The sequence below is a fragment of the Aquabacterium sp. genome (genome assembly GCF_050725395.1).
GTDB lineage: Bacteria > Pseudomonadota > Gammaproteobacteria > Burkholderiales > Burkholderiaceae_C > Aquabacterium.
The window spans coordinates 1-52,124 of sequence record NZ_JBOHHL010000034.1 but is presented as its reverse complement, the minus strand read 5'-3'; the positions used below and the strand labels follow the sequence as shown (position 1 = coordinate 52,124).

General features: G+C 65.0%; 47 protein-coding genes. 25 read left to right on the top strand and 22 right to left on the bottom strand.

From position 1 onward, the window contains the following. From ACREB4_RS17500 to ACREB4_RS17480, 5 genes are all read right to left on the bottom strand, one after another. Positions 1–282: FlhC family transcriptional regulator (locus tag ACREB4_RS17500; protein WP_431589523.1), on the bottom strand; the 282-nt coding region annotated here is incomplete at its 3' end. A 58-nt stretch (positions 283–340) separates the two neighbouring features. After that, complete coding sequence (gene flhD, locus ACREB4_RS17495; RefSeq protein WP_431589522.1) at positions 341–661, bottom strand: flagellar transcriptional regulator FlhD; 321 nt, start codon at positions 659–661, stop codon at positions 341–343. Positions 662–928: 267 nt separating this feature from the next. Next, the gene (locus ACREB4_RS17490; protein ID WP_431589521.1) at positions 929–2,134 is read right to left on the bottom strand and encodes a fatty acid desaturase family protein; all 1,206 of its coding nucleotides are present in this window, start codon (positions 2,132–2,134) and stop codon (positions 929–931) included. A 1-nt stretch (position 2,135) separates the two neighbouring features. Continuing rightward, complete coding sequence (locus ACREB4_RS17485; RefSeq protein ID WP_431589520.1) at positions 2,136–3,287, bottom strand: fatty acid desaturase family protein; 1,152 nt, start codon at positions 3,285–3,287, stop codon at positions 2,136–2,138. 24 nt (positions 3,288–3,311) lie between these two features. Then, a complete protein-coding gene (locus ACREB4_RS17480; protein WP_431589519.1) occupies positions 3,312–4,451 on the bottom strand; it encodes a ferredoxin reductase in 1,140 nt (379 codons plus the stop codon). Positions 4,452–4,711: 260 nt separating this feature from the next. Between ACREB4_RS17480 and ACREB4_RS17475 the strand changes: the two genes are divergently transcribed. The 3 genes from ACREB4_RS17475 (at position 4,712) to ACREB4_RS17465 (ending at position 11,864) form a co-directional block, all read left to right on the top strand. After that, a complete protein-coding gene (locus ACREB4_RS17475; protein ID WP_431589518.1) occupies positions 4,712–5,449 on the top strand; it encodes a transposase in 738 nt (245 codons plus the stop codon). 198 nt (positions 5,450–5,647) lie between these two features. After that, entirely contained in the window at positions 5,648–10,369 is a 4,722-nt protein-coding gene (locus tag ACREB4_RS17470; protein WP_431589517.1) for a glutamate synthase-related protein, read from the top strand. 28 nt (positions 10,370–10,397) lie between these two features. Then, on the top strand, positions 10,398–11,864 hold the full coding sequence (locus ACREB4_RS17465) for a glutamate synthase subunit beta (RefSeq protein ID WP_431589516.1): 1,467 nt from the start codon (positions 10,398–10,400) through the stop codon (positions 11,862–11,864). 97 nt (positions 11,865–11,961) lie between these two features. On the opposite strand, the gene ACREB4_RS17460 is transcribed toward ACREB4_RS17465, so the two are convergent. Both ACREB4_RS17460 and ACREB4_RS17455 read right to left on the bottom strand, forming a co-directional pair. After that, complete coding sequence (locus ACREB4_RS17460) at positions 11,962–12,768, bottom strand: hypothetical protein (protein ID WP_431589515.1); 807 nt, start codon at positions 12,766–12,768, stop codon at positions 11,962–11,964. Beyond that, positions 12,765–13,604, bottom strand: a complete 840-nt coding sequence (locus tag ACREB4_RS17455; RefSeq protein ID WP_431589514.1) for a citryl-CoA lyase — start codon at positions 13,602–13,604, stop codon at positions 12,765–12,767. The genes ACREB4_RS17460 and ACREB4_RS17455 overlap by 4 nt, the downstream gene beginning before the upstream one ends. 303 nt (positions 13,605–13,907) lie before the next feature. Between ACREB4_RS17455 and ACREB4_RS17450 the strand changes: the two genes are divergently transcribed. After that, positions 13,908–15,980, top strand: coding sequence for a TonB-dependent receptor plug domain-containing protein (locus ACREB4_RS17450; RefSeq protein WP_431589513.1), 2,073 nt, complete (start codon positions 13,908–13,910; stop codon positions 15,978–15,980). A gap of 17 nt (positions 15,981–15,997) precedes the next feature. Here ACREB4_RS17450 and ACREB4_RS17445 read toward each other — a convergent pair whose 3' ends face one another. Beyond that, on the bottom strand, positions 15,998–16,867 hold the full coding sequence (locus ACREB4_RS17445; protein ID WP_431589512.1) for an SDR family oxidoreductase: 870 nt from the start codon (positions 16,865–16,867) through the stop codon (positions 15,998–16,000). A gap of 166 nt (positions 16,868–17,033) precedes the next feature. Here ACREB4_RS17445 and ACREB4_RS17440 point away from each other — a divergent pair, with 166 nt between their 5' ends. The 6 genes from ACREB4_RS17440 to ACREB4_RS17415 are packed head-to-tail and all read left to right on the top strand — an operon-like array spanning position 17,034 to position 21,052. Continuing rightward, positions 17,034–17,885 (top strand): ABC transporter ATP-binding protein, encoded by an 852-nt coding sequence (locus tag ACREB4_RS17440; protein ID WP_431589511.1) that lies wholly within the window; start codon positions 17,034–17,036, stop codon positions 17,883–17,885. Then, a complete protein-coding gene (gene mlaE / locus ACREB4_RS17435) occupies positions 17,882–18,667 on the top strand; it encodes a lipid asymmetry maintenance ABC transporter permease subunit MlaE (RefSeq protein WP_431589510.1) in 786 nt (261 codons plus the stop codon). Before ACREB4_RS17440 ends, mlaE begins: the two co-directional genes overlap by 4 nt. 30 nt (positions 18,668–18,697) lie before the next feature. Further along, positions 18,698–19,180, top strand: coding sequence for an outer membrane lipid asymmetry maintenance protein MlaD (gene mlaD / locus ACREB4_RS17430; RefSeq protein ID WP_431589509.1), 483 nt, complete (start codon positions 18,698–18,700; stop codon positions 19,178–19,180). Next, positions 19,177–20,046: an MlaA family lipoprotein gene (locus tag ACREB4_RS17425; RefSeq protein ID WP_431589508.1), complete on the top strand. Its 870-nt coding sequence runs from the start codon at positions 19,177–19,179 to the stop codon at positions 20,044–20,046. Before mlaD ends, ACREB4_RS17425 begins: the two co-directional genes overlap by 4 nt. A gap of 33 nt (positions 20,047–20,079) precedes the next feature. Further along, the gene (locus ACREB4_RS17420) at positions 20,080–20,760 is read left to right on the top strand and encodes an MlaC/ttg2D family ABC transporter substrate-binding protein (RefSeq protein ID WP_431589507.1); all 681 of its coding nucleotides are present in this window, start codon (positions 20,080–20,082) and stop codon (positions 20,758–20,760) included. A 4-nt stretch (positions 20,761–20,764) separates the two neighbouring features. Then, on the top strand, positions 20,765–21,052 hold the full coding sequence (locus ACREB4_RS17415) for an STAS domain-containing protein (RefSeq protein ID WP_230178972.1): 288 nt from the start codon (positions 20,765–20,767) through the stop codon (positions 21,050–21,052). 4 nt (positions 21,053–21,056) lie between these two features. Here the strand turns inward: ACREB4_RS17415 and zwf are convergent, their stop codons facing one another. Beyond that, entirely contained in the window at positions 21,057–22,517 is a 1,461-nt protein-coding gene (gene zwf / locus ACREB4_RS17410) for a glucose-6-phosphate dehydrogenase (protein ID WP_431589506.1), read from the bottom strand. A gap of 100 nt (positions 22,518–22,617) precedes the next feature. Between zwf and tal the strand changes: the two genes are divergently transcribed. Next, positions 22,618–23,577: a transaldolase gene (gene tal / locus ACREB4_RS17405; RefSeq protein ID WP_431589505.1), complete on the top strand. Its 960-nt coding sequence runs from the start codon at positions 22,618–22,620 to the stop codon at positions 23,575–23,577. A 21-nt stretch (positions 23,578–23,598) separates the two neighbouring features. After that, the gene (gene pgi, locus ACREB4_RS17400; RefSeq protein ID WP_431589504.1) at positions 23,599–25,239 is read left to right on the top strand and encodes a glucose-6-phosphate isomerase; all 1,641 of its coding nucleotides are present in this window, start codon (positions 23,599–23,601) and stop codon (positions 25,237–25,239) included. Positions 25,240–25,281: 42 nt separating this feature from the next. On the opposite strand, the gene rpoH is transcribed toward pgi, so the two are convergent. Continuing rightward, entirely contained in the window at positions 25,282–26,211 is a 930-nt protein-coding gene (gene rpoH, locus ACREB4_RS17395; protein WP_431589503.1) for an RNA polymerase sigma factor RpoH, read from the bottom strand. Between the two features lie 215 nt (positions 26,212–26,426). On the opposite strand from rpoH, the gene ACREB4_RS17390 reads away from it, so the two are divergent. The 3 genes from ACREB4_RS17390 to ppk2 all read left to right on the top strand — a co-directional run bounded on the left by ACREB4_RS17390 (position 26,427) and on the right by ppk2 (position 29,181). Beyond that, positions 26,427–27,113, top strand: coding sequence for a YkgJ family cysteine cluster protein (locus tag ACREB4_RS17390; RefSeq protein WP_431589502.1), 687 nt, complete (start codon positions 26,427–26,429; stop codon positions 27,111–27,113). Between the two features lie 90 nt (positions 27,114–27,203). Continuing rightward, the gene (locus ACREB4_RS17385; RefSeq protein WP_431589501.1) at positions 27,204–28,310 is read left to right on the top strand and encodes a PA0069 family radical SAM protein; all 1,107 of its coding nucleotides are present in this window, start codon (positions 27,204–27,206) and stop codon (positions 28,308–28,310) included. A 55-nt stretch (positions 28,311–28,365) separates the two neighbouring features. Beyond that, complete coding sequence (gene ppk2 / locus ACREB4_RS17380; RefSeq protein ID WP_431589500.1) at positions 28,366–29,181, top strand: polyphosphate kinase 2; 816 nt, start codon at positions 28,366–28,368, stop codon at positions 29,179–29,181. On the opposite strand, the gene ACREB4_RS17375 is transcribed toward ppk2, so the two are convergent. Continuing rightward, the gene (locus ACREB4_RS17375; RefSeq protein ID WP_431589499.1) at positions 29,178–30,116 is read right to left on the bottom strand and encodes a tRNA dihydrouridine synthase; all 939 of its coding nucleotides are present in this window, start codon (positions 30,114–30,116) and stop codon (positions 29,178–29,180) included. The genes ppk2 and ACREB4_RS17375 overlap by 4 nt on opposite strands. Positions 30,117–30,147: 31 nt before the next feature. Next, positions 30,148–30,741 carry a chalcone isomerase family protein gene (locus ACREB4_RS17370; protein WP_431589498.1) on the bottom strand — a complete coding sequence of 198 codons (594 nt, stop codon included), beginning with the start codon at positions 30,739–30,741 and terminating at the stop codon, positions 30,148–30,150. A gap of 110 nt (positions 30,742–30,851) precedes the next feature. Between ACREB4_RS17370 and ACREB4_RS17365 the strand changes: the two genes are divergently transcribed. Then, positions 30,852–31,736, top strand: coding sequence for an HDOD domain-containing protein (locus ACREB4_RS17365; protein ID WP_431589497.1), 885 nt, complete (start codon positions 30,852–30,854; stop codon positions 31,734–31,736). A gap of 6 nt (positions 31,737–31,742) precedes the next feature. Here ACREB4_RS17365 and ACREB4_RS17360 read toward each other — a convergent pair whose 3' ends face one another. Beyond that, complete coding sequence (locus tag ACREB4_RS17360; RefSeq protein ID WP_431589496.1) at positions 31,743–32,261, bottom strand: N-acetyltransferase family protein; 519 nt, start codon at positions 32,259–32,261, stop codon at positions 31,743–31,745. A 77-nt stretch (positions 32,262–32,338) separates the two neighbouring features. Here ACREB4_RS17360 and ACREB4_RS17355 point away from each other — a divergent pair, with 77 nt between their 5' ends. Beyond that, on the top strand, positions 32,339–33,190 hold the full coding sequence (locus ACREB4_RS17355; protein WP_431589495.1) for a PA4780 family RIO1-like protein kinase: 852 nt from the start codon (positions 32,339–32,341) through the stop codon (positions 33,188–33,190). Between the two features lie 124 nt (positions 33,191–33,314). On the opposite strand, the gene ACREB4_RS17350 is transcribed toward ACREB4_RS17355, so the two are convergent. Next, a complete protein-coding gene (locus ACREB4_RS17350) occupies positions 33,315–34,082 on the bottom strand; it encodes a ParA family protein (protein WP_431589494.1) in 768 nt (255 codons plus the stop codon). 152 nt (positions 34,083–34,234) lie between these two features. Here ACREB4_RS17350 and ACREB4_RS17345 point away from each other — a divergent pair, with 152 nt between their 5' ends. Beyond that, positions 34,235–34,456, top strand: coding sequence for a 2TM domain-containing protein (locus tag ACREB4_RS17345; RefSeq protein ID WP_431589493.1), 222 nt, complete (start codon positions 34,235–34,237; stop codon positions 34,454–34,456). 44 nt (positions 34,457–34,500) lie between these two features. On the opposite strand, the gene ACREB4_RS17340 is transcribed toward ACREB4_RS17345, so the two are convergent. From ACREB4_RS17340 to ACREB4_RS17325, 4 genes are all read right to left on the bottom strand, one after another. Continuing rightward, positions 34,501–36,900: a YgiQ family radical SAM protein gene (locus ACREB4_RS17340; RefSeq protein ID WP_431589492.1), complete on the bottom strand. Its 2,400-nt coding sequence runs from the start codon at positions 36,898–36,900 to the stop codon at positions 34,501–34,503. A gap of 97 nt (positions 36,901–36,997) precedes the next feature. After that, positions 36,998–38,416: an ATP-dependent RNA helicase DbpA gene (dbpA, locus tag ACREB4_RS17335; RefSeq protein ID WP_431589491.1), complete on the bottom strand. Its 1,419-nt coding sequence runs from the start codon at positions 38,414–38,416 to the stop codon at positions 36,998–37,000. 33 nt (positions 38,417–38,449) lie between these two features. After that, on the bottom strand, positions 38,450–39,310 hold the full coding sequence (fghA, locus tag ACREB4_RS17330; RefSeq protein WP_431589490.1) for an S-formylglutathione hydrolase: 861 nt from the start codon (positions 39,308–39,310) through the stop codon (positions 38,450–38,452). A 1-nt stretch (position 39,311) separates the two neighbouring features. Then, entirely contained in the window at positions 39,312–40,418 is a 1,107-nt protein-coding gene (locus ACREB4_RS17325; RefSeq protein WP_431589489.1) for an S-(hydroxymethyl)glutathione dehydrogenase/class III alcohol dehydrogenase, read from the bottom strand. A gap of 51 nt (positions 40,419–40,469) precedes the next feature. On the opposite strand from ACREB4_RS17325, the gene ACREB4_RS17320 reads away from it, so the two are divergent. From ACREB4_RS17320 to ACREB4_RS17295, 6 genes are all read left to right on the top strand, one after another. Then, entirely contained in the window at positions 40,470–40,718 is a 249-nt protein-coding gene (locus ACREB4_RS17320) for a VF530 family DNA-binding protein (RefSeq protein WP_431589488.1), read from the top strand. Positions 40,719–40,899: 181 nt separating this feature from the next. Beyond that, positions 40,900–41,397 (top strand): hypothetical protein, encoded by a 498-nt coding sequence (locus tag ACREB4_RS17315; RefSeq protein WP_431589487.1) that lies wholly within the window; start codon positions 40,900–40,902, stop codon positions 41,395–41,397. 13 nt (positions 41,398–41,410) lie between these two features. After that, on the top strand, positions 41,411–42,013 hold the full coding sequence (locus tag ACREB4_RS17310) for a hypothetical protein (protein WP_431589486.1): 603 nt from the start codon (positions 41,411–41,413) through the stop codon (positions 42,011–42,013). A gap of 58 nt (positions 42,014–42,071) precedes the next feature. Beyond that, the gene (locus ACREB4_RS17305; protein WP_431589485.1) at positions 42,072–43,835 is read left to right on the top strand and encodes an ABC transporter ATP-binding protein; all 1,764 of its coding nucleotides are present in this window, start codon (positions 42,072–42,074) and stop codon (positions 43,833–43,835) included. Beyond that, complete coding sequence (locus ACREB4_RS17300) at positions 43,822–45,588, top strand: ABC transporter ATP-binding protein (protein WP_431589484.1); 1,767 nt, start codon at positions 43,822–43,824, stop codon at positions 45,586–45,588. Before ACREB4_RS17305 ends, ACREB4_RS17300 begins: the two co-directional genes overlap by 14 nt. Before the next feature lie 70 nt (positions 45,589–45,658). Beyond that, complete coding sequence (locus ACREB4_RS17295; protein ID WP_431589483.1) at positions 45,659–46,543, top strand: acyltransferase; 885 nt, start codon at positions 45,659–45,661, stop codon at positions 46,541–46,543. A gap of 18 nt (positions 46,544–46,561) precedes the next feature. Here ACREB4_RS17295 and ACREB4_RS17290 read toward each other — a convergent pair whose 3' ends face one another. After that, complete coding sequence (locus ACREB4_RS17290; RefSeq protein ID WP_431589482.1) at positions 46,562–47,326, bottom strand: class II aldolase/adducin family protein; 765 nt, start codon at positions 47,324–47,326, stop codon at positions 46,562–46,564. Next, complete coding sequence (locus ACREB4_RS17285; protein WP_431589481.1) at positions 47,323–48,867, bottom strand: AMP-binding protein; 1,545 nt, start codon at positions 48,865–48,867, stop codon at positions 47,323–47,325. The genes ACREB4_RS17290 and ACREB4_RS17285 overlap by 4 nt, the downstream gene beginning before the upstream one ends. Positions 48,868–48,978: 111 nt before the next feature. Here ACREB4_RS17285 and ACREB4_RS17280 point away from each other — a divergent pair, with 111 nt between their 5' ends. Beyond that, positions 48,979–49,458 (top strand): DUF302 domain-containing protein, encoded by a 480-nt coding sequence (locus ACREB4_RS17280; RefSeq protein ID WP_431589480.1) that lies wholly within the window; start codon positions 48,979–48,981, stop codon positions 49,456–49,458. Positions 49,459–50,074: 616 nt separating this feature from the next. Here ACREB4_RS17280 and ACREB4_RS17275 read toward each other — a convergent pair. Beyond that, on the bottom strand, positions 50,075–51,727 hold the full coding sequence (locus ACREB4_RS17275) for an acyl-CoA synthetase (protein WP_431589479.1): 1,653 nt from the start codon (positions 51,725–51,727) through the stop codon (positions 50,075–50,077). Further along, positions 51,724–51,990: an RNA-binding S4 domain-containing protein gene (locus tag ACREB4_RS17270; RefSeq protein ID WP_431589478.1), complete on the bottom strand. Its 267-nt coding sequence runs from the start codon at positions 51,988–51,990 to the stop codon at positions 51,724–51,726. The genes ACREB4_RS17275 and ACREB4_RS17270 overlap by 4 nt, the downstream gene beginning before the upstream one ends. Positions 51,991–52,124: the final 134 nt, after the last annotated feature.

The window sequence follows — 52,124 nt, the reverse complement described above, 5'->3', positions numbered from 1 at the left end:
GACGTCGATCTCGTCGATCTCGGAAGACTTGTTCAGGTACTCGTGGATGTTGAGGAACAAGCTGGCGTGGATGTTGGGCTGCCAGGTCATGAACCAGTCGGTCGAGAAGGGCAACTGGCCCTTGGAAGGCGACTTGCCGGAGACTTCCTTGTACAAGCGCAGCAGGCGCTCGTAAGAGATGTCGGTTTCCGATTCCAGCACCTGCAGGCGGGCGCCCAGGCCGATCAGCGTGACAGCACGTTCGATTTGCTTGGCTTCGGTCAACAGGCTCTTGGTGCGCATGGTGCGGGCTCCGGATCAGTGTGTGGGTGCGAAAGAACGAGGGTTTGAATCAAAAGATTCAGGCGGCTTCTTGATGACGGCCGGCCATCAGGATGTTGGCGTGCAGGCGGGTGACATCGCTGGAGCCAGACTTGCCGTGGTTGGTCAACAAGGTCCAGACGAGGTCGTCGTCGACACGCATGCGGCACAGCAGGGTGTTGCTGGAGGCGATCTTGAGGACTTGAGCGGGCGAGAGCATGGCGATCATGTCGGCGGCTTCTTCGGACATGCCCAGGCGGAACAGGGCTTGTTCGCGGTCGGCGCGGATCAGGCTCTGGGCCAGCATCAGGTACGACAGGTTGGTTTCACGGATTTCCATCAGCATTTGGTCGGCGTTCATGTGGGGTCCAGTCGTTTGAGAGAAGGTGGTCGTTCGGGGCTTTGTTTCGCTGGCTGACTTCGTTTGCAGCATGGAATGAATTCTGCGCACCGGGCCCAGATAACTGAATAGGGTGGGCGCTGTAAGGCCCGTCGGGTCCACGCTGCCTGTCGTGTAGGAAGAAATCCGACAAAGCGGTTTTGTCGGCCGCAGAAACAGCCCAAAACCCATGCAGAAAAAAGCCCGGCAATGCCGGGCCAGTCTCACCATGTGAACGCCCCGAGGGGCTCAGGCCGTGCGCTGTGTCACAAGCGTGTCCGAAGACGTGGCCTGCAAGGCCGTCGCGGGGCGCGACATGGGGCTGTGGCCGCCCGGAAAACTGTGGCGCAACACCCGCCACATCACGGTGGCGAACTGGCGCGACAGCCGACCCGTGTTGTAGGGCACACCATGACGCGCGCAGATCTCGCGCACCCGGGGTTCGAACTGTGCATAGCGGCGCGAAGGCAGGTCGGGGAAGAGGTGGTGTTCGATCTGGTGGCTCAGGTGCCCGGTCATGAAATTGAAGACCTTGCCGCCCTGGATGTTGGCCGAGCCCAGGCACTGGCGCAGGTACCACTGGCCCTTGCTTTCGCCAGGCAGGTCGGCCGGGTCGAAAGTGTGCACCTGGTCGGTGAAATGCCCGCAGAAAATGGTCACGAAGGTCCACAGGTTGCGGATGACGTTGGCCGCCACGTGGCCCAGCAGCGAAGCACCCACGCCAGCCCAGAAACCCTGGCCCAGCGCCAGGCCGGCCACCCCGCCCAACAAAGGCCACAGCAGGTAGTCCTTCTTGACCTGGCGCCACATCTTGGCTCGGGAGGCCGGCCACAGGCGCGCGATGTTGGCCTTGGTGGCTTCGCGGTCATCCCGCAGGCGGTCGAACGCCATGTGGTGGATGCCGATGGCCCACTCGAACAGCGCCGCCACGATCACCATGTAGACCGCCTGCACGGCATGCCGGGGCTCCCAGGGGGTGTCGCTGGACAGGCGCAGGAAGCCATAGCCAAAGTCGCGGTCGATGCCTTCGACGTTGGCGTAGTAGTGGTGCATGTGGTTGTGGGATTCCTGCCAGCTTTGCTTGCTGCAGATGGTGTCCCAGTCGGCGGTCAGGCCTTCGAAGCGCGGGTCGTTCAGCCAGCTGTACTGGCCGTGCATCACGTTGTGCCCGAACTCCATGTTGTCGATGCACTTGCTCAGGCCCAGCAGCACCGCGCCCAGCAGGCCGATGGGCCAGCCCAGCGCCGCCAGGGTCAGCAAGGCCCGGCCGGCCGATTCCAGGCCACGGATCAGGTAGAGCACGCCCTTGATGTAGCGCGAATCCGATTCGTTCAAGCTGGCCTTGAACTCCACCCGCAGTTGGTCGATGTCGTGGGCGAAGGCTTCGAACTCCGCCGCTGTCCGGGGCCCTGGCGTGATGCGGATGGGCGCCCGGCTGGCGGCGTGGGGGTTCATCTCAGGCGTTCTCGGGGACGATCGATTCGACCGAGATGTGCACGGCCTTGTGCGGGCCGCCGGGCAGGCTGTAGCGCGCCACGCGCTTGAGCACCGTCATCAGCTGCCAGGCGAACTTGCCGGTGTTGTAGGGCACGCCGTACTTGGCGCACACGGCTTGCACCTTGGGGGCCATCTCGGCGTAGCGGTTGGCGGGGATGTCGGGGAAGAGGTGGTGTTCGACCTGGTGGCTCAGGTTGCCGCTCATGAAGTGCATCCACTGGCCGCCCTGGATGTTGGCCGAGCCCAGGATCTGGCGCAGGTACCACTGGCCGCGCGATTCGTTCTGGATCGATTGCTTGCTGAAGGTGTAGATGTCGTCCGTGAAATGGCCACAGAAGATGATGGCCCAGGCCCAGACGTTGCGGATGATGTTGGCGGTGAAATTGCCCACCAGCACGGCGATGCCGGCATCCACCGCGTGACCGAAGGGCATGGCCAGGGCGGCGGCCAGCAGGGGCCAGGCGGCGTAGTCGCGCAAGAACTGGCGCGCGAACTTCTTGCGCACCACCAGCCATTGCGGGCGCACTTCCGACCACTTCTTGCGGCCGATCACGACCTTGTCGACCTGCATGTCGTGCACGGCCACGAACCACTCGAAGTACACGGCCAGCAGGGCCGTCAGCAGCAGCTGGAAAGGGTGCAGCCAGCTCCAGCGCAGGTCGTTGGACAGGCGCAGCAGGCCGTAGCCGAAGTCGCGGTCCATGCCGATGACGTTGGTGTAGGTGTGGTGCACGTAGTTGTGCGCGTGGCGCCATTCCGAGGCCGGGCAGGTGTTGTCCCAGTCGAAGGTGTCGCCGTGGAAGCGCGGGTCGTTCATGAAGTTGTACTGGCCGTGCATCACGTTGTGGCCCAGCTCCATGTTGTCCACGATCTTCGAGATGCCCAGCAGCAGCGTGCCCAGGAACCAGGTGGGCGGGAACCACCCGAACAACAGCAAGGCGCGGCCCAGGGCCTCGGTCAGGCGCACGGTGCGCAGCACCTTGCGGATGTGCGCGGCATCCTGCGCGCCGATCTTTTGGCGGGTTTCGTCGCCGATGGCGTCGAGGTCGCGCTGAAAGGCGGCCATCTGTTCGACGGTCTTGGGGCCAATCTGCTGTGTGTGTTGATTCATGGTGCTACCTGTGGTCGGTATCGATCAATTCAGGGATTCAAGGTCGAGGTCGCTCATGGCCGCGCTCACGCACAGGCGGATGGGCTGGCCTTCGCCATCGATGCGGGCGCCAGAGGTCAGGTCACGCACGCTGCCACTGCGCAGACGGCAGGTGCATTCATGGCAGATGCCCTGGCGGCAGCCGTGTTTGAGGGCCAGGCCGGCGGTCTCGCCAGCGATCAGGATGGTCTGGTCACCGGGCGCGGCGAAGCTGTGGGTGCGGCGGTCACGCGCCATCTGCACGGTGTGCACCGCGTGGCTGTCGCCCGTGGGCTTGGGCGGCGCGAAGGCTTCCAGGTGCAATTGCGACGCGATGCCGGCGTCCAGCCAGAGTTGGCGGGCGGTGTCCATCAGCGGGGCGGGGCCGCAGCAGTAGGTGGGCACCTGGCGCCAGTTGGGCAGGGCCTGGTCGAGCAGGGCGGTGTCCAGCACCTGTTGCTGGGCCGTGGCGCCGGGCACGTTGGGCGTGTTGGCCACGCTGTCGATGGCCAGGTAGCGCAGTTGCGGCCAGCGCTGCGCCATGTCGTCCAGGGCCTGGGCGAAGATGCGGTCCTGGCGGCTGCGCGCGAAGTAGATCAGCGTGGCCTGGGTGGTGGCCTGGCTGCGCAACAGGTGCTCCAGCATCGACATGCTGGGCGTGATGCCGCTGCCGCCAGCGATGAACAAGGCATCGCGAGGAATGATGGCGGGCAGGGTGAAGGCGCCGCCGGCCTGGTCGATCTCGATGATGTCGCCGACCTGGGTGTGCTCGTTCAGGTGGTTGGACACCAGGCCGCCGGGTTGGCGCTGCACGGTGATGGCGAAACGGTCTTGGCGGCCGTCGATGCTGCGGGGCGAATAGGCGCGGCGGTGCCGCACACCGTTGATGACCACGCTGATCAGCACGAACTGGCCGGGCTTGAGGCCACGGAAGGCGGAGCCCGCCTGCAGCACCAGGGTGCTGGCGCCAGGGGTCTCGGCGCGCTTGTCCACGACCCGCGCATGCAGGCGGCTCACGGTCAACAGGGGGTTGATGAGGCTGAGGGTGTCGTCGAAGGCCAGGGGGCTGATGCCCCAGTGAGTCAGCCACCCCGACACACGGCCCATGGCCGTCGGCGTCGAAGAGGATGAAGAAGAATCAGCCATCGAGGGGAACTCCAGACAACAAAAACAAAAACCGTGATCCCTGATGCTCATCAAGCCAGCACATGGAACATGTAGAACGCAAGTCGTTCAGTTTAACGGCGTCTCCCCAAGAGGCTACCGGCATGGGGGCTTTCCAAGCATCGGGGGAAGTCCTTGAAAACTCAGGGTTCCCCCGCAAACAAGGGGGGTGTGTGGCTCTGTTCACGGGAAGGGCTTTGCCCCGAGAATTCAGGGTCAGACCCGGGTGGTCAGGAGTGAACATGGCGCGCATGCAGCGTTTGAGCGGGGCGGACTGGCCCCATCTGGTGGTTCAGCGCGCGCACGAAGGCCAGGCCATCGTGCGCGACGATGCCGACGTGGCGATGCTGCTCGGCACCCTGAAAGAGGCCGCGCGCGAGGAGTTGGTGGCCGTTCACGCCTATGTGATTTCGATCGACCACTTTCACCTGCTGGCCACGCCGTCCACCGATGACGGGCTCAGCCGCATGGTGCAGTCGGTGGGGCGGCGTTACGTCGCGGCCCACAACCGGCGCCACGACCGCCAGGGCGGCCTGTGGTCGGGCCGCTACCGCTGCACCGTCATCGAGGCGGCGCGGTACTTGCTTGATGCCATGGTCTTTGTGGAGCAGCATGCTTTGAGGGTGGGCGATGCACAGCACTTGGGAGAAGACCGTTGGTCCAGCGTTGGTCACCACCTGGGCTTGCGGGCCGATCCCCTGATCCAGGATCACCCATTGTTCTGGGCCCTGGGCAACACGCCTTTTGAACGAGAGGCGGCCTGGCGTCGCCGTCTGGAGGAGGGCTTGTCCTCCAAGAAAGTAGCTGAGTTGTCCAATGCCATGCACAAGGGGTGGGCCCTGGGTTCAGACGAGTTTCTTCAAAAGGTTCAGGCGTCCGTTGGACGGCATGTTCAGCCCAAGCCGCGTGGGCGGCCGCGCAAGCAGGTTTCGCCTGCCAGCGAGGCACCAGAACAAGGCACTCCCCTTGAAAAACAATGATATGTCCCCAATTAAAATCCACAAACTCAATGATGATGGTTTAATTGTGGTCTGACCCCATTAATTCAACTTGAAATTGCCTGCCCTGCGCAGTATCCTTGGGCTTCTTTGCCCTTGTTTTATCTCCACTCACCTCTGGAGCGCGCCATGAACCAGGCGACTTCGGGAACCCAGTTCCCCACCTCTACCGAAGCATCCATGTCGGCCACCAAACAAGAAATTCTGCATGCCTCCGAGCATGGGATGTATGCCAATGCCGAGCACGACGCCTGCGGCGTGGGCTTCGTGGCGCACATCAAGGGCCAGAAGGCGCACAGCATCGTGCAGCAGGGCCTGAAGATCCTGGAAAACATCGACCACCGGGGCGCCGTGGGTGCCGACCCTTTGATGGGCGATGGCGCCGGCCTGCTGATCCAGATCCCCGACGAGTTCTACCGTGCCGAGATGGCCAAGCAAGGCGTGGACCTGCCCCCGCCCGGCGAATACGGCGTGGGCTTCATCTTCCTGCCCAAGGAAAGCGCCTCGCGCCTGGCGTGCGAGCAGGAGATGGAACGCGCCATCAAGGCCGAAGGCCAGGTGCTGCTGGGCTGGCGTGACGTGCCGGTCGACCGCGACATGCCCATGTCGCCCACCGTGCGCGAAAAAGAGCCGGTCATGCGCCAGGTTTTCATCGGCCGCGGCCCGGACATCCTGGTGCCCGACGCGCTCGAGCGCAAGCTGTACGTGATCCGCAAGACGGCCTCCAGCAAGATCTCCAGCCTGAACCTGACGCACGGCGGCGAGTACTACGTGCCCAGCATGTCGTGCCGCACCATCATCTACAAGGGCCTGCTGCTGGCCGACCAGGTCGGCAAGTACTACCTCGACCTGGCCGACGAACGCGTGACCTCGGCCCTGGCCCTGGTGCACCAGCGCTTTTCCACCAACACCTTCCCCGAATGGCCGCTGGCCCACCCCTACCGCATGGTGGCGCACAACGGCGAGATCAACACCGTCAAGGGCAACTTCAACTGGATGCGCGCCCGCGAAGGCGTGATGAAGTCGCCCGTGCTGGGCGATGACCTGAAAAAGCTCTACCCCATCAGCATGGATGGCCAGTCGGACACGGCGACCTTCGACAACGCGCTCGAGCTGCTGACCATGTCGGGTTACCCGCTGGCGCAGGCCGCGATGATGATGATCCCGGAAGCCTGGGAACAGCACTCGACCATGGACGAGCGCCGCCGCGCCTTCTATGAGTACCACGCCGCCATGATGGAACCCTGGGACGGCCCGGCCGCCATGGTCTTCACCGACGGTCGCCAGATCGGCGCCACGCTGGACCGCAATGGCCTGCGCCCCGCCCGCTTCATCATCACCGACGACGACCTCGTGGTCCTGGCCTCGGAATCGGGCGTGCTGCCCATCCCCGAGAACAAGATCGTCAAGAAGTGGCGCCTGCAGCCCGGCAAGATGCTGCTGATCGACTTCGAGCAAGGCCGCATCATCAACGACGAAGAGTTGAAGGCCCAGTTCACGCAAGCCCGCCCTTACCGCCAATGGATCGAGAACGTCCGCATCAAGCTGGACATGATCGAAGCCACCGGCACCGTGGGCGAGTTCAGCGAATCGCTGCTCGACCGCCAGCAGGCCTTCGGCTACACGCAGGAAGACGTCAAGTTCCTGATGGCGCCCATGGCCGCCAATGGTGAAGAGGCCACGGGCTCGATGGGCAACGATTCGCCCCTGGCCGTGCTGTCGGACAAGAACAAGCCGCTGTACAACTACTTCAAGCAGTTGTTCGCGCAAGTGACCAACCCGCCGATCGACCCGATCCGCGAAGCGGTGGTGATGTCGCTGGTCTCCTTCATCGGCCCCAAGCCCAACTTGCTGGACATCAACGCGGTGAACCCGCCGATGCGCCTTGAAGTGTCCCAGCCCGTGCTGGACTTCAACGACATGGCGCGCCTGCGCAACATCGAAAAGCACACCGGCGGCAAGTTCAAACCCTACGAGATCGACATCGTCTACCCGTTGGCCTGGGGCCACGAAGGTGTCGAAGCCAAGCTGGCTTCGCTGTGCGCCGAAGCGGTGGAGGCCATCCAGTCGGGCCACAACATCCTGATCATCAGCGACCGCAAGATGGACCGCAGCAACATCGCCATCCCGGCTTTGCTGGCGCTGTCGGCCATCCACCACCACCTGGTCCGCAAGGGTTTGCGCACCTCGGCCGGCCTGGTCGTTGAAACCGCCACGGCGCGTGAAGTGCACAACTTCGCCGTGCTGGCGGGATATGGCGCCGAAGCCGTCCACCCCTACCTGGCGATGGAAACGCTGGTGTCCTTGCACAAGGACCTGGGCGGTGACCTGTCGGCCGACAAGGCCATCTACAACTACGTCAAGGCCATTGGCAAGGGCCTGTCCAAGATCATGTCCAAGATGGGCGTGTCGACCTACATGTCCTACTGCGGCGCTCAGTTGTTCGAGGCCATCGGCCTGAACAAGGAGCTGATCGACAAGTACTTCCGCGGCACGGCCACGCAAGTGGGCGGCATCGGCATCTTTGAGGTCGCTGAAGAAGGCATCCGCAACCACCGGGCGGCCTTCGGCAACGACCCGGTGCTGGAAAGCATGCTGGACGCTGGCGGCGAATACGCCTGGCGCACGCGTGGTGAAGACCACATGTGGACGCCCGACGCCATTGCCAAGCTGCAGCACAGCACGCGCGCCAACAAGTTCGACACGTACAAGGAATACGCGCAGATCATCAACGACCAGTCGCGTCGTCACCTGACCTTGCGCGGCCTGTTCGAGTTCAAGCTGGACCCGGCCAAGGCCGTTCCGCTGGACGAGGTCGAATCGGCGGCCGACATCGTCAAGCGCTTCGCCACCGGTGCCATGTCGCTGGGCTCGATCTCGACCGAAGCCCACTCGACCCTGGCCCTGGCCATGAACCGCATCGGCGGCAAGAGCAACACTGGTGAAGGCGGCGAAGACGCGGCCCGTTACCGCCAGGAGCTCAAGGGCATCCCGATCAAGCAAGGCACCAAGGTGTCTGAAGTGATCGGCGCCAAAGTGGTCGAGGTTGACTACGAGATGAAGGAAGGCGACAGCCTCCGCTCGAAGATCAAGCAGGTGGCGTCCGGCCGCTTTGGCGTGACCACCGAGTACCTGACCTCGGCCGATCAGATCCAGATCAAGATGGCCCAGGGCGCCAAGCCCGGCGAAGGCGGCCAGCTGCCGGGTGGCAAGGTGTCCGACTACATCGGCAAGCTGCGCCACTCGGTGCCGGGCGTGGGCCTGATCTCGCCCCCGCCGCACCACGATATCTACTCGATCGAAGACCTGGCCCAGCTGATCCACGACCTGAAGAACGTGAACCCGGCGGCCGACATCTCGGTCAAGCTGGTGTCCGAAGTGGGCGTGGGCACGGTGGCGACCGGCGTGGCCAAGGCTAAGGCCGACCACATCGTGATCGCCGGCCACGACGGCGGCACGGGCGCTTCGCCTTGGTCGTCGATCAAGCACTGCGGCACGCCGTGGGAGCTCGGCCTGGCCGAAACCCAGCAGACCCTGGTGCTGAACCGCCTGCGCGGCCGCATCCGCCTGCAGGCCGACGGCCAGATGAAGACCGGCCGCGACGTCGTCATCGGCGCGCTGCTGGGTGCTGATGAATTCGGCTTCGCCACCGCACCGCTGGTGGTCGAAGGCTGCATCATGATGCGCAAGTGCCACCTGAACACCTGCCCGGTGGGCGTGGCCACGCAAGACCCGGTGCTGCGCCAGAAGTTCTCCGGCAAGCCCGAGCACGTCGTCAACTACTTCTTCTTCGTCGCCGAAGAAGCACGCCAGATCATGGCGCAACTGGGCATCCGCAAGTTCGACGAACTGGTGGGTCGCGCCGACCTGCTGGACACCCGCAAGGGCATCGAGCACTGGAAAGCCAAGGGCCTGGACTTCAGCCGCGTGTTCGCCTTGCCGCCGGTGCCTGCCGACGTGCCGCGACTGCACGTGTCGACGCAAGACCACGGCCTGGACAAGGCCCTGGACGTGCGCCTGATCGAGAAGTCGCGCGCCGCCATCGACCGCGGTGAAAAAGTCCAGTTCATGGAAACGGCCCGCAACGTCAACCGCACCGTCGGCGCCATGCTGTCGGGCGAGCTGATCAAGCACCACCCCGATGGTTTGCCCGACCAGACAGTGTTCATCCAGATGGAAGGCACGGGCGGCCAATCGTTCGGCGCTTTCCTGGCCAAGGGCATCACCCTGTACCTGATCGGTGAAGCCAACGACTACACCGGCAAGGGCCTGAGCGGAGGTCGCGTGGTCGTGCGCCCGAGCATCGACTTCCGTGGCAACGCCGTCGACAACATCATCGTGGGCAACACGGTGCTGTACGGCGCGACCAGCGGCGAGGCTTTCTTCCGCGGCGTGGGCGGCGAGCGCTTCGGCGTGCGTTTGTCGGGCGCCACGGCGGTGGTCGAAGGCACGGGCGACCACGGTTGCGAATACATGACCGGCGGCACCGTCGTCGTGCTGGGCCAGACCGGCCGCAACTTCGCGGCGGGCATGTCCGGCGGCGTGGCTTACGTCTACGACGAAGACGGCCAGTTCGGCAAGCGCGCCAACCTGGCCCAGGTCAGCCTGGAAAAGGTGCTGCCTGCCGCCGACCAGCAAGCCGATGGCATCCCCTTCCACAAGGATGTCGCCGACGAAGCCCTGCTGAAGAAGTTGATCGAAGACCACCACCGTTGGACCGGATCGCTGCGCGCGCGCGAGATCCTGGACAACTGGAGCGCTTCACTCAGCAAGTTCGTCAAGGTCTTCCCGCACGAATACCGCCGCGCCCTCACCGAGATGGGCGCCAAACAAGAGACCGTCGCCACCATCGCCAAAGCCAAGGACGATGTGAAGGCCAAGTCTGGCAAGGCCAAGGCCTGATCGGCCAGACATCTAGGAGTTCATCGACATGGGAAAACCCACCGGCTTTTTGGAATTCGACCGTCTTGAAGAGGGCTACGCGCCCGTCGAGACGCGGCTGAAGAACTACAAGGAATTCGTCATCGGCTTGAAGCCCGACGAAGCGAAGATCCAGGGCGCACGCTGCATGGACTGCGGCACGCCGTTCTGCAACAGCGGCTGCCCGGTCAACAACATCATTCCGGATTTCAACGATCTGGTTTACCGCAACGACTGGAAGAACGCGATCACGGTGCTGCACAGCACCAACAACTTCCCCGAGTTCACCGGCCGCATCTGCCCCGCACCCTGCGAGGCCGCTTGCACCCTGAACGTGAATGACGACGCGGTGGGCATCAAGTCCATCGAGCACGCCATCATCGACAAGGCCTGGGCCGAAGGCTGGGTCAAGCCCCGTCCTGCCACGGTCAAGACTGGCAAGAAGATCGCCATCGTGGGCTCCGGCCCGGCCGGCATGGCCGCTGCGCAGCAACTGGCGCGTGTGGGCCATGAGGTCACCGTCTTCGAGAAGAACGACACCGTGGGCGGCCTGCTGCGCTATGGTATCCCCGACTTCAAGATGGACAAGGGCCACATCGACTTGCGCGTCAAGCAGATGGAAGCCGAAGGCGTGGTCTTCAAGACCAACACCATCGTCGGCGAGTTGCCCAAGGGCAGCAAGGTCACCAACTGGGCCAAGAGCAGCGTCACGCCCGAGCAGTTGAAAGCCGACTTCGATGCCGTGCTGCTGGCCGGTGGCGCCGAGCAATCGCGCGACCTGCCTGTGCCCGGCCGGGAGCTGGCCGGCATCCATTTCGCGATGGAATTCCTGCCCATGCAGAACCGCGTCAACGGTGGCGGCAAGGTCAAGGACCAGATCATGGCCACGGGCAAGAACGTGATCGTGATCGGTGGCGGCGACACGGGCTCCGACTGCGTCGGCACCTCGAACCGCCATGGCGCGACCAGCGTGACCCAGTTCGAAGTCATGCCGCGTCCGCCTGAAGAGGAAGACCGCCCTCTGACCTGGCCCTACTGGCCGATCAAGCTCCGCACCTCGTCCAGCCATGAAGAAGGCTGCGAGCGCGAGTTCGCCATCGCCACCAAGGAATTCATCGGCGAAGGCGGCAAGGTCACGGGCGTCAAGACCGTGCGCGTCGAGTTCAAGGATGGCAAGTTCACCGAAGTGCCCGGCAGCGAGAAGATCCTCAAGGCCGACCTGGTGCTGCTGGCCATGGGCTTCGTGAGTCCGGTCGAGACCATCATCAACGGCTTCGGCGTCGACAAGGACAACCGCGGCAACGCGCGCGCCAGCACCGACTTCATGGGCGGCTATGCCACGAATGTGGACAAGGTGTTCGCCGCGGGCGACATGCGCCGGGGCCAGTCGCTGGTGGTGTGGGCGATCCGCGAAGGCCGCCAGGCCGCCCGTGCGATCGACGAGTTCCTGATGGGCACGTCCGACCTGCCGCGCTGATTCAGCGTCCAGCCGAGTCAGGACTTTTCGGGCCTGTCAGCGTGGTGCTTTTGGCGCTGGGCTGGCAGGCCTTGCCACATCAGGCGAGGAAGCTTCGTCAGGCCGGCGGCCAATGCCTGGCCGCCACGCCTTCATAGTGCACATCCGCGCAACGCACCGGGAACAGCGCGCCCGGTGGCTTGTCGGCAGCCTCCAAATAGCAGGGGTGCATGCCGGCCAGGAAGGCGGTGAACAGCAGCATGTTGAACTCGCGCGGCGTCCAGCCGAAATCGGCCGCGAAGGCCGAAAGCAGGGCGCTCAGGTTCAGGCGCAAGGGGCGCCCGGTCGACTCGAAGTAGCGGTCGATCTCGAAGGCCATGGCCAGGTAGGGCCCGTCCGCCAGGCCAAGTTCCCGCGCCAGGTTCAGCACCAGGGGCATGCGTTCATCGGACGTGGAGATCGGCCGGCCATAACCCGCCATGCGCCCGCCCTCGCGCAAAAAGCCTTCGAGGTGGTCCGCCAAAGTCGCGCCAGCGTCCAAAGCCTGGCGGGTCTTGAGGAAGAAATCCAGCGCGCGGAATTCATTGCCGCGCCCGTAGATCGTGGCCTCGGAGATGGCCTGGGCCGCGCTGATGGCCAGATTGGGTGTGCTGCGGGCCGTGCCCGCCAGGGCCGCGACGCGGTTGTTCCACAGCCGGGCATCGGGGTAGCTGCTGCTCACCCAGGCCGTCGACATCAGGCGCAATTGCGTGGCGGGGACTTTCCTTCCTGTGATGCCGAAGGCGCACAGGGCGAACCAGTCCATGTCCATGAGGTCGCGGTGAAGGTCGTGGCCCCGGAACACCGCGTGGCTGCCGGGAAAGGCGGCGCCCATCTTCGTGCGCAGGACATCCGTGTGCTCGGCCAGGAAAGCGGGGCCCTTCATGCGCGCGCCTCCTGGGGGGCTTGATGAGGGGGCGTGCGCCGAGGGTCGTCCTCCAGGTCCACGGGCGGATAGGGGAATCGCTTGAAGCCTTGGCGGGCCTGTTCCAGCGCATGGGCGGCGGAGCCAGGCAACCTCAGCAAAAGGTGCAGCATTTCGCCCTGCGGCCCGTCGAAGCCCAAGTCCGCCAAGGCGGCCGCGGCCACGCCCGTCATCGACAAGGGCAGACCCGCTTTCCGCTCCAGCGCCTCGCGGTATTGGGCCATCCAGGGCAGGCGCGGGCCTGGGCTGATGCCGGCCAGGGTCTGCAGCGTCTGCAGCACGACGGTCGCGGTGCTGACGCCATGGGGGTCGAAGCCCGCGGGGTGCTCGATGGCCGGCCAGCCGGCGTCCTCGGGGGCCAGCCAGGTGGGTGGTGTGTTGCGGGTGAGCACCGCCACCCACTCGGAGTCGGCCAGTGCCTGGCAAGCCGCCCAGCCCTTCATGGCCAGGAACACATCGCGTGCACCACCGCTTTGGCCGGCACCCACGGACAGCGCCGCCATCAGGCTGGCCGCGGCGGGTGATCCACCGATGCCGCCACACATGGCCGCGTGGACCATGGGGTCGCGTGGCCCGGGGTTGGCCAGGGCCACCGCCAGCGCTTCAAGCATCCGCGATTGCGCCGGCGTTGGTGCTTCGCCACGGAACAGCAAATACAGCATGTCGACCCAGCGGGCCTGGCCCAGCATCTGCCCGTAGACGTCATAGCCGTGGCAGCGGGCGCTGCGGGTCGCGAAAGGGTTGTCGGCCTCGGGCTCTTCCAGCCAGATGCTCGTGTGCAAAGGAGAACTGCTCATGCCGCAAGGATGCCTGCCGCCAGCCTTGGGGTCATCCCCCTTGTCGTGTGCCGACACTTGATCGCGGGGGCGTGATCCGTGCATTGCACACGGCGGATGGCCCGCCGCGGTTCTCCTGGTAAACCCACGGACCCGACCGGTCGTTGTCGCTGCCAAGCACCGCTCGGTTTGAACACCCTTCCCAAACGGCATGGCAGGCCACACAATCGGCGCGGTGCAAAAAGCAGGAACCGAATAATGCGTCGTTTCGTTCCAGTGAACCGAGTCTCTGCGCGTCATGCTGTTTCGACGGCGGTGCTGTGCATGATGGCGATGCTGCCGAGCGCGCAAGCACAAGCCAATCCTGAAGAGGAGGAGCTGTCCTCGCTGGCTTTTGGCGACCAGCCCACGGTCAGCATCGCCACCGGCAGCGAACAACCCTTGCGGCGCGCGCCAGCTGTGGCCACCGTCATCACCGCGCAAGACATCGCCGCCATGGGCGCCACCGACCTGGACGAGGTGCTGGAGATGGTCCCGGGCATCCATGTGAGCCGCAGCATCCAGGCCTACAGCCCCTTGTACGTCATCCGGGGCATTTCCAGCGACTACAACCCCCAGACCCTGGTGCTGCAGAACGGTGTGCCCATGACCACGCTGTTCATCGGCAACCGGGGCAATGCCTGGTTCGGCTTGCCGCTGGAGAACATCGCCCGCATCGAAGTCATCCGCGGGCCTGGCTCCGCCCTGTACGGTGCGGACGCCTATTCGGGCGTGATCAACATCATCACCAAGACGGCGGCCGACACGCCCGGCACGGAATTCGGCCTGCGTGGCGGCTCCTTCAACACGTGGAACACGTGGGTGCAACACGGTGGCAAGCTCGGTCCGGTGGACGTGGCCGGCTACCTTCGGGTGGGGCACACCGACGGCTTCAAGGAGAAGATCGAGGTCGATAACCAAACCTTGGTGGACCAGGAGTTGGCGAGACTGTTCGGCTACACCCAGCGCGCCAGCCTGGCGCCCGGGCCCGTCAACAATGGCTTCGACGCCCTGGATGGCAGCCTGGACCTGAGCTACCAGCAGTGGCGCTTTCGGGCTGGCTACAAGCTGCGCGACAACGGCCAGACCGGGCCGGGCATTTCTGGCGCGCTGGACCCGGTGGGCCAAGTCAAGAGTGAACGCATCACGGCTGATTTCTCGTGGAATGGCATCCAGATCGCCAAGGATTGGGACCTGGGCCTGGTGGCCAGCTTCCTCCACTACACACAGCAATTTCCGGTCGGCTTGCGGCTTTTCCCGCCCGGGGCTTTCGCCGGCAGCTTTCCCAACGGCGTGATCGGGGCGCCCAACACCTGGGAGCAGCAGATGCGCCTGTCGCTGGTGAGCACCTATTCCGGGTTCAAGAACCACAACCTGCGTTTCGGCATCGGGCACGACGACCTCGATTTGTACCGAACACAAGAGATCAAGAACTTTGTTCTTGGCTTTCCGCCGACCCCCATCACGCCGGGGGCCGATGTGGTCGAGGTCTCGGTGGCGGACTCCTTCATGACGCCGCACCGTCGGCAGGTCGACTACCTGTATGTGCAGGATGAATGGCGTCTGGCTCGGGACTGGGCCTTGACCGGGGGCATCCGGAGTGACCACTACTCCGACTTCGGTGACACCACCAACCCGCGATTGGCCTTGGTCTGGGACGTCAGCCTGGCCTTGACGGCCAAGCTCCTCTACGGCCAGGCCTTCCGCGCGCCGGCGTTCACCGAGCTGTACAGCATCAACAATCCCATCGTGCGCGGCAACACGGCCCTCAAGCCCGAAACCATCGACACCTGGGAAACTGCCTTCGCCTGGCAGGCACGGCCTGACCTGGACGTGAATCTGAGCCTGTTCCGCTACAGCATGAAGGACATCATCCGCGCCACGGCCCAGCCGGATGGCAGCACGCAATTCAACAACGCTGGCGAGCAGAAAGGGCACGGCGCCGAACTCGAGGCCACTTGGCGGGCCACCCGCGCCTTGCGCCTGCAGGGCAACTATGCCTGGCAGCGCTCCATCGACGTCACCAGTCGGCACGATGCCGGCTATGCCCCACGCCACCACCTTTTCGGCCGCGCGGACTGGAGCGTGACCAGCGGCTTGTTGCTAGGCGGGCAGGTCAACCGTGTCGCTGGCCGCAAACGCGCCTTGGGCGACCCCCGTCCGGACATCGGCGACTACACGACCCTGGACCTCAGCTTGCGCACCAACCTGGGCAGCAAGGGCTGGGAGTTTTCAGGTGCCGTCCGCAACGTGTTCGATGCCGACGCGCGTGAACCCACTTTGCCCAGCAACGGAATCCCTGGGGATCTGCCTTTGGCGGGTCGCTCTTTCTACCTGCAGGCCATCTACAGGATGTGACCCGCGGTGAAGCCGGGTCAGAGCAGGCTCATGCCGCCATCGACCACGATTTCCTGGCCCACGATGTAGGACGATTCTGCGCTGGCCAGGAACACGGCCACCTGCGCCACTTCGTCCGATTCGCCAAAGCGCTTGATGGGCGACTTGCGCTGAACCTCTTCCTTGACGGCGGAGAGGGCCTCGTCGGGCATGCCGAACTTGCCCCACATGGGGGTCGTGATCGGGCCAGGGCTGATGGCATTGACGCGGATGCCGCGCCCGATCAACTCCAGGCCCCAGGTCTGCACCAGCGAGCGCAGGGCGGCCTTGCAGGCGGCGTACACGCTGAAATTCGGCGAGCCCATCTGGTTGGTGATGGACGTCGTCACGATCACGCTGGACTGGGTCGACAGCAGCGGCAAAGCCTTCTGGACGGTGAAGAACACGCCCTTGAAGTTCACGGAAGACAAGGCGTCGAAGTTTTCTTCGGAAACGAACTCGAAAGGCGCGGGGCCAGCGATGGCCGCGTTGACCACCAGCACGTCCAGGTGGCCCCAACGCTCTTTGAGCGAGGCCATGGTGGCTTCGATGTCGCTGACCTTGCCTGAGTCGCATTGCAGGGTGAGCACCTCGCCGCCCAAGTTTTCGGCCGCCTGCGTCAAGGCCTCCGCACTGCGTCCGGTGATGGCCACGCGTGCGCCTTGCGCCAGGAACATTTTCGCGGTGGCCAGGCCAATGCCGCTGGTGCCGCCGGTGATCAACGTGGTCTTGCCTGAAAGCTTTTGCATGAGGGTTCCTTGACATCGGGATGGGGCTGCGGGGACCTGAAATGTATCCAAATGTGTTGCCGACAGGTCCACCTCAAGCAAGGGGCTAGACCCTGGTTCTCCCCGACACAAGGGGGTCATTCGCTCCCAAACTGTTGCTTTTGGTAACTCGACGGCAAATTAATGTTGAAGTTGCCTGGGGCAGAGGCTTGTTTGTTGTGCCTTCCCGTCGCCCGGGCGGCAGGTCGGCGGGGAATCCCCTATCATCCAAAGGCCGGTGCCCGTTCATCGGCCCATTTTTTTTGCCATGACCGCCGCCGACCCCTCTCCTGTTTCCACCCCCGTTTCGCCCACCCAATCTCCCGATGTGCTCGTGGAGTTGCGCGGCGTCACGTGCGGTTATGGCGACCGCGTCATCTTGTCGGACCTCAACCTGGTGGTGCCCCGCGGCAAGCTTGTCGCCTTGATGGGCACGTCTGGCGGTGGCAAGACCACCGTGCTGCGCCTCATCGGCCGGCAGCTGTCTCCCATCAAAGGCAAGGTGCTGATCAATGGCGTCGACCTCAACAAGCTCGATGCCGCCGGTTTGATGGCCGCGCGTCGCCGCATGGGCATGCTTTTCCAATTCGGTGCCCTGTTCACCGACCTGTCGGTGTTCGAGAACGTGGCCTTTCCTCTGCGCGAGCACACCCGACTGCCCGAATCCATCATCCGCGACCTGGTGCTGATGAAACTCAACGCCGTGGGCCTGCGTGGCGCGCGCGACTTGATGCCCAGCGAAGTGTCCGGGGGCATGGCCCGCCGCGTGGCCCTGGCCCGCGCCATGGCGCTCGACCCCGAGTTGATGCTCTACGACGAACCTTTTGCCGGCCTGGACCCCATCTCCATGGGGGTGGCCGCGCGCCTGATCCGCGAACTGAACGACACCATGGGACTGACCAGCATCCTGGTCTCGCACGACGTGGAAGAGTCCTTCTCGATCGCCGACCACATCGTGCTGCTGGCCAATGGCCGCATCGCCGCGCAAGGCTCGCCTGCCGAGATGCGCGCCAGCGAAGACCCCTTGGTCAAACAATTCGTGACCGCCGCGCCCGATGGCCCGGTGCGCTTCCACCATCCTGCGGTGGATGCCGGCCAGGACTACGGAGTGCGTGGATGATGAAAGCCTTGTCTCCCGCCAACGTGGGCTACGCCGTGCGCGGCAAGATCGCGGACCTGGGCTACGGCGCGCGCCTGTTCCTGCGCCTGCTGGCCTCCTTCCTGCCCACCTTCAAGCGTGGCCGCCTGCTGGGCGAACAGATCCATTTCCTGGGCAACCACTCGCTGGCCATCATCACCGTGTCGGGCCTGTTCGTGGGCTTCGTGCTGAGCCTGCAGGGCTACTACATCCTGCAGCGCTACGGCTCCAGCGAGGCCCTGGGCATGATGGTGGCGCTGTCGCTGGTGCGCGAACTGGGCCCTGTGGTGGCCGCCTTGCTGTTCGCTGGCCGGGCTGGTACCTCGCTCACCGCGGGCATCGGCCTGATGAAGGCGGGCGAGCAACTGGCCGCCATGGAAATGATGGCCGTCGACCCCATCCAGCGCGTGTTGGCGCCGCGCTTCTGGGCCGGCGTCATCGCCATGCCTTTGCTGGCCGCCGTGTTCTCGGCCGTGGGCATCTTCGGTGGCTGGGTGGTCGGCGTGGTCATGATCGGCGTCGATTCGGGTGCTTTCTGGTCGCAGATGCAGGGCGGCGTCGACGTCTGGTACGACGTGGGCAACGGCCTCGTCAAAAGCGTGGTGTTCGGCTTGACGGTCACCTTTGTCGCCCTGTTGCAGGGTTTTGAATGCCAGCCCACGCCCGAGGGCGTGTCCAGGGCCACCACCCGCACCGTGGTGGTCGCTTCCCTGGCCGTGCTGGCCCTGGATTTTGTACTGACGGCCATGATGTTCTCGGTCTGACCACCGAACACCTGGCCCGGAGAAAACGCAATGCAACGATCGAAATTTGACGTGTGGGTGGGACTGTTCGTGCTCCTGGGCGCGGCGGCCATCCTCTTCCTGGCGCTCAAGGCCGGCAACCTGCTGACCCTGTCGTTCGACCCGACTTACGTGCTCACGGCCCGCTTCGACAACATCGGCGGCCTGAAACCCAAGGCCGCGGTCAAGAGCGCTGGCGTGGTGATCGGCCGCGTGCAGTCCATCAAGTTCGACGACAAGACCTTCCAGGCCACCGTCGAGCTCGCCATGAACAAGGGCGTGAGCTTTCCAAAAGACAGTTCTGCCAAAATCCTCACAGCAGGATTGCTCGGCGAACAGTACATTGGCTTGGAGCCTGGCTATGACCAGACCAACCTGGCACAAGGTGATGCCATCAAGACCACCCAATCGGCCATCGTGCTGGAGAACCTGATCAGTCAGTTCCTGTACAGCAAGGCGGCGGACGGCGGTGGCAACTCGGGAGACAAGAAGTGAATCCACGACCGGTTGATGCCTGGGTCAAAGGCCTGACGGGCACCTTGTTGGTGTCGTCCGCCTTGCTGCAAGGCTGCGCCACGCGCCAGCATCCAGATCCCCTGGAGCCCATGAACCGCAAGGTGTTCTCGTTCAACCAGACGGTGGACGACAACGTGCTCAAACCGGTGGCCACAGGCTACAAGGCGGTCACGCCCCAGCCCGTGCGCACCGCGATCAGCAATTTCGGTGGCAATTTCAAAGACCTGTGGTCGGCCATCAACCTGTTCCTGCAAGGGCACCCGGGCGAAGGGGCCACCCAGATCATGCGGGTCAGCGTCAATTCGACCCTGGGCCTGGCGGGCCTGATCGACATCGCCACGCCCATGCGGCTCGAGCGCAAGAACGAGGACTTTGGCCAGACGCTGGGCGTGTGGGGCGTCAAGCCCGGCGCCTACCTGGTGCTGCCTTTCCTGGGCCCCTCGACGCTGCGCGACGTGGCGAGCCTGCCAGGTGACTTCTATTTCAGCCACCGCCTGGTGATCGACGACTGGGGCGTGGCCAACGGCATCTCGGTGTTGCAGGTGGTCAATGCCCGCGCCGGCTTGCTGGACGTCACCAATTTGCTGGGCGACGTGGCCCTGGACCCCTATTCTTTCGTGCGCGACGCCTATTTGCAGCGCCGCCAGAACCAGATCTACAACGGTGAACCGCCCGAAGAAGAGCAGGAAGACTATGAGAGCGAACCTGCTGCGGGGCCGGCGGCAGCCCCCGCGGCGCCTGAGGCGGCGGCGCCTCAATCCCAGGCCGATTCTCCCGAAAAACTTTCACCCGACATCACTGTGGCGGAGTTGCAAGGTCTACGCGCCGACGAGTTCGTGCGTTAAGACTGCATCACCCTCATCGCTAGGACGACGATCTTGAACATTTCACACACCTTCCCCCTCGCTTTCCTGCGTTCGGCCGCCTTGGTGCTGGCCGTGGCTTCGGTCAGTCCCGCCGTTCTGGCGCAGGCCACCACCGCCGCGCCGGCCGAGGCCCCTGCGAGCGGTCAGACCGCCGACATCTTCGTCAAGAACATCACCGCCGACCTGATCAGCACGGTGCGCGGCGACAAGGCCATCCAGTCTGGCGACCTGCGCAAGGCCATCGCGGTGATTGACACCAAGATCCTGCCTTACGTCAATTTTCAGCGCATGACCGCCTCGGCCGTCGGCCGCAATTGGCGCCAGGCCACGCCTGAGCAGCAAAAACGCCTGCAGGAAGAGTTCCGCACCCTGCTGACCTACACCTACGCAGGCGCCGTGGCCCAGATCAAGGACCAGGTCGTCGAGTTCAAGCCCGTGCGTTCGCGCCCGGAAGACACCGAGGTGATCGTGCGTTCGCTGGTGCGCGGCAAGGGCGATCCGGTGCAGATCGACTACCGCGTCGAAAAAGCCGGCGACAGCTGGAAGGTCTACGACGTCAATGTGCTGGGTGCCTGGCTGGTGGAAACCTACCGCAGCAGCTTCGCGCAAGAGGTGTCGGCCTCGGGCGTCGATGGCCTGATCGCCAAGCTGGCCGAGCGCAACAAGGCGCTGGCCGCCAAGAAGCCGAGCTGATCCCATGTTGATGTTGCCCGCCGTGCTGACCCACGCCCAGGTGGGGGCCACCTTGCGCTTGTTCCGCGAGACGCTGGACCGCGCGGCGGCGGCGGGTTCCGGTGAGGCCGCCATGCTGACCGTCGATGGCTCCACCCTGGAGCAGTTCGATTCCAGTGCCCTGGCGGTCTTGCTGGAATGCCAGCGCATGGCCCGGGCCAAGGGCAGGGCCTTCGCGGTGCAGTCGCTGCCGCGAAAGTTGCAGGAACTGGCGCGCCTGTACGGCGTGGACGGGCTGCTTCAGTCGGTCTGAAACCTCAGCACTCTTCTTCCGCCCACGCGAAGCCATCGCGCGCCACCAGGGCACTCGCCGCTGGCGGGCCCCAGGTGCCCGCCGCGTAGGGCCGCAAGCCATTGGGGTTGCCCGCCCACGCATCCAGGATGGGCTCCACCCAACGCCAGGCTTGCTCCTGTTCGTCCGAGCGCACGAAGAGGTTGAGCCGGCCTGCCAGGGCGTCCAGCAGCATGCGTTCGTAGGCGCCCACGCGGTCGGTCGGGAAGGCCTTGTCGAAATCCAGGTCAAGCGACACGGGCGACAGGGCTTCGTGCTCCGCGCCTGCCGACACGGTGCCCTTGGCCGCGAGCAATTGCAACTCCAGGCCATCTTCCGGTTGCAGCTTGATCACCAGCTTGTTGGCGGCGTTCGGCCCCGGAAAGATCGGGTGCGGCGTGGGCCTGAAATTGACCACGATCTCGGCTTGGCGCTGCGCCAAGCGCTTGCCGGTGCGCAGGTAGAAGGGCACACCCGCCCAGCGCCAGTTCTGGATTTCGCAGCGCAGGGCCACGAAGGTCTCGGTGTGGCTGCTGGGCGGCACCTTGGTTTCCTCGACGTAGCCGATGACAGACTTGCCTTCGACGTTGCCGGCCTTGTACTGGCCCCGCACCACGTCGCGCGCCACCGAGATCGCATCGAAGGGCTTGAGCGAGCGCAGCACCTTGAGTTTTTCGTCGCGGATGGCGTCGGCATGCGCGCTGGACGGCGGTTCCATGGCGATCATGGTCAGCAATTGCAGCGCGTGGTTCTGGATCATGTCGCGCAGGGCACCGGTGCGGTCGTAGAAGTCGCCGCGCGTGCCCACGCCGATGCCTTCGGCCAGCGTGATCTGGATGTTGGCGATGCTCTCGCGGCGCCACAAAGGCTCGAACAACACATTGCCGAAACGCAGCGCCATCAGGTTCTGCACCGAAGGCTTGCCCAGGTAGTGGTCGATGCGCAGCGCTTGTTGTTCCGAGAACACGGAACGCACCACGCGGTTGATCTCCTGGGCACTGGCCAGGTCGTGGCCCAGAGGCTTTTCAAGCACCACGCGCACGCGCTCATGGTTCAGGCCGCAAGCGCCCAATTGCTCGCAGATCGAAGGGAAGAGGTGGGGGCTGGTGGCCAGGTACATGACGACGGTGTCGGCGTTGCGCCCGGCGAGCCATGCCTTGAGGCGCTCGTAGTCGGTGGGGTGCGACAAGTCCATGCGCAGGTAGTGGATCAGCGCGGAGAATCGTGCGAACTCGTCTTCGCTGGGGCGCTTGGCGCTGTCGGCTTCTTGCAGGCGGTCGTTCAACCAGGCGCGGTAGCCCGCGTCGTCGCGGTCGTCGCGGGCCACGGCCAGGATGCGCCCGCCCGCGGGCAGTTTGCCGTGTCGCCAGGCCTGGAACAGCGCCGGCATGAGCTTGCGCCATGTCAGATCGCCCGTGCCACCGAAGAAAACAAGGTCAAAAGACATGGCTCAAAGGGGTGTAAAAAAGGGTTCGCAGCGGTTTGTCATCAAAAAACATTCAAAATCAAGCCCACGATAAAACAATTTGAGAGCAAGAGCTCACTTCATGGCTTCCCAACTCGATCAGCTCAAGCAATTCACCACAGTCGTGGCCGACACCGGCGACTTCAAGCAGTTGTCGCAGTTCACGCCGCAAGATGCCACGACGAACCCGTCGCTCATCCTCAAGGCGGTGCAAAAGCCCGATTACGCGCCCCTGTTGGCCGACACGGTGGCCGCTCACCGGGCCGAGGCCCTGGACGCCATCGTCGACCAGGTGCTGGTGCGTTTCGGCCTTGAAATCTTGAAAGTCGTGCCAGGGCGCGTGTCCACCGAGGTCGACGCCCGCCTGAGCTTCGACACCGAGGGCACCCTGGTCCGTGCGCGCCGCATCATCGGCCTGTACCAGGCCGCCGGCATCGACCGGTCGCGCGTGCTGATCAAGATCGCAGCCACCTGGGAGGGCATCCAGGCCGCGCGCCAACTGGAGCAGGAAGGCATCCACTGCAACCTGACCTTGCTGTTCTCGTTCTGCCAGGCCCAGGCCTGCGGCGACGCCGGTGTGCAACTCATTTCGCCCTTCGTGGGCCGCATCTACGACTGGCACAAGAAGACCGCCGGCAGCGCCTGGGACGAGGCCGCCAACGCGGGCCTGAATGATCCGGGCGTGAAGTCGGTGACGCGCATCCACGCCTATTACAAGCAACAGGGCATCAAGACCGAGGTGATGGGCGCGAGCTTCCGCAACGTGGGCCAGATCCTGGCCCTGGCGGGTTGCGACCTGCTCACCATCAGCCCCGAGCTGCTGGCCCAGCTGCAGGCGGCCGACGCGTCCAGCCAGCCGGTGCAAAGGCAACTGGGCGGCGATGCTGCGGGCCGCGCCGCCTCGGTGCCGCCTTTGTCGGAAGCCGCCTTCCGCTTTGCGCTCAACGACGACGCCATGGGCACCGAGAAGCTGGCCGAAGGGATCCGTGCTTTCGCCGTGGATTCGGCCAAGCTGGACGCGCTCATCGAAGCGCAGCGTTGAACCGTGGCTGGAGCAGTAGGCATGACTTTTCCGCGCTGTGACCAGACCGTGGCCTGGCAGGCCCTGAAGGGGCATTTCGAGGCCCATGGCCGCGACTTGGACCTGCGCACGCTGTTTGCGCAAGACCCGCAACGCGCCGAGCGTTTCGGTTTCGACGCCGCTGGCATCCACGTGGACGCCTCGCGCGCGCACTGGGACGTGGCCACCACCCGCCACCTGCTGGACCTGGCCCGCGAATGCGGCATCGAGGCCCGACGCGATGCCCTGCTCCAGGGCGAGCCCATCAACGAGACCGAAGGGCGCGAGGTGCTGCACACGGCCCTGCGCGCGCCGAGAGGCCAGGCGCCGCACAGCCACCTGGTTCACGAAACGCTGGACCAGATGCTGGCGTACGTGGAAGGCATCCGCGCGACGGCGGGCGGCGCTGCCGGCGGCGACATCCACGATGTCGTCAACATCGGCATCGGCGGCTCCGACCTGGGGCCGCAGATGGTGGTGCCCGCGCTGGACCCGTTCGTCCACCCGCGCCTGAACTTCCATTTCGTCTCCAACGTCGACGGGCACGACCTGGCCGCCGTGCTGCGCAAGGTCAAGCCCGAGCACACGCTGTTCATCATCGCGTCCAAGACCTTCACCACCCAGGAAACCATGGCCAATGCGCAAGCCGCGCGGCAATGGTTCCTGGACCAGGGTGGGCAGGACATCGCCCGGCACTTCGTGGCCACCACCACCAATGTGGAAGCGGCGGCGGCGTTCGGCGTCACCACCACCTTCGGCTTCTGGGATTGGGTGGGCGGCCGTTTCTCGATGTGGTCCTCGATTGGGCTGCCCATCGCGCTGGCCCTGGGCCGCGACCATTTCAAGGCCATGCTGGCGGGCGCCCACGCCATGGACCTGCATTTCGCGGAGGCGCCGCTGGACACCAACTTGCCGGTGTGGCTGGGCCTGCTGGACGTCTGGTACCGCAACTTCAAGGGCTACACCAGCCACTGCATCTCGCCCTACCACCATGGCTTGCGGCGCCTGCCCGCCTACTTGCAGCAACTGCTGATGGAAAGCAATGGCAAAGGGGTAGACCAGGACGGCCGCCCCCTGCCTTATGCCACCAGCGATGTGGTCTGGGGCGAGCCGGGCACCAATGGCCAGCATGCCTTCTTCCAGATGCTGCACCAGGGCACGGACGTCATCCCGCTGGAATTCATCCTGGTGCGCCAAGCCACACACCGCGACGAGGGCAGCTGGTCGCCCGAGTTGCGCGCGTTGATGGCGCAGCAGCACCAGGTCTTGCTGAGCAATGGCCTGGCCCAGGCCCAGGCCTTGATGTGGGGCAAGACCGAGGCCGAAGCCGCGCAGGAAACCGTGCCGACCGCCTCGGCCAGCCTGCCGGTCGATGTGCTGGCGCGCCACCGCACCTTTCTAGGCAACCGGCCCAGCCTGACACTGGTGCTGGACCAGCTCACGCCCGAGTCCCTGGGGGCCCTGGTGGCGCTGTACGAGCACCGCACTTTCGTGAGTGGCGCCTTGTGGGGCATCAACTCTTTCGACCAATGGGGCGTAGAGCTGGGCAAGGCCCTGAGCAAGACCCTGCTGCCGCGCCTGGCTTCGGGCGACGTGGCCGGCCTGGACGCGGCCACGGCGGCCCTCATCGGGCGCCTGCGGTGACGACGGCAGAACTGAGGCGGCGGCAAAAGCCCGCCGGGCTGATCAGACGGTGGTCGCGTCTTCGCTCAGCGCCTTGCGCATTTTCTTCATCGCGGCCACTTCGATCTGACGGATGCGTTCGGCGCTGACGCCGTAGTTCGCCGCCAGGTCGTGCAGGGTCATGCCGCCCGAGCCGTTGTCGTTGACCTTGAGCCAGCGCTCTTCGACGATGCGGCGGCTTCGGTCGTCCAACTGGTTCAGCGCATGCGTGATGCCGTCGCTGGCCAGCCAGTCGCGGTGGTTGGCCTCGATGACGCGGGTGGGCTCACTGGCGTCGTCCGACAGGTAGGCCATGGGGGCGGCAGGGCCCTCGTGGTCATCGTCGGCTGGGGCTTCCAGGGCCACGTCCCCACCGGACATGCGCGTTTCCATCTCGATGACGTCTTCGGGACGGACATCGAGGTCGTGCGCCACGCGCTGGATCTCGGATTCGCTGAAACCCATGCGGCCCACGTGGGCGTCGTCCGCGTCGCCTTTGTACTGGTGCTTGAGCGAACGCAGGTTGAAGAACAGCTTGCGCTGGGCCTTGGTCGTCGCGACCTTGACCATGCGCCAGTTCTTCAAGATGTATTCGTGGATCTCGGCCTTGATCCAGTGCATGGCATAGCTCACCAGGCGCACGCCTTGATCAGGATCGAAGCGCTTGACGGCCTTCATCAGGCCCACATTGCCTTCCTGGATCAGGTCACCCTGGGGCAGGCCGTAGCCCACGTACTGACGCGAGATGGACACCACCAGGCGCAAATGGGACAGCACAAGGCGGCCGGCGGCGTTGACGTCGCCATTGGAACGCAGCTTGCGCGCCAGATCCTGCTCTTCTTCCACCTTGAGCATGGGAATGTCCTGCACGGCGCGAATGTAGGCGTCCAGGTTGCCCAGCGAGGGCACGAGGGTCCAGGGGTCACGGCTGGTCATCAAGGCGGTGGCGGTCATCTTTGGCGTCCTTTCGGAATCATCCTTTGCTGTGAGAAGAAATACTAGCACTCTATTGCTTTGAGTGCTAAACAGTGAAAAGTTCCCCTGGGCTGAACGCGCCCCAGGGAGAGAATTTGCTATCTTCGGGCCATCATGGGCCCGATGGATTGCCGACAAGCGGTCAGGGCCATCCCGGGGCGGGTTTGTGCCTGTCCGAGCCAGGAGTTTGTCCGATGTCCGAAGAACGCATGCTGGAGCACGCGAGACCCGAGTTCGCCAAGGCCAGCGAAGACCTGCAAAAGCTGGGCACCCGCGAGGCCGTGGTGAATTTTTATGCACGGCACGAGGCCAGGCTGGGCACTGCCATGGCCGCATCGACCCAAACGGTGGCCTGCGAGGCGGGTTGCAGCTTTTGCTGCCGGCAGTTCGAGGTGGTGGCCCAGCCGGTCGAGGTGCTCGAAATCCATGCCCACGTGTCCCGGCATTTCAAGCCCGATCAACTGCGCGGGGTGATCCAGCGGGCCACCCAGAACGTGGCGGCCCGAAAAGCCGCGACCGAGCAGGAGCGCCTGACACTGAGGCCAACCTGTCCCTTCCTGGTGGACCACAGTTGTTCCATCTACGCGGTCCGCCCCTCGGTCTGCCGCAATTACCATGCGACGGATAAAGATAATTGTCAGAAGTCCTTCGATGATCCGTTCAGCACCTGGCCAACCAGTTACGTGGAGGAGTTGTTCGACACGGCCATGGGCAGCTCCGCCGGCTTCAAGAACGCCGTGACCGCCCTGGGCCTGGACACCCGCGATTACCACTTGTCGGCGGCCTTCCTGGAGGCCATGCGGGATCCGGCCTGCGCCAAGCGTTTCAAATCCGGGAAGAAGGCCTTTTTGAAGGCGACGGCGCCCGGCTTCAATGGTTGAGCAAGCCTTGTGATGAACGTTGAAATACTGTATAAATGAACAGTATTTCAACCTCGTGCGGCGAAGGCCGTGCCACACCAGCCTTGCCCCATGCACCCCGATGACCGACAGGTGGCGTCCCCCGTCAAAGGGCGGGGCACGGCCACCCGCATCCTCCACCGTTTCCACCGCGAAGACCGCGAGCGGGTGGACGACGGCTGGCCCGCAGACGCTGGCGAGGACGGCGGCCAGGACGCCGCCGTGCGCACCCAGGTCACCCACGAGCAGGCCAAGACCATCCTGAGCCGCAACGATTCGCCCGACCTCCCTTTCACGTGGTCCATCAACCCCTACCGGGGCTGTGAGCACGGCTGCATTTACTGCTATGCCCGCCCCACCCACAGCTACCTGAACCTCTCACCTGGGCTGGATTTTGAAACCAGGCTGGTGGCCAAGGTCAACGCGGCCGATTGCCTGAGGCGCGAACTGGCCAAGGCCAGCTACGAGCCCAGCGCCATCAACCTCGGCTCGGCCACCGACTGCTACCAACCGGTGGAGCGCGAACTGGGCATCACCCGGTCCGTGTTGCAGGTGCTGACGGATTGCGAGCACCCTTTTTCGATCGTGACCAAGTCCAGTGGGGTCGAGCGCGACCTGGACCTGATCGTGCCAGCGGCGGGGCGCCAGCAGGCCTTGGTGCTGGTCAGCATCACCACGCTGGACCCAGCCTTGTGCCGCAAGCTGGAGCCCCGCGCCGCCGCGCCACACCGGCGCCTGCTGACCGTCAAACGCCTGGCCGAGGCTGGCGTGCCGGTGGGGGTGAATGTGGCGCCCATCATCCCTTTCCTGAACGAACCCGAGATCGAGCAGGTGATCGCGGCGGCGGCCGAGGCGGGGGCCGCGTCCATCCACTACACCGTGGTTCGCCTGCCCTGGGAGGTCAACCCGCTGTTCCAGGAATGGCTGGAGCACCACGTGCCCGAACGCGCGGCGCGCATCATGGCGCGCATCCGCGACATGCGCGGCGGCAAGGACTACGACGCCGACTTCGCCCACCGCATGCGGGGCCATGGTCTGTGGGCGGAGCTGATCGCGCAGCGTGTGAACAAGGCGGTTGCGCGGCATGGCCTGTCGCGCCGGCCTTTGGTGGTGCTGGACACCAGCCGTTTCAAACGCCCTGGCGCCGAAGCCGTGCCGCGACAAGGCAGCTTGTTCTGAGACCCCGGCAGGGCGGTTATAAAGGTGCTCCCACCACTTCCAGCTTGAACACGCCATGGGCAGCAATCAAGGCAAAGGGTCCAAATCAGACGAGCGCTTGGGCAAACAGCGTTACGGCGATTTGCTGGAGCCTCTTCAGGTCGAGCTCAACAACCTGGCGCGGTGGGTCCAACACCGCCAGAAGCGGGTGCTGATCCTGTTCGAGGGGCGCGACACGGCGGGCAAAGGCGGGGCCATCAACGCCATCAGCGAGACCCTCAACCCCCGGTCCTGCCACGTGGTCGCCTTGGGCAAGCCCACCGAGGTCGAACAATCACAGTGGTATTTCCAACGCTATGTGCCGCACCTGCCGTCGGGCGGCCAGATCGTGCTGATGGACCGCAGTTGGTACAACCGGGCGGGCGTCGAGAAGGTGATGGGCTACAGCAGCGCGGACCAGGTCAAGCGCTTCCTGAAGCAGGCGCCGGTGTTCGAGAAAATGCTGGTGGACGATGGCATCCTCTTGTTCAAGTACTGGCTCACCGTGGACCAGGCCGAGCAGGAGCAACGTTTGGCCGAGCGCCTGGACGACCCGCTCAAGCGCTGGAAGCTGTCCCCCATCGACCTGGAGGCGCGCCAGAAGTACAAGGCCTATGGCCAGGCCCGCGATGCGATGCTCAAGGCCACGCACACCAAGCATGCGCCCTGGACCCTGGTCGATTTCAACGACCAGCGCCGTGGCCGCCTGACCTTGATCCGGCACCTGCTGGACCACCTGCCCGACTGCCAAGTGCCCGAAGAGGCGTTGGAGTTCCCGCCTTTGGCCGGCAAGCCAGGCAAGGAAGTCTTCGAAGGTCCGGTCAAGCCGATTCCCTTGATCACCACGGACTAGGCAGCGGCCCCAAACAGGATCTGCCCCACCTGGGTGGCATCGTTGGTGGTGCGAACGCGGCCATAGGCGTCCTCGGCCTCCGGGTAGTGGCGGCGCAGGAAATTCAGCCATTGCTTGAGCCGGCCCGCGCGGTGGCGGGGTTCGACGCGGGGCTGGATCAATTGCCAAAACACCGCGATCAGGGGCATCAGTTCCGACCAGGCGATGCCAGGATGGCCTGGTGTCGCAAGGCTGAGCGCCAGTCCAGGATTGACCACCATGCCCCGGCCAAGCATGAGGTCGTGGCAACCCGAGGCTTCGCGGCAGCGCCGGGCATCGTCCACGTTCCAGATCTCGCCATTGGCGACCACGGGGATGTTCACGGCCTCGCGGATGTCGGCGACCCGCTCCCAGTAGGCCGGGGGACGGTAGGCGTCGGCGCGGGTGCGGGCGTGCACGACCAGCTCTTGCGCACCGCCGCTGGCCAGGGCCTGTGCGCATTCCACGGCCAGTGAGTCGTCGAGGTAGCCCAGGCGCATCTTGGCCGACACCGGCATGTCGGTGGGCACGGCGCGGCGCACGGCCGACACGATGGCGTGCAGCAGTTCGGGGTCGATCAACAGGGCCGCGCCGCCGCCATGCCGGTTGACGACCTTGGCGGGGCAGCCGAAGTTCAGGTCGATGCCGGCCGGGCCCAGCGTGGCCAGTCTGGCGGCGTTGTCGGCCAGGCAGGCAGGGTCGGATCCCAGCAACTGGGCGCGCACGGGCACACCGGCGTGCGTGCGGCCGCCGTTGAGCAGTTCCGGCACGATGCGCGTGAACACGCGTTCGGGCAGCAACTGGTCGGTGATGCGGATGAACTCCGACACGCAACGATCGATGCCGCCGACGCGGGTCAGGATGTCGCGCAGCGGGAAGTCCAGCAGGCCTTCCATGGGCGCGAGCAAGATGGTCATGGGGCCGTAGTGTACGGACCCCTTGGCGGGATCACTGAGTGTCCAGCAATTGCTCGCGCAGCTCCCGCGGTGCCTGCTTGCCCATCACCGGCCGAAGGGACACGTCCCACAGCAACTGGTTGTCGTGGGCGGGCCCCATGGAGTGGCCATTGAGCGTGGACACGATGCCCTGGCCGGGGACCCAGTCGATGACCACGGCATCGCCTTTGTGCAGCATGTCGATCGTGGCGTAGCCGTCGGCGATCAGCTCGACCTCGGCGCTCAGGGCATTGGCTTCAACCTCGGTGGCGTTGGCGGCGAAGTCGGTCAGGAACTGGCGCGCGATCAGGAAGCCCTTGACGTCGCGGAGCATGACCAAGTGCACGCGCTTAGGCCCCGACAGCTTCACGACCTCGTCCAGCGTGTGGCGTTTTTCGATCAGGTAAAGGGCCAAGGTGTTGGTCTTGAAAAAGCCGCGTTTCTGGATGGACGCCCCATTGAGCACCAGCTTGGTCCCTGCCACCGTGGCGCTGTCGTCAATGGGCACGCCTTCCAGTTCGTGTGGGGGCTCGGCCGTGGCCATGGCGCTGGCCACGGCCAGGCAGCATGCCAGGCCCCAGCGTTGCCAGGAGGGAGGGTGTTTCATGAGGCTCATCATGGCAGTGTCGCGGTTTCGTGTAACGGCGGTTTTTCCCTCTTCAGTTTCAGGATAAACGACCGATACCCCCTGAGTGACATCACTCCCGGGCCTTTTCAATGACGACCACCGATCTGGCGCCGACGCGCACCTCTGCCATTCAGCGAGAGATCGACCAGGCCAGGGTGAAGGGGCCGTTGCAGCACATCATCATCCCGCCCTGTCCGGAATTGTTGAGCCGTCTGCAGCAGGCCATGGCGCTTCACGAACCTGATCTGAACGAAGTGGCGCGCATCGCGTCCAGCGACGTGGCGATGTCGGCCACGCTGCTCAAGGCGGCGAACGGACCCTTGTATGCCAGCGGCCAGCCCGTCCAGACCATCGGGCAGGCCATGAACCGCCTGGGTTTGAACGACACTGCGGCGATCATGACCGGCTTCCTGGCCCAGAACGCCATCCGCATTTCCAGCCAGCACTTGAAGGGTTTCTGGGAGCGCGCCACGCAGCGTGCCCTGGCCATGGCCTTCATCGCCAAGCGCTTGCCGGGGATGTCACCCGACCTGGCCTACACCTATGGGCTGTTCTGCCACGTGGGCCTGCCGGTGATGATGCAAAGCGTGAAGGGCTACGTGGGCACCATGGTGGAAGCCCAGGCCCGCGTCGATCGCTCTTATGTGGCCACCGAGAACGCCAACCACCGCACGGACCACGCTGTGGTGGGCGCGCTGGTGGCCCGGGTGTGGCGCCTGTCGCCCGTCCTGATGGCCGCGATCCGGCAGCACCACGATCTGTCAGCGCTGGGCGACCGCTTCACGGAACCCGAGGTGCACACCCTGGTCGCCGCCGGTTTGCTGGCCGACCACTTGCTGCGACTGCAAGAGGGCTTGCCCCCGGAGAAGGAGTGGACGGCCTACGGCGCCAAGGCGCTGGAGTGGCTGCAGGTCTCGGCGGACGAACTCGACGTCTGGGAAGACGAGGTCATGGAGACGCTGGAACTGGGCTGAAAACGCTCAGCCGATGGCCCGCTTCAGGCGGATCGTTTCGATTTTCACGCCGCCCACGTCCACCGTCTGGGCGGTGTTCAGCTCGCGTTTGAAGCCCGCTTTTTCGTGGAACGCCAGGGCGCGTTCATTGCGCAGGGGCAGCCACAGCGAAACGTGGGTGCAGCCTTCGTCTTCCAGGCCGTCCCGGGCGCCATCCCACAGCGCCAGGCCGGCGCCGGTGGACCACAGCGCGGGGTTGACGTAGATCTGCCAGATCTCGCCCATCGTGGAGGGGGTCTTGGGATCGCGCGAGCGGTCGTAACCGACGAAGCCGACCACTTGTTCACCCTCGAACGCCACCAGGATCTGCGGCTCGCCCATCTCGATGGCCTCGCGCCAATAGCCCTGGCGCTTGCTGGCAAAGAGCGTGCTCAGCAGTTCGTCGGGCACCAGATCCTTGTAGGAAGCCTGCACGGCGGCGGCGTAGATGTCGGCAATGGCCATGGCATCGCGGGGAATGGCGGGGCGAACCTGATATCGGGACATGACAGATTTTGTGTTGTTGAGCGGAGGAGTTCTGGAGCGAGATTGTCGTCGCATCCGGGCGGCGCACAATGCGGACCATGAAAATCCCCAAAAGACTGGAACCGCTGATTGAAGATGGCTTGATCGATGGGGTGGTCCGCCAATTGATGAGTGGCAAGGAGGCCATGGTCTTCGTGGTGCGCTGCGGCGACGACATCCGCTGCGCCAAGGTCTACAAGGAGGCCAACAAGCGCAGCTTTCGGCAGGCGGTGGATTACACCGAGAACCGCCGCACCAAGAACAGCCGGCAGGCGCGCGCCATGGCCAAAGGTACCCGCTACGGGCGCCAGGCGCAAGAGGAAGCCTGGCAGAACGCCGAGGTCGACGCCCTCTACAGGCTGGCCGCCGCCGGTGTGCGCGTGCCCAAGCCTTACAACTTCCACGAAGGGGTGTTGTTGATGGAATTGGTGGCCGGCCCGGATGGCGATGCCGCACCACGCCTGAACGACCTCGCTTTCACGCCCGAACTGGCCCGCGACTACCACCAGACCCTGGTGAAGGAAGTGGTGCGCATGCTGTGTGCTGGCGTGGTCCACGGTGACTTGTCGGAATTCAACATCCTGGTGGCCGCCGATGGCCCGGTCATCATCGACCTGCCGCAAGCGGTGGACGCCGCTGGCAACAACCACGCGCCAGGCATGCTGGAGCGCGACGTGGCCAATCTGCGCCACTACTTCGGGCAATACGCGCCCGAACTGTTGACCACCGATTACGGCCGCGAAATATGGGCCTTGTACGAAGCCGGCGCCTTGCACCCCGAGGTGGAGCTCACAGGCCACTTCGCCAGAAGTGAAAAAGCCGTCGACCTCGGCGCGGTGATGCGCGAGATCGACGACGCGAAAGCAGAAGAAGCCGCCCGCAGGCTGCGGCTTCAGACCCCACCTCAGTAAGGGCAGTTGTCCTTGTAGGTCGAGATCAGCGTGCCGCCCAGCTCGGCCTGGGGGGCGCCGCACAAGAAGGGGCTGGAGCGGGTGTCGCCGTCCACGAAGCGAACCGCGTTAAATGTGTCGCCAATCAACTGGCGCGCAAGCTGTCGTGCAGGGCCACGAAATCCTGGGTCAGCTTGTGGCGCGGGTCCAGGTGGATCATGGGCGTGGTCTGCTGGTGCGATTCGCGGATGCGCACCGAGGCGCTCAGGTAGGGCTGCAGCACGGGCAGGCCTTCGTCGATCAGCTCTTGCACCAGCTTCTGCGGCAGGTTGGCGCGCGGCTGGAATTGGTTCACCACGATGCCATCGACCTTCAGGTCGGCGTTGTGGTCGGCCTGGATTTCCTTCACGTTGTCGAGCAGGGCGTACAGGGCGCGGCGTGAGAAGTCATCGCAGTCGAAGGGGATCAAGCAGCCTTGCGCGGCGATCAGGGCCGAGCGCGTGTAGAAGTTCAGCGCGGGTGGGGTGTCGATGTAGACGCGGTCGTAGGCTTCGTCCAGCTCGGCCAGGGCATCGCGCAACTTGTAGATCTTGTGGCGCGATTCGAGCTTGCTTTGCAGCTCTTCCAGCTCGGGGCTGGAGCACATCAGGTCGAGGTGGTCCCACTGGGTGGCCACGACGAAATCGGCCGTGCTCTTGGGGCGGGCGCTGAACTTCAGGGTCTGGTCAAAGAACTCGGCCAGGTTGGGGGTGTCTTCCAGCGTTTCGCCCAACAGGTAATGCGTGGAGTTGCCCTGCGGGTCCAGGTCGACCACCAGGGTGCGCAGGCCTTGCTGCGCGCTGATGGCGGCCAGGTTGCAGGTGATGGTGGATTTGCCGACACCACCTTTTTGGTTGAACACGACGTAGCGCATGGTCCGGACCCTGTTGCTGGATTGAACTCGCATTGTGCACTGCACCAATGGCGGCTTGGCGATGTCGGTCAACGCGATTGGCGTGGCGGGGCAAGCCTGGCTGTCAGCAATCGCCGATGATGAAGGCTTCTTCACCCTTCTGGATTCGCACCATGGCCGCTGGCAAAAAAGGTTTGCAACTGAGTTTGATCATCCACGCCGTGGTCTACGTCTTCGTGCTGTCGGGCCTGTGGTACATCGCTCAAACCGCGACGGCCGATCGCCCGGGGTGGGTTGGCATCGTGGCCTGGGGTTGGGGGATGGGCCTGGCCGCGCATGCCGCCGTGTGGCTGATGTTCGGGCGCGGACGTTCCCGCGTGGAACCACGCCGCTGAAGATTTTGCGGGACGGGCGGGCTTGGCGTCGCCCTTGGCGCTGTTCAGCGCGGTTTCTTGCGCCCGAAAGCCGACTTGGCGGCGGCGGCCGGCCGTGAGCCGTTGTCGCGCGGCGGCAAGCCCGTGTGCTGCGTCAGGATGCGGCCCTTGGTCACGCTCGAAGTCTTGACGACGCCCGTGGGCGTGGAGTTCTTGCGGCGCGCGGTCTGGTAGCTGCCGTCCGTCACCGGCTGGTAGGTCGGGATCAGGTGGTGCTTGCCATTGCCGATCAAATCGGCGCGGCCCATGTCCTTCAGGGCCTCGCGCAGCAAGGGCCAGTTGTTGGCATCGTGGTAGCGCAGGAAGGCCTTGTGGAGGCGACGGCGGCGGTCACCGCGCACGATGTCGACCGATTCACTGTCGCGCGTGACCTTGCGCAGCGGGTTCTTGCCAGTGTGGTACATCGCCGTGGCCGTGGCCATGGGCGAGGGGTAGAACGTTTGTACCTGGTCGGCCTTGAAGCCATTGCGCTTGAGCCAGATGGCCAGGTTCATCATGTCTTCGTCGCTGGTGCCGGGGTGGGCGGCGATGAAGTAGGGGATGAGGTACTGCTTCTTGCCGGCCTCTTCGCTGAACTTCTCGAACAGCTGCTTGAAGCGGTCGTAGCTGCCGATGCCCGGCTTCATCATCTTGGTGAGCGGGCCTTGCTCGGTGTGCTCGGGTGCGATCTTGAGGTAGCCGCCCACGTGGTGGGTGACCAGCTCCTTCACGTATTCCGGCGACTTGATGGCCAGGTCGTAGCGCAGGCCCGAGCTGATCAGGATCTTCTTGACGCCCTTCAAGGCCCGCGCGCGGCGGTACATCTTGATGAGCGGGCCATGGTCGGTGTTCAGGTTGGGGCAGACATCGGGGTAGACGCACGAGGGCTTGCGGCAGGCGGCCTCGATCTCGGGCGACTTGCAGCCGATGCGGTACATGTTGGCCGTGGGGCCGCCCAGGTCGGAGATGACGCCGGTGAAACCCTTCACGCTGTCGCGGATGGCTTCGATTTCCTTGATGACCGAGTCTTCACTGCGGCTCTGGATGATGCGGCCTTCGTGCTCGGTGATGGAGCAGAAGGTGCATCCGCCGAAGCAGCCGCGCATGATGTTCACGCTGAAGCGGATCATCTCCCAGGCGGGGATCTTGGTGGCGCCGTCGTGGCCGCCCTTTTCATCGGCGTAGGCCGGGTGGGGCGAGCGCGCGTAGGGCAGGTCGAAGGTGAAGTCCATCTCGGCCGTGGTCAGCGGGATGGGTGGCGGGTTGATCCACACGTCGCGGTGGCCGTGGGCCTGCACCAGGGCGCGTGCGTTGCCGGGGTTGGTTTCCAGGTGCAGCACGCGGTTGGCGTGGGCGTAGAGCACCGAGTCGCTCTTGACCTGCTCGTACGAGGGCAGGCGGATCACGGTGCGGTCGCGCGGCGGCATCATGATCTTGCCCTTGGGCTTGACCGCGGCCAGCGGGCTGCGCACGAAGTTGATGGGCTTGACGCCGCTGCCCAGGGCGGCGGCCATGGCGTTGTTGCTGTCGGCTTTGCCGTCGACGAGGGCCAAGGTGGGCGAGGGCGGGCCATCGGCTTTGGCGGCGTCTTCCTTGGCGCAGGTGCTGCCTTGGGCTTCGGCTTGTTCCGACGTGGTCTGGTACGGATTGATGTGCTCATCGACGCGGCCGGGCATGTCGACTTCGCTCGAATCCAGCTCGAACCAGCCGGCGGCCGTGGGGTCGTTGGTGCGGCGCATGAAGGCGGTGCCGCGCACGTCGGTGATCTGCTCGATGGGTTCGCGGGCGGCCAGGCGGTGGGCGATCTCGACGATGGCGCGCTCTGCGTTGCCGTAGAGCAGCAGGTCGGCCTTGGCGTCGGCCAGGATGGAGCGGCGGACTTTGTCCTGCCAGTAGTCGTAGTGCGCGATGCGGCGCAGCGAGCCTTCGATGCCGCCCATGATGATGGGCACGTCGTTGTAGGCTTCCTTGCAGCGCTGCGCGTAGACCAGCGAGGCGCGGTCGGGGCGGCTGCCGCCTTGGCCGCCGGGGGTGTAGACGTCGTCGCTGCGGATCTTGCGGTCGGCCGTGTAGCGGTTGATCATCGAGTCCATGTTCCCGGCCGTGACGCCATAGAACAGGTTGGGCTTGCCCAGCACCTTGAACGGATCGGCGCTTTGCCAGTCGGGCTGCGCGATGATGCCGACACGGAAACCTTGCGCTTCGAGCATGCGGCCGATCACGGCCATGCCGAAGCTGGGGTGGTCCACATACGCGTCGCCTGTCACGATGATGATGTCGCAACTGTCCCAGCCCAGCGCCGTCATCTCGTCCCGGCTCATGGGCAAGTACTTGGCCGTGCCAAAGCGCTTGGCCCAGTACGGACGGTAGCCGTTCAGGGTCTTTTCAGCTTTGGGGATGGTGATCGGCGAGGCGGTGGCAGACATGTCGGGGAGCGGGCGTCGGAGGGGCAACCCTCTATTCTCCACTTTTGGCCCCGCTCGAAGGCCACTTTCTGAGTAGGGTGACCCCAATTCCGGGGATTCAGAGCTCGTTCAGGAAGCGAACCTTGACCTTTTTGCCCTTGACCTTGCCCGCCGACAGCTTGCTGACCGCCTGGCGCGCGATGCCGCGCTCGACCGCCACATAGGTGTGGAAATCGGTCACGTTGATCTTGCCGATCTGCGCGCCCGTGAAACCCGCTTCACCGGTCAAGGCACCCAGCACGTCGCCGGGGCGGATCTTTTCTTTGCGGCCGCCCAGGATCTGCAGGGTGATCATCGGGGGTAACAAAGGCGCCTCGCTGGCGGGCGTCAGTTCGCTGATCGGGTGCCATTCGGATTGTTTGCCCTGCGCGACTTCGATGTTGCCCACGCGGCCCATCTCGTTCATCGTGGCCAGGTTGAGGGCCCAGCCGTTCTGGTCGGCGCGGCCCGTGCGGCCGATGCGGTGCACGTGGATCTCGGTGTCGGGCGTGATGTCGACGTTGATGACGGCTTCCAGCTGCGCGATGTCCAGACCGCGCGCGGCCACGTCGGTCGCCACCAGGACCGAGCAACTGCGGTTGGCGAACTGGATCAGCACCTGGTCGCGGTCGCGCTGTTCCAGGTCGCCGTGCAAAGCCAGGGCTTCGATGCCTTGGGCCTTGAGCACATCGACCAGGTCGCGGCATTGCTGCTTGGTGTTGCAGAAGGCCAGGGTGCTGACGGGGCGGTAATGCTTGAGCAGCAATGACACGGTGTGCAGGCGCTCGGTCTCGGTGACCTCGTACCAGCGCTGGCGGATCTTGCTGTCATCGTGCTGCTGGGTCAGCTTCACCTCTTGCGGATTGCGCAGGAACTGCTGGCTGAGCTTGGCGATGCCTTCGGGGTAGGTGGCCGAGAACAGCAGGGTTTGGCGGTCCTTCGGGCATTGCCTGGCGACCTTGACGATGTCGTCGAAGAAGCCCATGTCCAGCATGCGGTCGGCCTCGTCCAGCACCAAGGTGTTCAGGGCCGAGAGGTTGAGCGTCTCGCGCTCCAGGTGGTCCATCAGGCGGCCGGGCGTGCCGACGACGATGTGCGCGCCGTGCTCCAGGCTGTCGATCTGGCCGCGCATGGGCGTGCCGCCGCAAAGGCTCAGGATCTTGACGTTGTCCTCGAAGCGGGCCAGGCGGCGAATTTCTTGCGTGACCTGGTCTGCCAGCTCGCGCGTGGGGCACAGCACCAGGGCTTGCACCGCGAAATTCTTGGGATCGAGGCGCGTGAGCAAGGCCAGGGCGAAGGCGGCGGTCTTGCCACTGCCGGTCTTGGCCTGCGCGATCAGGTCTAGGCCTTGCAGCGCGATGGGCAGGGCGGCGGCCTGGATCGGCGTCATGGCCAGGTAGCCCAGCTGTGTCAGGTTGTCCAGCATGGCGGGGGCCAGGGGGAGTTTGCTGAAGGGCTGGCTGGCGGGGGCGTGAAGGGTCGGGGTGGGGGAGGTCATGGGCGGGATTATCCGCTTCGGGCCTTTCCCCCGCTAATTTGCAGGCGCCTCGGTGCTCAGGGCCGAGGCATGGTGCGCGATGTGGTCGCGCATGAAGGTGCTGATGAAGTAGTAGCCGTGGTCGTAGCCTTCGTGCCGGCGCACGGTCAGGGGCTGGCCCTGTTGCTGGCAGGCGGCTTCCAGCAGGTGGGGGTGCAACTGATCCGGCAAGAATTTGTCGGCCAGGCCCTGGTCGATCAGGATGGGTGGGCACTTGGCGCCGGCCTTGACCAATTCGGTGGCGTCGTGCCGCGCCCAGGCGGCTGACTCATCGCCCAGGTAGCCTTGCAGCGCCTTGCGGCCCCAAGGGCATTGGGTGGGCGCGGCGATCGGTGCGAAGGCCGACACGCTCTTGAACAAGTGGGGGTGCTTCAAGGCCAAGGTCAGGGCACCATGCCCGCCCATGGAATGGCCAAAGATGCCGGTGCGGGCGGCATCGCCCTTGAAGTGCCGCAGCACCAAAGGCAGAAGCTCTGCCGTCAGGTAGCTTTCCATGCGCCAGTGGCGTGACCAGGGCTCGGCCGAGGCATCCAGGTAGAAGCCGGCGGCGGTGCCGAAATCCCAGTTCGCATCGGCGCCTTCCACGCCAGTGTGGCGCGGACTGGTGTCGGGGCTGACCAGAATCAGGCCATGCTCGGCGGCGTATTGTTGCGCACCGGCTTTGATGGCGAAGGTCTCTTCGGTGCAGGTCAGGCCGGCCAGGTAGAACAGCACCGGCGTGCTGGTCGAGGTCAGCGCCTGCGGCGGTCGGTACACGCCAAAGCGCATCGGCAAACCGATGGTGCTGGACGTGTGCTGGTAGAAGCCTTGCAGGCCGCCGAAGCAGGCGTGTTCGCTGAGCGTTTCAATGGCCATGTCAGTACATCACCACCGAGCGAATCGACTCGCCCCGCTTCATCAGGTCGAAGCCTTCGTTGATCTGGTCCAGCGACAGCTTGTGCGTGATCAGGTCGTCGATGTTGAGCTTGCCCTCCATGTACCAGTCGACGATCTTGGGCACGTCGGTGCGGCCGCGCGCGCCGCCAAAGGCCGAGCCTTCCCACTTGCGGCCCGTCACCAGCTGGAAGGGGCGGGTGCTGATCTCGGCGCCCGCTTCTGCCACGCCGATGATGATGCTGCGGCCCCAGCCCTTGTGCGTGCACTCCAGCGCCTGGCGCATGGTGGTGGTGTTGCCGATGCATTCGAAGCTGTAGTCGGCGCCGCCGTCGGTCAGTTGCACGATGGCGTCGACCACGTTGGGGACATCCTTGGGGTTGATGAAGTGCGTCATGCCAAACTTGCGCGCCATGGCTTCGCGACCAGGGTTCAGATCCACGCCGATGATCTTGTCGGCACCCACCATGCGGGCCGCCTGGATCACGTTCAGGCCGATGCCGCCCAGGCCGAACACGACCACGTTGGCGCCGGCTTCGACCTTGGCATTGAACAGCACCGCGCCCACGCCGGTGGTCACGCCGCAGCCGATGTAGCAGACCTTGTCGAAGGGCGCATCGGGCCGGATCTTGGCCAGCGCGATCTCGGGCACCACGATGTGGTTGCTGAAGGTGGAGGTCCCCATGTAGTGCAGCAGCGGCTTGCCGTCGATCGAGAAGCGCGAGCTGCCGTCGGGCATCAGGCCCTTGCCCTGCGTGGCCCGGATTTTCTGGCACAAGTTGGTCTTGCGGCTCAGGCAGAACTTGCACTGGCGGCACTCGGGCGTGTACAGCGGGATGACGTGGTCGTCCTTGCGCAGGGAAGTCACGCCCGGGCCCACGTCGACCACCACGCCCGCGCCTTCGTGGCCGAGGATGGCGGGGAAGAGGCCTTCGGGGTCGGCGCCCGACAAGGTGTAGTAATCGGTGTGGCAAATGCCGGTGGCCTTGACCTCGACCAGGACCTCGCCCTCGCGCGGGCCATCCAGGTCGACGGTTTCGATGGTCAGGGGTTGTCCTGCTTTCCAGGCGACGGCGGCGCGTGTCTTCATGGGGGTTCTTTCAAGGGTGGGCGGGGAGTGGGGCGATGATATTCTGCCGCCATGAAAAACGCCCCCAGCCAGGACCCATTGCATGGGATGACGCTCGAGATGATCCTGAACGCGCTGGTGGCCGGGTATGGCTGGCCCGAATTGGGAAAGCGCATCAACATCCGTTGCTTCCAGGCCGATCCCAGCGTTTCGTCCAGCCTGCGTTTTCTTCGCAAGACGCCTTGGGCGCGCGAGAAAGTGGAAGGGCTTTACCTTTTCATGTTGCGGGAGCAGCGTCGTCAAGGTTGTCGCGGCGAATAGACGCCGCGTTTTTTTTATCGTGCCAGTCTTGGAATTCTGGTTTCATCTGGTAACTTCCCCGCCGATCTTCTTCACGAAGGGTCATTTTGCAGTTGATCGACAGGGAGCGACTTTGAAAACCAGCGTCAGTGTCAAATGGGCCGGGGCGACCATCGCCATCGGCTTGATGTCGGGTTGTGCCATGAAGGCACCCCCCTACCAACCATCCATCGACAACGTTCAGCTTTTGCAGCGCGCCAAGGTGCGTCCTGCCAATCTGGGCGAATTCAGCGTGAAAGCCGGCGCGGTCGGTGCCACCGAAATCAAGGTGCGCGCCAACACGATGACCTCGCCAGTGGGCAACAGTTTCGCGTCCTACCTGGGCAATGCGCTCAAGCAGGAACTCGAGATGGCGAACCTCCTGGATCCCAAGGCCCAGCTTGAAATCTCGGGCACCTTGCTCAGCACGGACATCGACACCGCCATGGGCACCGCCAGTGGTTACGCCGAAGCGCGTTTCGTGGTCAAGCAAGGCGGCCAGGTCCGCTTTGACAAAGTCAAACGTGGCGAGCACCAATGGGAGTCTTCGTTCGCCGGCGCCGTGGCCATTCCTGCGGCGCAGATCAACTATCCCGTGATCTTCCAACACTTGCTGTCGGCGCTGTACAGCGACAACGATTTCCAAAACTCATTGAAGTAAAAAGAGACATCCCATGACCTTGAACCACATCACCCGTGCATTGGCTGGCCTTGGCTGCGCCGTTTCCATCGTCCTCCTGACAGGCTGCGCCCATCCCATCACCCTGGTGCCCGACCTGGCCACCGTGCCCGCCGCTTCGGCCAAGATCAACAAGACGGCAGGCTACGTCGTGTCCGCTGAAGACATGGCCAAGGAAGTCGAAACGCCCGGCGGCGGCGGCGACAAGGTCAAATACGCACCGTACAAGGACTTGGACGTTGGCCTGTACAAGTCTTTCAGCCAGGTCTTCACCAACGTCGTCAAGCTCAAGAGCGTGAACGACGTGGAAGGCATTGCTTCTCAAGGTGTGTCGCTGGTGATTTCGCCGAGCATCGCCACGGACTCTTCGTCCAGCAGCGCTTTCACCTGGCCCCCGACCAAGTTCACGATCACGCTGACCTGCACCGTCGTTGATGCGAAGGGCGCCCCGGTCACCGTCATCACCTCGAAGGGTGAAGGCGCTGCCGAGTTCAGCGAATTCAAGAGCAACTTTTCGCTGTCCGCCAAGCGCGCCTCTGAAGATGCTTTGAAGAACCTGGTCAAGGCCCTGTCGGAGTCCGAAGCCCTGCGTCGCTGATCGAGCATGGGTTCGCGCAGGCGGTAGAGTAGCCGCTGCTGCCTGTTCGATCCCTTCCATGTCTCTTTCTTCGCTCGTTTTTCGTTTCATCTTCCGCCACTGGCGTGCCTACGGCCCTTCAGCCGTGATGCTCGTCGTCATCGCGCTGCTCACCGTCTGGCTGCCACGCCAGGTGGGGCACTTGGTCGATGGGCTGGTGGCCCGTCAGTTGGACACCGCCGGCCTGCTGCGCCAAGTGGGCCTGATGGTGTTGGCCGGCCTGGCCATCTACCTGATGCGCGTGACCTGGCGGCAACTGCTGTACGCAGCCGCCTACCGCCTGGGCGTCGAGTTGCGCACCCGCTTGTATGAACGCCTCACTCTGCAAGGCCCACGCTTCTACCAGCACCGCCGCACGGGCGACCTCATGGCCCTGGCCACCAACGACATCGATGCGGTCGAGCAGGCGGCAGGCGAAGCGGTGTTGGCGGGCTTCGATGGAACGCTGACCCTGCTGCTGGTGATCGGCTCCATGGTGCTGGGCGTGGACTGGCGCCTCACGCTGGTGGCGCTGCTGCCGTTCCCCATCATGGCTTGGGCGTTTTGGTGGATCTCGAACCACGTGCACACGGCCTCGCGGCAATCACTGGACAACTTTGGCCATTTGAACGACCAGGTGCACGAGACCCTGTCGGGTGTGCGCACCGTGCGGGCCCTGGGCCTGGAAGCGCGCAGCCTGGCCGACTTTGCGGCGCTGGCCGACCAGGCCGCGCAGACCAGCCTGACAGCCCAACGCTGGGAAGCCGCCTACGAGCCCGCCGTCAGCTTCACGCTGGGCGCGGCCACGGCCTTGAGCCTGGGCATGGGCGGCTACCTGGTGTGGCATGACGAACTGACCATCGGCCAGTTGACCAGCTTCAGCCTCTACCTGGGGCAGATGATCTGGCCCATGTTCGCGGCCGGCTGGGTGCTGTCTTTGATCGAGCGTGGCCGCGCGGCCTGGGACCGCTTGCGGCCTGTGCTGGACGAGCCCCTGACAGTGCAAGACCAGGGCACGGTGCGTGCCATCCAAGCCGGTGCCTTGCACGCCCATGATGTGGTCTTCGCCTACCCCGGCCATCCCAAGCAAGCCTTGTCGGGCGTGTCGCTGAAGGTAGAGCCGGGCCAGACCTTGGGTTTGGTCGGCCCCACGGGTTCGGGCAAATCCACCGTGGTGCGCCTGCTGCTGCGCCATTTCGCGCCCGATGCTGGCCTGGTGCAATGGGGCGGCGTGCCCCTGGCCGACTACCAGCTCGACACCTTGCGCCGAGCCGTGAGCTGGGTGCCGCAGGAACCTTTCCTGTTTTCCGCATCCGTGGCCGACAACATCGCGCTGGCCAAGCCGCAGGCCACGCGCGCCGAGGTTGAACACGTGGCCCGCATGGCCGCTGTGCACGACGACATCCAGCGCCTGCCGCAAGGCTACGACACGCCCGTGGGCGAACGTGGCGTGACCTTGTCGGGCGGCCAGCGTCAGCGGGTGGCCATCGCCCGCGCTTTGCTGGCCGATGCGCCCTTGCTGCTGCTGGACGATGCCTTGTCGGCCGTCGACACCGACACCGAAGCCAGCATCCTGCGGCACCTGCGTGAGTTGCGCGCCCAACGGCCTGAACGCATCGTCATCGTGGTCAGCCACCGGCTCAGTTCCGTGGCCGATGCCGACCACATCCAGGTGCTGAAGGAAGGCGCGGTGACCGAGCAGGGCAGCCACGCGCAACTGCTGGCGCAAGAAGGTTGGTACGCGCGCCAATGGCGCTACCAGCAGCTTGAACAACAACTGGAGGCCGACGATGCAGCCGCTTGACCGACGCCAAGCCCTGAGCCTGCTGCACCGCGCCGCCAAGCCCGAGTTGCACCACCTGCGCGCGGGCCTGCTGTGGCTGGTGCTGGTCGCCGGGCTGGAGGCCATGGGCCCCATCCTGGGCAAGGCCTACATCGACCGCTACCTGATGCCGCACCAGGGCACCTGGCCCGACATGGCCGGCCTGCTGGGCGGCGCCCTGGTCATGGCCTGGGTGGCGAGCTGGGTGCGCTATGGCCAGCTCATCCGCCTGGCCGGCCTGGCCATGCGTTCGGTGCAGCGCCTGCGCGAAGAGGTCTACGGCCACGTGCTGCGCCTGCCCATGGCGTACTTCGACCGCGCCATCACGGGCCAACTGGTGAGCCGCGTCACCAACGACACCGAGGCTGTCAAGGCGCTGTACGTGCAGGTGCTGTTCGTGATGCTCGACAGCATCGTGGCCCTGGCCGCTGCCTTGGTGGCCATGGCCTACCTGGATTGGCACCTGATGCTGGTGGTGGCCCTGCTGGTGCCCGCCGTCACGGGCATCGTGTGGCTCTATCAGCGCCTGAGCGCCCCGGCCGTGACGCGCTCACGCCAATTGCGCAGCGACCTGACCGCGCAGATGGGCGAGTCCATCGCGGGCATGTCGGTGCTGCAGGCGAGCAATGCCACGCCTCGTTTCGCCGAGCGTTACGCCAACACAGCGAACGAGCAACTGCAGGCCCGCCGCGCCGAGTTGCGCGCCAACGCCTGGCTGCTGCGCCCCGCGCTCGATTTGCTCAACATCTCGCTGCTGGCGCTGGTGATGATGGTGTTCGGCCTGCGCAGCCAGGGCGGCAGCCTCAGCGCGGTCGAGATCGGCGTGCTTTACGCCTTCATCAGCACCATGGCGCGTGTGGTCGAGCCCCTCATCCAGATCACCACGCAGTTCTCACAACTGCAGCAGTCGATGGTGGCGGCCGCGCGCGTCAACACCTTGCTGCAGGAATCCGAATCCCTGCGCGCCAGTGGCCAGGGCCGCGTCACGCAGGGAGGCATCGACATTCGGCACCTGACCTTCGGCTACGCCAGCAACCCACCGGTGCTGCACGATGTGAGCCTGCGCGTCGCTCCCGGCCAGTTCATCGGCATCGTGGGCCACACCGGCAGCGGAAAATCGACCTTGTTGTCGTTGATGCTGCGCTTTTACCAGGCCACGCCCGGCATGGTGATGATCGATGGCCAGAACGTTGATGACATCGACGACCACGCCTTCCGCCAGGCCGTGGGCCTGGTGCCGCAAGAGCCTTTCCTGCTGGCCGCCAGCGCGCGCGAGAACATCGACATGGGCCGCGGCCTGAGCGCACAGCAGATCGAAGACGCCGCGAAAGCCGCCCAGGTGCACGACTTCATCCTGACGCTGGAAAAGGGCTACGACACGCCGCTGGGTGAAGGCGGTGCGCGCCTGTCGGTGGGACAGAAGCAACTGCTGGCCATGGCGCGGGCGCTGGCTGGCCAGCCGCGCATCCTTTTCCTGGACGAGGCGACCTCGCACATTGACAGCGACACTGAACGGCTGGTCCAGAAGGCGCTGGACGCCTTGCATGGCCAGGTCACCGTGGTGGCCATCGCGCACCGTTTGTCCACCATCCGCGACGCCGACGCCATCGTGGTGCTGCACCATGGCCGCATCGCCGAACAAGGCGCGCACGAGGCGCTGATGGCGCTGCCCGAAGGCCGTTACCAGCGCCTCTACCTGCTGCAGCAATGGCAGGCGCAGGAAGCGGCGCCATAATCCGACCCATTGCTATACACGTGTGCACCATCGCCCGGCAAGTGGGCATTCGCGCCGCATTCAACTCAACATGTTCCAAAGAATCGTTCAATTCGCCAAGGCCGTGCTGGCCAGCACCATCATTGCGGTGAGCACCTTGGTCCATTTCACCCTCATGGTGCCTTTTGCCTTGCTCAAGCTGGTGCTGCCCTTTCCGGGCGTGCGCAAGGTGACCGACTACGCGCTGAACAAGATCGCCGACAACTGGGTGGGCGTCAACAGTCTGTGGATGGACGCCATCGGGCGCACGCGCTGGCAGATCACCGGCGCGGAGAAATTCAAACGCCAGGGCTGGTACTTGGTCAGCAGCAACCACCAGAGCTGGGTCGACATCCTCGTGTTGCAGCGGGTGTTCGGTGGGCGCATCCCCTTGCTCAAGTTCTTCATCAAAAAGGAACTGATCTACGTGCCCGTGATTGGCCTGGCTTGGTGGGCGCTCGACTTTCCCTTCATGAGTCGCAAGGGTGGCAAGGCCAGCGCGACCAAGGACCTGGAGGCCGCGCGCAAGGCTTGCGAGAAGTTCCGCGCGGTGCCGACCTCGGTGATCAGCTTCCTGGAAGGCACGCGTTTCACGCCGGGCAAGCACGATGGCCAGCAGTCGCCCTACCAGTACCTGCTCAAGCCCAAGACGGGCGGCATCGGCATGGCCCTGGCGGTGATGGGCGAGCAGTTCGACGCCATGCTGGACGTGACCATCGTCTACCCGGCGGGCGTGCCCACCTTCACCGACCTGATCAGCGGCCGCCTGAGCGATGTGATCGTGGACGTGCGCCAGATCGCCATCCCGCAGGACCTCAAGACTGACACCGGCCACGACACCGGTTACCGTGCGCGCTTGCAGGCTTGGATCAATGGCTTGTGGGCCGAGAAAGATCGCCGCATCGGCGAGTTGACCGCGGGATTCAAGCCCCGCTGAGGTCGGCGCAGGCCGCGCTCAGGCCTTGTAGCCGGGATCGAGCCGTTCCAGCTTGCGGATGAGGGCTGGCCACACAAAGGCGCCACCCAGGCTCCCGGTCTGCACCTTCATCGCGTGGGCCACCCCGTCCACGATCTGCGGGTGCACCTGCGTCAAGGCCGCGCCACCCGACTGCGCCGCGATCTGGATCTGGCAAGTGCTTTCGAAGATGTACATCGACAGGAAAGCATCGGCGATCGTCGGGCCCACGGTCAGCAGGCCATGGTTGCGCAGCATCAGGAAATTCTTCGTGCCCAGGTCGGCCTGCAGGCGGGGTTTCTCTTCGTCGCGGAAGGCCACGCCTTCGTAGTCGTGGTACGCCAGCGAAGCCAGCACGAAGGTGCTTTGCTGCGAGATGGGCAGCACGCCATCTTTCTGCGCCGACACCGCCACACCCGACCGCGTGTGGGTGTGCAGCACGCAGCCGGCGTCTTCACGCGCCGCGTGCACCGAGCTGTGGATGGTGAAGCCCGCCGGGTTGACCGGGAAGGGTGAGTCGCTGAGCTTATTGCAGTCCTGGTCCACCTTGACCAGGCTGGACGCCGTGATCTCGTCAAACATCAGGCCGTAGGGGTTGATGAGGAAATGGTGCTCGGGCCCTGGGATGCGCGCCGACACGTGCGTGAAGACCAGGTCGCTCCATCCATAGGCCGCGACCAGGCGGTAGCAGGCGGCCAGGTCCACGCGCAGCTGCCATTCTTCGGGGCTGACGCTGTCTTTCAATGAGGGGATGTTCAGGCTCATGCGAAGGTCTCCTGGTGTTGTTGGCGCAGCAGATTTTTCTGCACCTTGCCCATGGCATTGCGGGGCAGGTCTGTCGTGAAGAACACGCGCTTGGGCACTTTGAAGCCAGCGATGGTGTCCTTCAGGGATTGGATCAGCGCCTGTTCGTCGAGCGCCTCATTGTTTTCCGCCACCACGATGGCGATCACGCCTTCCCCGAAATCAGGGTGCGGCACGCCGACCACCGCCGATTCGACCACGCCAGGCAGCTTGTCGAGGTGGCTTTCGACCTCGGCCGGGTAGACATTGAAGCCGCCACTGATGATGAGGTCCTTGGCGCGGCCGCTCAGGTGCACATAGCCCTGCGCATCAAGCAGGCCGACATCGCCGGTGCGGAACCAGCCCTCGGGCGTGAAGGCTTCGCGGGTTTTGTCGGGCATGCCCAGGTAGCCGCTGAACACATTCGGGCCGAGCACCTGCACGTGGCCCACGGTGCCGGTGGCGCAGGGCGCATCCTGGTCGTCCACGATGCGCAGGCGCACGCCGGGCAGGGGTCGGCCCACGCTGCCGGGCAGGCGCGGGCCTTCGCGCGGGCGGCAAGGGTTGGAGCACAGCATGCCGGTCTCGCTCATGCCATAGCGTTCCAGGATCTGGTGCCCGCTGCGCTGTGCGAAGGCTTCGGCGGCGGCGGTCAGCAAAGGGGCTGATCCGCTGACGAAGAGGCGCATGTGGGCGCAGGCGTTGGGCGTGAGGTAAGCCGTGTCGAGCAGGCGGCCGTACATGGTGGGCACGCCCATGAAGACGGTGGCCCGTGGCGCGGTGGTGTCCTCGATCTGCAGCATCACGCCGGTGGCGTCGAACTTGTTGAGCCAGCGCATGGGCGTGCCCGACAGCAGCGCGCAATGGCCCGCCACGAACAGGCCGTGGATGTGGAAAATGGGCAGGGCGTGCACCAGCACGTCGTCGGTGCGCCAGTCCCATTGGCGCAGCAGGGTGCGGGCGTTGCTGAGCAGGTTGCCATGGCTCAGCAGGGCGCCCTTGCTGCGGCCGGTGGTGCCCGAGGTGTACAAGATGGCGGCCAGGTCGTCCGCCTGGACGGAGGCCGTGTCGTGCTGGTCGGACTGTGCCGCGGCGTGCGCCAGCAGGCTGCCGGTGCGGTCGTCGTTCAAGGTGAACAGGTGGGCGACGCGGCCTTGCGCGGCCAGTGGCACGACCCAGTCCTGGTCTGGCGACCGGCACACCAGCACCGAGGGGCACGCGTCGTTCACGAAATAGTCCAGCTCGGTCTGGCGGTAGGCCGGGTTCAGCGGCAGGAAGGCGAAGCCGGCCCGCAGGGTGGCCAGGTAGAGCACCAGGGCCTCGACCGATTTGTCGACGTGCGCGGCGACCACGGGCGGGCGCCCGGCCACGCCTTTCAAGCGCAGACCGGTCAGCAGGTTGGCGACCATGGCGGTGGCGCGGTCCAGGTCGCGCCAGGTGTAGTGCAGGCCCGTGTCCGTCAGGATGGCGGCATCGTCCAGGGTGGCCGGCCAGGCGGCGGTGAGGGCGGTGAACAAATTCATGGGCGTGATGATGCGGCATCCGGGCCGGCTTTACGAACTGAAACCTGGCAAGTCTTGAACTTCACGGGAGCCGCCCCCATCCTATGAGAACTGCTTTTGGAGGTACCTGACATGCGCTTGAAACGATACTGGATGACGGGCTGCATGGCCCTGGTCCTGGTGGCGGCCGGACGCTTGCCCGATGTGCCCGACAGCGAGGATGCGGCCGACTCCAAGGTGGGCTGGGTGACCCTGACCAGCAAGCACAGCCTGGACGACACGGTGAACAAGTTGACGCAGGCGGCGCGCTCGCGCGGCATGTCGATCATGGCCAAGGTGTCGCAGAAGCGTTCAGATGACCGGGATATGGGCAAGGCGCCGGCTTTGGTGCTGGTGTTGGGCGACCACGACGGCCACACGCCGGTGGTCCAGGACAGCTCGAACGCCAGTCCGCATTTGCCGATGAAGGTGCTGGTGGAAACGCGGCGCGATGGCTCGACGGCGGTCAGTTTCCATGACGGCGCCACGCTGTTGAGCGATGCGGATGTGCCGTCCGAATTCATTGGCGGGGTGAGGCAGTTGGCCCGGGTGGTGGGGGCTGCGGTCGGTTAGTGGCTTGTGTTGGGTGGCATGCAAAGGTTGCTGCTCAGTGTGGCCACGCGAGGCTGGGCTGAGTCGGTGGCTGGCGGGGCTCCTGCGGTGACGGTCCGCCGCGTTGCGGCAGACTGCTCTGCGGTGCTCTGCCACGGCGGGCGGCTGCGGAACTCGCCGTCCTTCGGCGGCTCAGACAGTCCTCGCCGACCCCTCGCGCTGCGAGGGGCAACCCGCCGTGGCCTGCGCTCCTCGACGCCACCGAAGTCGCCCCGCCAGCCACCGACTCATCCTTGACCGCCTCGCTGGTGGCATGGCACGAAAAGGAACCGTGCCATGCCGCCAGCGGGGCGGGGGAAAAAGTGCTGGGGCGGCCTCCGGCGGGGCGCCTGGCTTGGTGCTGAGAAGCACAGCGCCGAGGTGGGCGCGCGCAGCGCGCATCAACATCTGACCGGCCGTGGTTGTCTGAGCGCAGCGGCGTAGCCGCGAAGCGAGTTCCACGGCCCCACCTCGGCGCGAGCATCGCAAGGCAGTCCCGCTACGCGGGACCACCAAGCAGAAGCCCCGCCGGAGGCCGCCCCAGCACCCCCGCCTCGCGCTGACCGGCCAAAGCGCCCAACCCTGCGAAAACAGAAGGTCAGGTATCAATCGCCCGCGCCGACCCCGCCACCTTGCGCAATTCGAACTTCTGAATCTTCCCGGTGGACGTCTTGGGCAACTCCCCAAACACCACCGCTTTGGGCACCTTGAAACCTGCCAAGTGCTGCTTGCAGTGCTTCACGATCTCTTCCGCGGTCACAGAAGCCCCGGCCTTCAGCTCGACGAACGCACAAGGCGTTTCACCCCATTTGTCATCGGGCTTGGCCACCACCGCCGCGGCCAGCACCGCAGGGTGCCGGTACAGCACATCCTCTACCTCGATCGACGAGATGTTCTCGCCCCCCGAGATGATGATGTCCTTGCTGCGGTCCTTGATCTTGCAGTAGCCATCGGGGTACTGCACCGCCAGGTCGCCCGAGTGGAACCAGCCTCCCGCGAACGCCTCCTGCGTTGCCTTCGGGTTCTTCAGGTAACCCTTCATCGTGATGTTGCCGCGGAACATGATCTCGCCCATGGTCTCACCATCGGCCGGCACGGGCTGCATGGTCTCGGCGTTCATCACCGTCACATTGCGCTGCAGGTGGTAGTTCACGCCCTGGCGCGCGTTCAAGCGAGCGCGTTCGCCGATGTCCAGTGCGTCCCAGTCCTCGTGCTTGACGCAGACGGCGGCCGGGCCATAGACCTCGGTCAGGCCGTAGACGTGCGTGAGCGTGATGCCCAGTTGCTCCATGCCTTCGATCATCGCGGCGGGTGGCGCGGCGCCCGCCACCATGGCCTGGATGCCTGGCGGGATGCCCAGGCGCAGCGCCGCCGGCGCATTCACCAACGAGGCGTGGACGATGGGCGCGCCGCAGTAGTGCGTGACGGCGTGATCGCGGAAGGCATCGAACACCGCCTTGGGTTCGACCTTGCGCAGGCACACATTCACGCCGGCCCGCGCCGCCACCGCCCAAGGGAAACACCAGCCATTGCAATGGAACATCGGCAGCGTCCACAGGTAGACGGCGTGCTTGGGCATGTCCCATTCCAGGATGGCCGAGATGGCGTTGACCGCCGCGCCCCGGTGGTGGTAGACCACGCCCTTGGGGTTGCCGGTGGTGCCGGAGGTGTAATTGAGGCTGATGGCGTCCCACTCGTCGCCGGGCAGTGCCCAGTCGAAGGCCGGGTCGCCGCTGGCCAGCAAGGCTTCGTAGTCCAGAGCACCGATGCGTTCGCCCGGCCCGGTGTAGACCACGTCATCGACATCAATGACCAAGAGGGGACTCGTGGACTTGCGCAGCGCCAGTGCCTGGGCCATGACGCCGCTGAATTCGCAATCCACCAGCACCGCCTTCGCCTCGCCATGGTCCAGCATGAAGGCGATGGCTTCGGCGTCCAGGCGGGTGTTCAGGGCATTGAGCACGGCCCCGGACATCGGCACCCCGAAATGCGCCTCGACCATGGGTGGCGTGTTGGGGAGCATCACGGCCACGGTGTCGCCCTTGCCCAGTCCGCGTCGGTTCAAGGCGCTGGCCAGTTGCCGGCAGCGGGCGTAGGTCTGGGCCCAGGTTTGCCGCAAGGCGCCATGGACGATGGCCGGCCTCGAGGGGTAAACCAGGGCAGCGCGTTCGATGAAGGACAGCGGACTCAGCGGCGCGAAGTTGGCCTCGTTGCGGGGCAGGTCCTGGTCGAAGATGTTGTGCTGACTCATGTGGGGGTCTCCTTCGGTTCCTCGGTCTCGGTCGCCCCGGGCGCGATGACCCGGATGCGCGTGCCATGCAGGCTGACGACCTGGCCCGCGCGGATCTTGGCGGTCTTGCGCAGCTCGTCACGGCCGTCCACCTGGATCATGCCTTCGGCCACCATGGTTTTGGCGCGCCCGCCGCTTTCGGCCAGGCCCGTGGCCTTGAGCAGGCGGTCCAGCGTGATGAACTCGCCACGCAATTCGAAGGTGATCTGATTCAGGGTGGCCATGGATTCGGGGGATGTCGGATTGCGCCTGGTGGGAAGCTCGGCGTTTGGCTGGGATCAAAAGGTGCACGACTGGGCCGTGCCGGTGCACAATCGCGGGATTGTCGACCTTATTGTCCAGGCCTTGAAACCTGCCG

Bases quoted from the DNA above. Each gene is read 5' to 3' on its own strand.
- ACREB4_RS17415 (WP_230178972.1), top strand. From the start codon at position 20,765: ATGTTGATGTTGCCCGCCGTGCTGACCCACGCCCAGGTGGGGGCCACC.
- ACREB4_RS17310 (WP_431589486.1), top strand. From the start codon at position 41,411: ATGACCTTGAACCACATCACCCGTGCATTGGCTGGCCTTGGCTGCGCC.
- ACREB4_RS17365 (WP_431589497.1), top strand. From the start codon at position 30,852: ATGACGACCACCGATCTGGCGCCGACGCGCACCTCTGCCATTCAGCGA.
- ACREB4_RS17315 (WP_431589487.1), top strand. From the start codon at position 40,900: ATGAAGGCACCCCCCTACCAACCATCCATCGACAACGTTCAGCTTTTG.
- ACREB4_RS17470 (WP_431589517.1), top strand. From the start codon at position 5,648: ATGTCGGCCACCAAACAAGAAATTCTGCATGCCTCCGAGCATGGGATG.
- mlaD (WP_431589509.1), top strand. From the start codon at position 18,698: ATGCAACGATCGAAATTTGACGTGTGGGTGGGACTGTTCGTGCTCCTG.
- rpoH (WP_431589503.1), bottom strand. From the start codon at position 26,211: ATGACCGCCACCGCCTTGATGACCAGCCGTGACCCCTGGACCCTCGTG.
- flhD (WP_431589522.1), bottom strand. From the start codon at position 661: ATGAACGCCGACCAAATGCTGATGGAAATCCGTGAAACCAACCTGTCG.
- tal (WP_431589505.1), top strand. From the start codon at position 22,618: ATGGCTTCCCAACTCGATCAGCTCAAGCAATTCACCACAGTCGTGGCC.
- ACREB4_RS17360 (WP_431589496.1), bottom strand. From the start codon at position 32,261: ATGTCCCGATATCAGGTTCGCCCCGCCATTCCCCGCGATGCCATGGCC.
- ppk2 (WP_431589500.1), top strand. From the start codon at position 28,366: ATGGGCAGCAATCAAGGCAAAGGGTCCAAATCAGACGAGCGCTTGGGC.
- ACREB4_RS17305 (WP_431589485.1), top strand. From the start codon at position 42,072: ATGTCTCTTTCTTCGCTCGTTTTTCGTTTCATCTTCCGCCACTGGCGT.
- ACREB4_RS17345 (WP_431589493.1), top strand. From the start codon at position 34,235: ATGGCCGCTGGCAAAAAAGGTTTGCAACTGAGTTTGATCATCCACGCC.
- ACREB4_RS17480 (WP_431589519.1), bottom strand. From the start codon at position 4,451: ATGGCTGATTCTTCTTCATCCTCTTCGACGCCGACGGCCATGGGCCGT.
- ACREB4_RS17300 (WP_431589484.1), top strand. From the start codon at position 43,822: ATGCAGCCGCTTGACCGACGCCAAGCCCTGAGCCTGCTGCACCGCGCC.
- ACREB4_RS17485 (WP_431589520.1), bottom strand. From the start codon at position 3,287: ATGAATCAACACACACAGCAGATTGGCCCCAAGACCGTCGAACAGATG.
- ACREB4_RS17350 (WP_431589494.1), bottom strand. From the start codon at position 34,082: ATGCGCTACGTCGTGTTCAACCAAAAAGGTGGTGTCGGCAAATCCACC.
- pgi (WP_431589504.1), top strand. From the start codon at position 23,599: ATGACTTTTCCGCGCTGTGACCAGACCGTGGCCTGGCAGGCCCTGAAG.
- ACREB4_RS17320 (WP_431589488.1), top strand. From the start codon at position 40,470: ATGAAAAACGCCCCCAGCCAGGACCCATTGCATGGGATGACGCTCGAG.
- ACREB4_RS17270 (WP_431589478.1), bottom strand. From the start codon at position 51,990: ATGGCCACCCTGAATCAGATCACCTTCGAATTGCGTGGCGAGTTCATC.
- ACREB4_RS17375 (WP_431589499.1), bottom strand. From the start codon at position 30,116: ATGACCATCTTGCTCGCGCCCATGGAAGGCCTGCTGGACTTCCCGCTG.
- ACREB4_RS17460 (WP_431589515.1), bottom strand. From the start codon at position 12,768: ATGAAGGGCCCCGCTTTCCTGGCCGAGCACACGGATGTCCTGCGCACG.
- ACREB4_RS17325 (WP_431589489.1), bottom strand. From the start codon at position 40,418: ATGAAGACACGCGCCGCCGTCGCCTGGAAAGCAGGACAACCCCTGACC.
- ACREB4_RS17490 (WP_431589521.1), bottom strand. From the start codon at position 2,134: ATGAACCCCCACGCCGCCAGCCGGGCGCCCATCCGCATCACGCCAGGG.
- ACREB4_RS17440 (WP_431589511.1), top strand. From the start codon at position 17,034: ATGACCGCCGCCGACCCCTCTCCTGTTTCCACCCCCGTTTCGCCCACC.
- ACREB4_RS17295 (WP_431589483.1), top strand. From the start codon at position 45,659: ATGTTCCAAAGAATCGTTCAATTCGCCAAGGCCGTGCTGGCCAGCACC.
- ACREB4_RS17355 (WP_431589495.1), top strand. From the start codon at position 32,339: ATGAAAATCCCCAAAAGACTGGAACCGCTGATTGAAGATGGCTTGATC.
- ACREB4_RS17340 (WP_431589492.1), bottom strand. From the start codon at position 36,900: ATGTCTGCCACCGCCTCGCCGATCACCATCCCCAAAGCTGAAAAGACC.
- fghA (WP_431589490.1), bottom strand. From the start codon at position 39,310: ATGGCCATTGAAACGCTCAGCGAACACGCCTGCTTCGGCGGCCTGCAA.
- dbpA (WP_431589491.1), bottom strand. From the start codon at position 38,416: ATGACCTCCCCCACCCCGACCCTTCACGCCCCCGCCAGCCAGCCCTTC.
- ACREB4_RS17445 (WP_431589512.1), bottom strand. From the start codon at position 16,867: ATGACCCCCTTGTGTCGGGGAGAACCAGGGTCTAGCCCCTTGCTTGAG.
- ACREB4_RS17290 (WP_431589482.1), bottom strand. From the start codon at position 47,326: ATGAGCCTGAACATCCCCTCATTGAAAGACAGCGTCAGCCCCGAAGAA.
- ACREB4_RS17390 (WP_431589502.1), top strand. From the start codon at position 26,427: ATGTCCGAAGAACGCATGCTGGAGCACGCGAGACCCGAGTTCGCCAAG.
- ACREB4_RS17455 (WP_431589514.1), bottom strand. From the start codon at position 13,604: ATGAGCAGTTCTCCTTTGCACACGAGCATCTGGCTGGAAGAGCCCGAG.
- ACREB4_RS17385 (WP_431589501.1), top strand. From the start codon at position 27,204: ATGCACCCCGATGACCGACAGGTGGCGTCCCCCGTCAAAGGGCGGGGC.
- ACREB4_RS17280 (WP_431589480.1), top strand. From the start codon at position 48,979: ATGCGCTTGAAACGATACTGGATGACGGGCTGCATGGCCCTGGTCCTG.
- zwf (WP_431589506.1), bottom strand. From the start codon at position 22,517: ATGTCTTTTGACCTTGTTTTCTTCGGTGGCACGGGCGATCTGACATGG.
- ACREB4_RS17285 (WP_431589481.1), bottom strand. From the start codon at position 48,867: ATGAATTTGTTCACCGCCCTCACCGCCGCCTGGCCGGCCACCCTGGAC.
- ACREB4_RS17475 (WP_431589518.1), top strand. From the start codon at position 4,712: ATGGCGCGCATGCAGCGTTTGAGCGGGGCGGACTGGCCCCATCTGGTG.
- ACREB4_RS17275 (WP_431589479.1), bottom strand. From the start codon at position 51,727: ATGAGTCAGCACAACATCTTCGACCAGGACCTGCCCCGCAACGAGGCC.
- ACREB4_RS17370 (WP_431589498.1), bottom strand. From the start codon at position 30,741: ATGAAACACCCTCCCTCCTGGCAACGCTGGGGCCTGGCATGCTGCCTG.
- ACREB4_RS17465 (WP_431589516.1), top strand. From the start codon at position 10,398: ATGGGAAAACCCACCGGCTTTTTGGAATTCGACCGTCTTGAAGAGGGC.
- ACREB4_RS17450 (WP_431589513.1), top strand. From the start codon at position 13,908: ATGATGGCGATGCTGCCGAGCGCGCAAGCACAAGCCAATCCTGAAGAG.
- mlaE (WP_431589510.1), top strand. From the start codon at position 17,882: ATGATGAAAGCCTTGTCTCCCGCCAACGTGGGCTACGCCGTGCGCGGC.